The sequence below is a fragment of the Cellulomonas citrea genome, from assembly GCF_009829685.1.
GTDB lineage: Bacteria > Actinomycetota > Actinomycetes > Actinomycetales > Cellulomonadaceae > Cellulomonas > Cellulomonas citrea.
Genome location: NZ_VWSD01000007.1, coordinates 1 through 48,734 on the forward strand (window position 1 = coordinate 1; position 48,734 = coordinate 48,734).

Consider the following 48,734-nt stretch of genomic DNA (forward strand, 5'->3'; position numbering starts at 1 on the left):
CTGGGCCGACCCGAGCCGGCCGGCCCGGGTCGCTCAGGCCGGCTCGCCCAGCATCGCCGCGACGCGGGCCGCGACCTGCTCGACCACGTCGGCCACCGGCACCTGCTCGCTGTCGCCGCCCACCCGCGGCCGGACCTCGACGACGCCCTCGGCCAGACCCCGACCCACGACGACGACCAGCGGGACGCCGAACAGCTCGGCATCGGCGAACTTGACCCCGGGCGAGACCTTCGGCCGGTCGTCGTAGAGCACCTCGATCCCACGGGAGTCCAGCTCGGCCGCCAGCCGGGCGGCGGTCTCGAAGACCGCCGGGTCCTTGCCGGTCGCCACCAGGTGCACGTGCGCGGGCGCCACGTGCGCCGGCCAGGCCAGACCCGCCTCGTCGTGGTGCGCCTCGGCGAGCGCGGCGAGCACGCGCGTCACACCGATGCCGTAGGAGCCCATCGTGACGACCTGGGCCTTGCCGTTCTGGTCGAGCACCGTCAGACCCAGCGCCTGGGCGTACTTGCGCCCGAGCTGGAAGATGTGACCGATCTCGATGCCGCGGGCCAGCTCCAGCGGGCCGGAGCCGTCCGGGGCCTCGTCACCGGCGCGCACCGACGCGGCCTCGACGGTCCCGTCGGCGGTGAAGTCACGTCCGGCCACCAGGTCCAGGACGTGCCGACCGGCCTGGTTGGCGCCGGTGATCCACCGGGTGCCCGGCACGATGCGCGGGTCGAGCAGGTAGCGCACCGCACGCTCCGGGTCGGCCGCGTTGGGACCCAGCACCGCCGGGCCGATGTAGCCGCGGACCAGCTCGGGGTGCGCGGCGAAGTCGGCCTCGCCGGCCACCTCGACCTCGGCCGGGGCGAGCGCGGCCTCGACCCGCTTCATGTCGACCTCACGGTCGCCGGGCACGCCGATGACGACGACCTCGCGCTCCCCCGTCGGCTGCACGAGCGCCAGGACCACGTTCTTGAGCGTGTCGGCCGCGGTCCACGCCCGGTCGGGACGCGGGAACCGGGCGTTCACCAGCTCGACGAGCGAGTCGATCGTCGGGGTGTCCGGGGTGTCCTCGACATGGGGCGCCGGCACGTCCGCCCAGTCCAGGGCGGGCGGCACCGGGGTGGTCACCGCCTCGACGTTCGCCGCGTAGCCACCGGGCGAACGGACGAAGGTGTCCTCGCCGATCGGTGTCGGGGTGAGGAACTCCTCCGAGCGCGAGCCGCCCATCGCCCCCGACATCGCCGAGACGATGACGTACTCCAGGCCGAGCCGCGTGAAGATCCGCTGGTAGGCGGCGCGCTGGTTCTCGTACGCGGCCTCGAGGCCCGCGTCGTCCAGGTCGAAGGAGTACGCGTCCTTCATGATGAACTCGCGGCCTCGGATCAGACCGGCGCGCGGCCGGGCCTCGTCGCGGTACTTCGTCTGGATCTGGAAGAGCGCGAGCGGCAGGTCCTTGTACGAGGAGTACAGGTCCTTGACCAGGAGCGTGAACATCTCCTCGTGCGTGGGCGCCAGCAGGTAGTCGCCGCCCTTGCGGTCCTGCAGCCGGAAGATGTTCTGCCCGTACTCCGTCCAGCGGCCGGTGGCCTCGTAGGGCTCCTTGGGCAGCAGCGCCGGGAAGTGCACCTCCTGGACGCCCGCGGCGACCATCTCCTCGCGGACCACGGCCTCGACCTTGGCGAGCACGCGCAGGCCCAGCGGCAGCCAGGTGTAGATCCCGGGGGCCGCGCGGCGGATGTAGCCCGCCCGCACCAGCAGCCGGTGGCTGGCGACCTCGGCGTCGGCCGGGTCCTCTCGCAACGTGCGGACGAACAGGGAGGACAGGCGCAGCAGCATGCGCCGAGCCTACCGAGGTGCGCGGGGTGCCTCGGCGGGGGTGTCTCGGCGGGGGCGCCACGACCCTTGTGCCGCGCGTCGCCCGCACCGGCAGGATGGGGCCATGCCCGAGCTGCCCGAGGTGGAGGCCCTCGCCGACTTCCTGCGCACCCGCACGGCCGGGCGCACGGTCACCGGCGTCGAGGTCGGGGCGATCGCGGCGCTCAAGACGTTCCGACCCGCCCCGGACGAGCTCGTCGGGCACCGCGTGCACGACGTCTCGCGGCACGGCAAGTGGCTCGACCTCACGCTCGAGGTCGGACCGGACGGCACCGGCCTGCACCTGGTGTGGCACCTGGCCCGGGCCGGGTGGGTGCGCTGGTCGGACACGCTGTCGAGCACACCGCTGCGTCCGGGCCGGTCGCCGATCGCGCTGCGGCTGCGGCTGGACGACGGGTCCGGCTTCGACCTCACCGAGGCCGGGACCCGCAAACGGCTCGCGGTGCACGTGGTCACCGACCCCGACCAGGTGCCGCAGATCGCCACGCTCGGCGTCGAGCCGCTGTCCGCCGCGTTCACCCGCGAACGGTTCGGGGCGCTGCTCACCGCGCGCAACCAGCAGCTCAAGGGTCTGCTGCGGGACCAGGGCACCATCGCCGGGATCGGCAACGCCTACTCCGACGAGATCCTCCTGGTCGCGCGCAGCAGCCCGTTCGCCCTCACTGCGACGCTCCCCGCCGAGCAGGCCGACCGGGTCTACGCGGCCGTCGGCGCCGTGCTGCGCGAGGCCGTGGCGACCGCGTCCGGCCGCCCGGCCGCCGAGCTCAAGGACGCCAAGCGCCGCGGGATGCGCGTGCACGGACGGACGGGGCAGCCGTGCCCCGGCTGGGACGGCACCCCGTGCGGCGACGTCGTGCACGAGGTGTCGTTCGCCGACTCCTCGTTGCAGTACTGCCCGACCTGCCAGACCGGTGGACGGGCGCTGGCCGACCGACGGATGTCCCGGCTGCTGCGCTGAGCGGACCGGCCGCCGGGCCTACAGCTGGATCGTCGCGTAGGTGCCGACCTGACGGAACCCGACCGCCAGGTACGCGGCGATCGCCCGGGTGTTGTACACGTTGGCGTACAGCGAGACGACGGGCGCGAGGTCCCGCTGGGCGAGGCGCACGACCGCTGCCATCCCGGGTTCGGACAACCCGGTGCCACGCCGGTCCGGGGTCACCCAGACGCCCTGCACCTGGGCGACACCCAGCCCGACCGCGGCCAGCTCGGCCTTGAAGACCACCCGGGGGGCGCCCTTGTCGTCCTCGACCCGCACCAGCGAACGACCGGCGGCGATGAGACCGCGCACGCGGGAGGTGTACCCCGCGCCGCCACCGGACATCGGCGAGTAGCCGACCTCCTCGGTGAACATCCGCACGCAGGCCGGGAGCACGATGTCGAGCTCGGCGGGCCGGGAGGTGCGGACCAGCGGGTCGGCCGCCACCCGGGGCGGTCCGTCGATGACCATCGACGGCTGGTCCGCACGCACGTCCCGGGCCGGTGCGCGACCATCGCTCAGCACCTGCCACAAGTCCATGACGAGCTCGGCCGGGCCGACGAGCGAGGAGTAGCTGCGTGGGCGGCGCGCCGCGAGCTCGGCGAACCCGGCCAGGGCCCGGGCCCGGGTGCGCCGGTCCAGCCCCGGGGCCACCGGCACGAGGTTGGCGCTCACCAGGACGACCGCGAGCAGCTGACCGTCCTCCGCGTAGCCCCACAGCTCGTTGCCGGTCCGGGCCAGTCCCCCGGTGGCGGCCAGTTCGAGCCGCGCCGACGCGAGCACGGCTGCGACGGGGTCGACCGCGCACAGCGCCAGGGCAGCGGGCACCGCGTCGTCGCCGAGGACCTGCGCACCGGGGCGCAGCCCGGTCGCGCGGCCGGCCACCGTGGTCATGGCGTCAGTGTGCCCCAGGTCACGGCCCTCGCGCAGAGGTTGCGCGGATCGCCCTCGTCGGCCCCGCACGGCGCGGACCGGCCGCCCACGACGGACCTGGCCGACGCCCCGGAGCCCCACCTGGGTGGCACCACCCCAGGCACGCACTTCACCCCGCCGGACCGGCGCCCGGATGCCGAGCACCTGAGGACGAACCGGTACATTCCGGCCCCAGGCACAGGGAGCCCCGGGCGGTCCGAGGAGTGGTGCGGCGACCCGAGACCGGGCACGAGGAGGTGGCTGTGCGGTACGGCGTCCCCCGGGTGCCCACCTGGAACGTGGCGCGAGTCACCCTGCTGGACCGGCTCGACCCCGCGGCCCCGCTGCTGCTCGTGCACGGCCCTGTGGGGAGCGGCACGACCACGCTGCTCGCCGACTGGGCGCTCACCCGCCACCCCGTGGACCGGCCTCTCGTCTGGGTCGACCTCGCCGGTCTGGCCGAACCGGCCGCCGTGTGGTCGGCTGTCGTCGACGCCGTGGTCGACGCCGGGCTCACCGCGCGGCCGCCGGCCGGGTCCGACGGCGCCTGCACGCCGCGGGCCGCCCGGCACGGCCTGCTCCGCGCGATCGGGTCCGTGACGATCGTGCTCGACGGCCTGCGGCGCCCGGGAGAGGCGTCCCTCGCACGCGACATGGTCGACCTCGTGCGCACCTGTCCCCGGCTGCACCTGGCGATCACCACGCACGGCGATCCGCGGGCCCTGCGGCAGGCCGCGTCGCTGTCGGTCGACCTCGTCGACCTGGGGCCGGCCGAGCTCGCGCTCACCCCCGACGAGGTCGCCCAGGTGCTCGGAGGCGGTGGGTCCGACCCGGGCGCCGCCGACGCGGTGCACGAGGCCACGGGCGGTCTGCCGGCCGCGGTCCGCGCGCTCGCCGTGGCCGCCGCCGACGGCACGCTCGACCTGCGCACGGCGTCATCCGAGGCGCTCACCGCGGTCGCGGCCGCGGAGGTGGTACGCGCGCTGCGCACCGAGGAAATCGATCTGGACGAGCACGTCCTGTCGATCGCCCGGAGGCTGTCCGTCGCCGCCCGCATCACACCGTCGCTCGCGCAGCACCTGGCCGGCGAGCAGGTCGACGGTGTGCTCAGCGACCTGCTCGACGCCGGCCTCGGCACGTGGACCACGCAGCCGCAGCCCGCGCTCGTCCTCACCCCCGTGGTGCGCCGGGCGCTGCGCGCCGAGCTCACGCGTGACGAACCCGCACTCGTCGAGCCCCTGCTGCGGACCGTCGTCGAGCAGGCGCTCGCCGACCAGGACCCGACGACGGCCCTCACCGCCGCGACCGAGCTCGGCGACACCACGCTGGTCGGCACCGTCCTGCTCACCTCGATGGCGGCCGGCGGCACAGGAGACAGCCAGCAGACCCTCCGGCTGCTCCGCCGGCTGCCGACCGCCGCGCTCTCCCACGACCCGGTGCTCGCGTTCTTCATGGCGCTGAGCTACGGCACCGACGCGCGCCAACGGCCCCGTGCGCTGGAGTGGCTCGCTCTGGCGTCCGCAGCCATCGCCCACCGCGCACCGCAGGCGGACCCGGACGAGCAGACCCTGCTGCACGTCGCCGAGGCCGTCGTGCTGCGGCTGCGGGGCAAGGCCGAGCAAGCCGCTGCGACCGCCCGGCTCGCACTCGACCGGCTCGACACCACGCCCCGACGGGCGAACCACCTGATCGACCTGCTGCAACCGGTGGCGCACCGCCAGCTCGGTCTCACGCTCGCCGTCGCCGGCCACCTCGGCGAGGGCATCGCCGCGATCAACCGGGCGCTGGCCTACGAGCAGCCCGGCTCGGCGGGCGAGTTCACCGTGCACAGCCTCCTGGCCGGGCTCACCGCGACCCAGCACGACCTGCGGGTGGCGGCCGAGCACCTCGCCGCCGTCGACCGGATGCCTCGACCGCCGCGCACCGCCGCGCCCTACCAGCACGCCCTCGCCGACCTCGCGCGGATCCTGCTCTGGCTCGAGGCGGGTGAGGTCGACCGCGCCGAGCGGCTGCTGGACGAGCTCGGGCCCGAGCTGACCACGCACGAGCTGTGGGCGCCCTTCGCGCAGGCCTGGGCCTCGATCGACCTGCTCCGGGCCCGACCAGCCGTGGGCGAGGAACGGCTCGTCCAGGCGATGCGTGCCGGCCGGCGCGCCCCGCTGCCCACCCACTGGAGCTCGGCGCTCGTCGCCACCCGCGCGCTGCTGGCGCTCGCTGACGGCCAGGGCGAACGAGGCCTGGCGATGCTGGCGCCGCTGTCCTCCAGCCACCAGGCGGTCCGCGTCGTGCGCGCGCGGCTGCTGGTGTCCACCGGGCGGCTGGAGCAGGCGTCGTCGCTGCTCGCCTCCGCCGATCTGCCCGACGAAGGACCGTGGCTGCGCTCGGCGCGCAGGTTCCTGCTCGCCGTGACGGCCGATGCGCTCGGTCGGCCGCAGGTCGCCCGGACCTCCGCACGACAGGGCGTGGCGATCTCGCGCGCGGCCAGGACCGCGTACGGCTGGCTCGTGCTGGCCGACGACGAGCGGGCCGTGCTGCGCAGGCTGCTCGCCGGGACCGGCGAGGAGGAGACCGAGGCGTTCCTGCGCACCGTGCAGAGTGCGCCCTGCGTGCTGCCGGGTCGGGTCGGGGCCGCCGACCTCACCCGCCGTGAGCAGGTGGTGCTCGCGCACCTCGCCGAGGACGTCGAGCTCGCCGGCGTGGCGGCCCGGCTGCACGTGTCGCCCAACACGGTGAAGTCCCAGGTCCGCGGGGTCTACCGCAAGCTGGGCGTGGCATCCCGTGCCGAGGCGGTCGCGCGGGCCAAGGAGCTCGGGCTGCTCTAGCTCGCCGCGTCCGGGGTGTCTCGCGGCGGAGCGGGTGACGTGCCGTTCACCCCGGACCTCACCCTGCGCACCCCACCGCACGGCCGATGGTGTCGGGCTGGAACGGACGCCGCGCGTCCAGCACCCCGACCCGGACGGACCCATGCACCTGCACGTCGCCGACCCCCGACCCGCCACGACCGCACGCGGTCGACGTCGCCGCCGGCTGAGCCTGGTGCTCGCCGTCCTGCTCACCGGGGGCGTCGCCGTCACGGTGCCGGCCTCGGCCCAGGCCGCGCCCGACGGCAGGGGCGCGCTCAGCGTGCGCAAGACCGTGTCGGCCGCCACAGCCCGGCCCGGCGACCGCCTCACCTGGACCGTCCAGGTGACCTGCGAGTCCATCACCGCCATGTGCCAGGACGTCACCCTCGACGACACCGTGCCCAGCCCGTTCGTGCTCGACGACAACGGGGTGAGCGTGCAGGGGCAGCAGACCGGGCACGCCACCACCACCGTGTCCGGCAGCTCCGTGACGGTCGCGTTCGCCGAGACGGACCCGAACCACCCCGGGGCCACCGGGCTGGCGGCCGGGCAGTCGGTCTCCGTGCTGCTGTCCACGACGCTGCCCGCCGGGACGGGGCTCAGCTGGGACGGGCGCACCGTCACGAACACGGCCCAGGCGCGGGCCACGAACGCCGACCAGGCCACCGACTCCGCCGACGTGTCCGTCGTCGTCCCGGTGACCCCGTCGGTGGCCGTCACCAAGTCGTTCACCCCGTCCGACCAGGTCGCCGGGCAGTCCGGTCAGGTCGCCCTGCACCTGACCGCCGCGAACAGCTCACCCGTCGACGGCACCGGACTCACGCTCACCGAGCCCGCCGCGACGTCCCCGGCCTCCTTCGGCCCCGGCACCCCGCTGGAGCTCACCGGCATCGGCAGCTGGACGCTGCCGCAGGGCGCGACGGCGATGAGCCTGGACCTGGTGACCGCGGACGGCACCACCACGGTCGGGCCGTACGCGGCCGGCGCGACGGTCGACACCGGCACGCTCGACCTCACAACCGTCACGGCGGTCACCGCCCGCTACACCGGGCCGATCGCTGCCGGCGGGTCGGCCGGGTCCCTCGACCTCCAGCTGCGGCAGAACGGCTCGGCGCCGCGCGATGCGGTGACGAAGGTCCCCGACACGGTGGCCGCCCACCTGGCGACCTCCCGCGGGGACGCCGATGCGACGGCGAGCGCCACCTTCCAGATCAACCCGGTCATCGTCGAGGTCTCGGCCGGCAAGGTCATCGACGGCGTCGCGCACGCCCAGGTGGTCGCGGGCGCCGACGCCACGGTCACGTTGACCGCCACGAACTCCTCCAACACCTCGCTGGGCTCGCTGAGCATCGCGGAGCCGTCCGGCTCGTCGACGTCCCCGTTCGGCGACCCCGCCGCGGGCAAGCTCGGCTTCGTCGGGTTCGGCACCGACGGGTCGGGGACGCTGCCCGCCTCGACGTGGCCGTCCGGTGCGACCAGCGCGGTCGTCACCCTCACCGGGACAGGCACCGGTCTCCCCCAGCAGACCACCGTCGTCGCACCCTCAGGCGGCACGGTGACCTGGCCCTCCGTGCCCTCCGGTGCCGTCGTCACCGGGTTCACGGTGGCGTACACCGGGTCGGTGGCCGCCACCGCGAGCGCCCAGGTGCCGTTCCGGGTGCGGACGGACGCCGCCTGGGCGTCGACCACCCTGTTCCCCAACGAGGTCGCCGTCGACGGTGCGGCCAGCGACGGGACCGCCGCGGACACCCGCACCGCCTCGGCCGACCTCACCGTGCTGCCCCGCCGCGTCGTCACCACCACGACCAAGACGCTGACCGGGACCGTCGGGACGACACCGGTGACCGGGGCCACCGGGCAGCAGCTCATCGCCCGGCTCACCGGCCGGATCTCGGCCGACACGACCGTCCCGGTCGACCAGCTCGTGGTCGAGGACCTCGCGGGGCCGGGCTCGACCCTCTGGTCGGTCGCCGCGCTCGACCGCATCGGCTCGGTGCAGGTCCCGTCGGGCGCCCAGGCGGCGGTCCTGCTGCACAGCTCCTCCGGCTGGGCCACGCTGGCGGGGCCGACGTCGGACGCCTCGACGCTGCTCGACCTGACGGTCCCGGCCGGCGTGGACGGCGTGCGCGTGGTCTACACCGGCACCTCGCTGCCGATCGACGGCACCTTCACCCCGGTCACCGCCCTCGTGTTCGCCCTCACCTCGACCCAGACCCCAGGGACGTCGGCCACCGACACGGCCACCAGCACCGCGACCGGAACCGGCACCGGTGCGGGGCTGACCGGCCAGTCGCAGGGCGACGCCGCCGTGACGTTCGGACCGGGGTCCACACCGATCTCGCTCGACCGGGTGGACGCCTCCAAGTCGTGGCAGACGCCGGCGGCGCTCATCCCGCTGGACAACGCCGACCCCGGGGCGAGCGACCGGCCGACCAACCGGCTGACGCTGCGGGTGCAGAACATCACGGGCGTCCCTGTGCACACGCTGCGCATCGTCGACCCCGCCCCAGGCAGCACCTCGGACGCCTTCGAACGGGTCGACGTGACCCACCTGAGCGTCACGGCGCCCACCGGCACCACCGGTCTGCAGGTCGTGCTGCGGGACAGCACCGGTGCGACGCTGGCGACGCTCACGTCGGCCGGTGCGGTGGCGGCGCTCAGCGCGGCGGACCTCGCCGACGTGGCGGGCCTGTCGGCCACCGCCACCGGCACGCTGCCGGACAACGCGGCACTCGTCGTGCAGGCCGACACCGTGCTGCGGGCCGCGACCCGCACCGACGGCACACCCGTCGTGGGCACGCAGGACGGCCCGGCCTCGACCACCCTCACCAACACCCTGCGCGGCGACCTCGGTGACGGGACCGCCTCGGACGACGCCCAGGCGTCCACCGTGCTCTACCCGCAGGCACGCCAGCCGCTGGCCGCGGCCTCGGTCAAGTCGCTCACCCCGGCCACCGGGACCCGGTACTCCGCGAACGCTCGGACCGTCCGGCTCGCGCTGTCGGCCCATCGCACGAGCGACGCCGCCGTCAGCCGTCCGTCGCAGTACGTGCTGGAGGACACCACCGCGGCCTTCTGGGACGAGTTCGACCTCGTGGGCCTCACGGCGCTCTCCGGGATCACCTCCGCCGACGGCCCCGGATACACGGCCGCCGTGCAGTACCTCGTCGACGGCACCTGGTCGACGCCCGTGACCAGCGTCCTCGCGGCGGGCACGCCGACCACGTCCCCCGCCCTCCCGGCCGGGGCGGGCGCCCTGCCGAGCGGGGTGACCGGCGACCGCGTGACGGGCATCCGGGTCACGTTCACCGCCCCCGACGGCGCCTGGTTCGCCAACCGCACGGTCGGCGGGTTCGAGGGACCCACCGCCCTGGTGTCCCTGAGCCCGCGCAGCACCCTGCGCAGCTCGGCCGCCCTGGTGCCGACCGGCACGGTCACCAACGTCGTCACCGGCACCGTGACCGCCCAGTCCCTGAGCTCACCCGTGACGCTCACGCCGGCGTCGGCGACCTACACCGTGACCGACGGGACGCCCGGCGCCACCCTCACCAAGACGCCGGCCTCGACGACCACCGGGCCGGGCAGCCGGCTCGTCTTCACCCTCACGGCCACGAGCAGCGGCTCGGCCCCGATCGCCGACCCGGTGCTCACCGACGTGCTGCCCACGGACGGCGACGGAGCCCAGCTCGTCTACGACCCGGACGTGTGGGGCGCCGCCACCGTGACCGTCACCCCGGCCGGCACGGACCTGGGGACCCCCACGGTCGCGCTCGTCGGCACCCAGCTGCAGGTGACGTTCCCGGCGGGCACCCGGCTCATGCCGGGTCAGCAGGTGCAGGTGAGCGTGCCGCTCGCGGTCCGGGCCGGGGTGGCCGCCGGGACCACGCTGGTCAACACCGCGCGGTTCACCGGCAGCGGTCTGGTGCGGGTGGCCACCGCCCAGGTCTCGGTGATCTCGTTGCCGACCTACCTGCGGGTCAAGGACGTGCGCGAGGACGTCACGGACGGTGCCACCGCCTCCGGTGCGGTGAACTCCGTGACCGGTCAGGCGTGCACCTCCGCCGACGGCTTCTTCCGCACCCCGTGCCTGGTGCGGACGCAGCCGGGCGGGACGGAGACCTGGCGGCTGCGGCTGACCAACACGGGCAACCTGCCCACCGCCTCCGCGACGCTCGTCGACGTGCTGCCGTACGCCGGGGACACCGGCATCTCCCGCTCGCAGAGCACGAGCGCGCGCGGCAGCGTCTGGGCGACCCGGTACGTCGGTGACCTGCAGGTCAGCGGGGTCCCCACGGGGGCGAGCAGCACGGTGTCCTACCTCGTGGGGGCCGCGACCTGCTCCTACACCGGCGACCCGCGCTCGGCTGACCCGTTCGGCTCCGGCTGCCCGGCCTCGGCGTGGACCCCGGCCGACCAGGTGGGCGACCTCTCGCAGGTGCGCGGTGTGCGGGTCGACCTTGACCTGTCGAGCGCCCGGCTGGAGCCGGGCCAGACCGTCACGGTGACGTTCCGGACCCGCTCGGCCACGAGCTACGACCTGGCGGCCGCGGATGTCGACGCCCCTGCCTGGAACACCATGGCGGTGACGACCGCGAGCGTGAGCACCGCCGGGCTGGTCTACGAGACGCTCGAGCCCAACCGGGCCGGGGTCGCCGTCGACCGGACCTTCGCACTGGGCGACCGGGTGTGGCAGGACTTCGACCTGGACGGTGTGCAGGACGAGGGTGAGCCGGGCGTCGGCGGGGTGCGGGTCGAGCTGTACCGGGCCGGCTCGGACACCCTGCTGGCGTCCACGACGACCGACGCCGACGGCCACTACCTCTTCGACATGCTGCCGGCCGGGGACTACCGGGTGCGGTTCGTGCCGGACGCAGCCACGGCCTCCCGGCTGATGTTCACCGTGACCGGCCAGGGTGACCCGTCGACGGACTCCGACGCCGACCGCAGCACGGGGTGGTCGGGCACGGTCCACCTGGGCTCCGACTCCGGCCGGGTCCGCGCGGTCGTGGCCGCCGACGGGTCGGCCGCGGACTACATCGACCCGACGGTCGATGCCGGCATGGCGCCGCACACCGACGTGGCACTCACGATGACCAAGAAGGCGGTGGACCGTTCGGCCTCGACCGTCACCTGGCTGCTCACGGCGACCTCGGTCGGCCTGCACGACACGTGGGCGGGGATCACGGTCACCGACCCGCTCCCCCGGGGCCTGCGGTTCGTCTCGGCGTCCGGCGACGGCTTCACCTGCACGGCGGACGACGGGCAGGTCACCTGCTCGCACCCGGACCGGCTGGCGGCCGGCACCTCCGCGACCGTCACGGTCGTCACGACGCTGGTGGACCCGCGCAGCACCGTGTCCAACACGGCCACCGTCCAGGCCGACCGGCCGCACGGGGTGATCCAGGTGCTGGCAGACAGCGGGTCGGCGACCAGCGCCCCGTCCCGCGGGTCGCTCGCCTCGACGGGTGCCGCAGGTCTCGGGTGGCTGCTCGCGGCCGCGGTGCTCGCGCTGGGATCCGGTGCCGGGCTGCTGCTGCTCGTCCGGTCTCGTCGAACCCGCTGACCCCGGCAGGTCAGGCCGCACGTCACCGCGACGGGCGGTCTGACCAGCAAGGCGGCATGAGCCTGCCGACCCGGGACGGAGCGGTCCGAATGCGTCCGGTCAGCCGACGACGACCTGCGGTGCGCCGGACTCGACCGGCTCCATGGTCTCGGCGATCCGCAGCGCCTCCTCGATGAGGGTCTCGACGATCTGCGACTCGGGCACCGTCTTGACGACCTGCCCCTTGACGAAGATCTGGCCCTTGCCGTTGCCGGACGCGACACCCAGGTCGGCCTCGCGCGCCTCGCCCGGACCGTTGACGACGCAGCCCATGACGGCCACCCGCAGCGGCACCGTGAGGCCCTCGAGCCCGGCGGTGACCTTCTCGGCGAGCGTGTAGACGTCCACCTGGGCGCGGCCGCACGAGGGGCAGGACACGATCTCCAGCTTGCGGGGGCGCAGGTTGAGCGACTGCAGGATCGCCGCGCCGACCTTGACCTCCTCGACGGGCGGTGCCGACAGGGAGACGCGGATGGTGTCGCCGATGCCCTGGGACAGCAGCGCACCGAACGCGGTGGCCGACTTGATGGTGCCCTGGAACGTCGGACCGGCCTCGGTCACGCCCAGGTGCAGCGGCCAGTCGCCACGTTCGGCGAGCAGCTGGTAGGCGCGCACCATGACGACGGGGTCGTTGTGCTTCACCGAGATCTTGAAGTCGTGGAAGTCGTGCTCCTCGAACAGCGACGCCTCCCAGACGGCCGACTCGACGAGCGCCTCGGGGGTGGCCTTGCCGTACTTGGCGAGCAGCCGCGGGTCGAGCGACCCGGCGTTCACCCCGATCCGCAGCGAGACCCCGGCGTCGGAGGCCGCCTGCGCGATCTGCTTGACCTGGTCGTCGAACTTGCGGATGTTGCCCGGGTTGACGCGTACGGCGGCGCACCCGGCGTCGATCGCGGCGAACACGTACTTGGGCTGGAAGTGGATGTCGGCGATCACCGGGATCTGGCTCTTGCGGGCGATCGCCGGCAGCGCGTCGGCGTCGTCCTGGCTGGGGACGGCCACCCGGACGATGTCGCAGCCCGCGGCGGTCAGCTCGGCGATCTGCTGCAACGTCGCGTTGATGTCGGTGGTCGGGGTGGTGCACATCGACTGGATGCTGATCGGGGCGTCGCCGCCGACCTCCACCTTGCCGACCCGGATCTTGCGGGTGGGCCGGCGCGGGGCCAGCACGGCGACCGGGGCGGCGGGCATGCCGAGGGAGACTGAGGTGCTCACCCGAGCATTCTCCCACCGCGGCCGCACGTTTCGCGGCCCGGCCGACCTGAGGGTCGGTGCCCAGCGCGGTGCGCGGGACCTCGCGGGGTGCTCGTCGAGGTCAGCCGAGCCGCACCGGGTTGACGATGTCGGCCCACACGAGCAGCAGGCCCATCCCGCCCAGCAGCACGAACATCGTGTACGACAGCGGCATCAGCCGCGCGGTGTCGGCGGGTCGCGGCCGGGCCCGACCACGCAACCGGGCCAGCTGGCGCCCGGCGCCTTCCCACAACGCCGCAGCGATATGCCCACCGTCCAGCGGCGGCAGCGGGATCATGTTGAAGACGAAGAGCGACACGTTGAGCGCCGCGAGCATCTGCAGCAGGCTGAAGACCCGCAGCGAGTCGCTGATCCCGGCCCCCTGGACCGAGGTCACCTCACCGGCGATGCGGCCGACCCCGACGATCCCGATGACGCTCGTGGCGTCCCGCGGCTGCCCGGTGAACGTCGAGTACGCCACCTGCCACACCCGCTCCGGCAGCGTGAGCACGACCTTGGCGGTCTGCCAGGTCGTGGTCGCGACCGCGCCCGGCACGGACCACAGCGACTGGTGCTGCATCGCGGTGAGCGGGGCGATGCCGACGTAGCTCGACCGGGTCACCACCGCCGTGCCGGAGGCGTCGGTGACGGCGTTCCCCGCGGCGTCGACCGCGGTCTGCTCGCGCTGCACCGGGGTCACCGTGAGGTCGACCTGTCGTCCGCCGCGGTCCACCACGACGGCGACCGGCTCGGTGCCCGAGGCCCGGATGGCCGTGACCAGCTCGGCCCAGGTCGAGACCTGCCGGCCGCCCCACGACACCACGGTGTCCCCGTCCTGCATCCCGGCGAGGGCGGCGGGCGAGCGCGGGTCGTCGCTCGTGCACGTGGTGCCGGCGGCGGCGCTCGCGGGCAGCACGCACGGCTGCACCTGGCCCACCGTGAGGGTGGGGCCCTCGACGCCGATCCCGACGAGCGCGATCGCCATCAGGACGAACGCGATGACCAGGTTCATCACCGGTCCGCCGAACATGACGAGCAGCTTCTTGGGGGTGGACAGCCGGTAGAACGCCCGCCCGTCCTCACCGGGCCGGATCTCCTCGGCGCTGGCCTCACGCGCGTCGGCGGCCAGCCGACCGGCCCAGCCCCGGGGCTCGCGGGCGCCGACCGCATCCTTCGTGGGGTACATGCCGACGAGGCGCACGTACCCGCCCAGCGGGATGGCCTTGATCCCGTACTCCGTCTCACCCCGGGTGCGCGACCACAGCGTCGGGCCGAAGCCGACCATGTACTGGCTGACCCGGACCCCGAACCGCTTGGCCGGGACCATGTGGCCGACCTCGTGCAACGCGATCGAGGCGAGCACCACCAGCAGCGCCACGAGCACGCCGACCACGTACGCCATCTGTCCTCCGTCCGAACCTGGACGTCCATTGTCCCCCGACGACCTGGTATTCGGCTGGGTGCCGGGAGACGGGCCGGCACCCCGTGCGCGGCGACCGCACACGGCCGCGCCCGGACAGTGCGGGCACCCAGCCCACCGGCGCGACATCGACGTCCGCCCCCGACCACCGGATTCGGTGGTCGCGTCGCTTAACAACAGACGAGAACAGCACTACGGTCGTGGCGTGCCTACGCAATCCGTCGCTGTCGAACAGTCCCGCTCCGTCCTCACCGCCATCCCGGGTCCCGCGTCGCGCGCCCTGGCCGAGCGGCGACGCACCGTCGTCAGCGCGGCGGTCGGCTCCTCCGTGCCGGTCTGGGCGGCCCGCGCCGGCGGCGCGATCGTCGAGGACGTGGACGGCAACCGGCTCATCGACCTGGGCGCGGGCATCGCGGTCACCTCGGTGGGCGCTTCGCACCCTGCGGTCGTCGCCGCCGTGCAGGAGCAGGTCGCCGCGTTCACCCACACGTGCTTCATGGTGACGCCGTACGAGAGCTACGTCGCCGTCGCCGAGGCGCTGTCCCGCGTCACCCCGGGCGAGCACGAGAAGCACTCGGTGCTCGTCAACTCGGGGGCGGAGGCGGTGGAGAACGCCGTCAAGATCGCCCGCCGCGCCACCGGTCGCCCGGCCGTCCTCGTGCTCGACCACGCCTACCACGGCCGCACCAACCTCACGATGGCCATGACCGCGAAGGCCATGCCGTACAAGACCGGCTTCGGGCCGTTCGCCGGGGAGATCTACCGTGTGCCGGCCTCGTACCCGTTGCGCGACCCGGCCGGCATGACCGGTGAGCAGGCCGCCCGCCGGCTCATCGAGGTCGCCGAGCGGCAGGTGGGCACCGACCAGATCGCCGCCCTGGTCGCCGAGCCGATCCTCGGTGAGGGCGGCTTCCTGGTCCCCGCCCCCGGCTTCTGGACCACGCTGCGCGAGTGGACCACCGCGCACGGCATCGTGCTCGTGGCCGACGAGGTGCAGTCCGGGTTCGCCCGGACCGGCGCCATGTTTGCGATCGAGCACGAGGGCGTCGTCCCCGACCTCGTGACCACGGCCAAGGGCATCGGCGGCGGGATGCCGCTGGCCGCCGTGACCGGCCGGGCCGACCTCATGGACGTCGTGCACGGCGGCGGGCTCGGGGGCACCTTCGGTGGCAACCCGGTGGCCTGCGCCGCAGCCCTCGCGACCATCGACGTCTACGAGCGTGAGGACCTGCCCGCCGCGGCCCGCGCCATCGAGGCCCAGGTGACCGCGCGGCTGCGCGAGGTCGCGACCCGGGTGCCGGCGATCGCCGAGGTGCGGGGGCGCGGCGCGATGCTCGCGATCGAGCTGGTACGGCCCGGCACCCTCGAGCCCGACAAGGCCGCGGCCGCCGCGGTCGCCGCGGCGTGCCTGGCGCAGGGCGTGCTCGTCCTCACCTGCGGCAGCTGGGGCAACGTGATCCGGTTGCTGCCGCCGCTGGTCATCGAGCCGGCCCTGCTCGACGACGCGCTCGACGTCCTGTCGGCCGCGCTCGAGGGTCTGGCCGGATGACGACCCCCGACCCGGCCCGCGTGCGCGATCTCATCGCCGCCGAGTCAGCCGCACTGGTCGCCGCCCACCCCCGGTGCGCCGAGCTCGCCGCGCAGGGCCGCGAGCACCTCACCTACGGCGTCCCGATGTCCTGGATGGCCAAGTGGCCGGGGCCGTTCCCGCTGTCGGTCGCGCACGCCCAGGGCGCGCACTTCACGTGCGCCGACGGGATCGACCACGTCGACCTGTGCCTGGGCGACACGGGGGCGATGTGCGGGCACGCCCCGGCGGCGACGCTGGCCGCGATCACCGCGCAGCTGCCGAACGGGCTCACCGCGATGCTGCCGACACCGGACGCGGCCGCGGTCGCCGGGCTGCTCGCCGACCGGTTCGGCGTCCCCCGCTGGCAGCTCACCCTCACGGCCACCGACGCCAACCGGCACGTGCTGCGCTACGCCCGGCACCTCACCGGCCGGCCGAAGGTCGTGGTGATGGACTACTGCTACCACGGCACAGTCGACGAGGCCTTCGCCAACCTCGACGAGCAGGGCCGCACCGTGGCCCGCCGCGGCAACATCGGCGCCCCCGTCGACCCGGCGCTCACCACGATCGTCGTGCCGTACAACGACGTCGACGCGCTGGCCGCGGCCCTGGCGACCGGTGAGGTCGCGGCCGTCCTCATGGAGCCGGCGCTCACCAACATCGGGATCGTGCTGCCCGACCCGGGCTACCTGGAGGCGGTCCGTCGGCTCACCCGGCAGGCGGGTACCTGGTGGGTGGTCGACGAGACGCACACGCTGTGCGCCGGTCACGGCGGCTGCACCCGGGCCTGGGGGCTGGACCCCGACGTCGTCGTCATCGGCAAGACCATCGGCGGCGGGGTGCCCATCGGGGCGTTCGGGATGACCGAGGGCCTCGCCCGTGCCGTCGAGGAGCGCATCGAGCTCGAGGACATCGACGTCGGCGGGGTCGGCGGCACGCTGGCCGGCAACGCGCTGTCCACCGCGGCCGCCCGGGCGACCCTCGCGCAGGTGCTCACCCCGGACGCCTTCGACCAGATGGTCACGCTGTGCGACCGCTGGGCCGACGGTGTGCAGCAGGTGCTCGAGACGTTCGGGCTGGACTGGCACGTCACCCGGCTCGGCGCCCGCGCCGAGTACGCGTTCAGCGCCCAGCCGCCGCACGACGGGGCGCAGGCCGCCGCGGCCGACGACTTCGAGCTGCAGCAGTACCTGCACCTGCAGGCTCTGGTACGGGGTGTGCTGCTCACCCCGTTCCACAACATGGCCCTCATGAGTCCGGCGACCACGGCGGCCGACGTCGATGCGCACACCGCGGCGTTCGAGGCTGCGGCGCGGGCGCTCACCGCATGAGCGTGCTGGTCGCGGGCACCGACGGTCCGGACACGCCGCCGCTGCGCCCGACCCGGTTCGCCGAGCTGGCCAGCACCGACCGGGCAGCGCTCGACGCACTGCTCGACCGGGTCCCGATGGCGCACATCGGGCTGGTCACCGCGCAGGGCCCGTTCGTGGTGCCGACCCTGCAGGCCCGTGACGGGGACGACCTGCTGCTGCACGGCTCGTCGGGCTCGCGCTGGATGCGGGCGCTGGCCGCCGGCGCACCGGTCTGCGTGGCCGTGAGCGAGCTGAGCGCGCTCGTCGTGGCACGCTCCGCATTCGAGTCGGGGGTGCGCTACGCGAGCGCCACGATCTTCGGCACACCGCGTGTGCTCACCGGCGCCGAGCACGTGCACGGTCTCGACGTGCTCACCGACCGGCTGCTGCCTGGTCGCACGGCCGAGGTCCGCCGTCCGACGCCCAAGGAGCTCGCGGCCACCATGGTGCTCGCGCTCCGGCTCGAGCACTGGTCGCTCAAGGTGGCCGACGGCTTCTCCGAGGACGCACCGGACGACGTCGCCGGCCCGGCCTGGGCGGGTGCCGTGCCGCTCATGAGCGTCTGGGGCCCGCCGCAGGCCGCGCCCGATCTGCGCGCCGGGATCGAGGTGCCCGCCTCGGTACGGGCGCTTGCCGGACGTTCCTGAGCACGACGCACCGCCAGCACGCCAGCGGGTCCGCACACCTGGTGTGCGGACCCGCTGGCGTGTGCGCAGGTTCAGCCTGCGCGCCGCTTGCCCCGTGCGTGGCTGACCAGCTGGGCGACCAGCACGATCGCGAGCGCCGCGACGAACATGAACGACCCGATGACGTTGGCCTGCGGCGGGATGCCGCGGGTGGCCGAGACGTACACGAACTTCGGGAACGTGGTGAACGACCCGGAGTTGAAGTTCGTGATGATGAAGTCGTCGAACGACAGGCTGAAGGACAGCAGCGCCGCCGCCGCGATCCCGGGCAGCAGCAGCGGGAAGGTGACCCGCCAGAACGCCTGGAACGGTGAGGCGTACAGATCTGCCGCGGCCTCCTCCAGCGCCGGGTCCAGCCCGGCGACCCGTGCCTTGACCGTCACCACGACGAAGCTGATGCAGAACATCACGTGCGCCGCGACGACCGTCCAGAAGCCCAGCTGCACCCGCAGGCTGAGGAACTGGGCGAGCAGCGCCGCACCGAGCACCACCTCGGGGGTCGACATGGGCAGGAAGACGAGCAGGTTGACCGCCGGCCGCCCCCGGAACGCGAACCGCGCCAGTGCGAGGGCGAGCAACGTGCCGATCACCGTCGCGATGAGCGTGGCGACCACGCCGACCGACAGCGAGTTGCGGAACGCCTCGCACACCTGGGGCGCACCGCAGGGGTTCTGCCAGTTCTTCCAGGTGAAGCCCCGCCAGACGAGGTTCGACTTGCCGGCGTCGTTGAAGCTGAACGCGACCGTGTAGACGATCGGGACCAGCAGGTAGATGAAGGCGAGTGCGGCCAGCACCGGGATGAGGGCGTCACCCAGGTGCCAGCTGCGCCGACGCGCGGTCGGCACGGTCCCCCGCACCACGGGCCCGGTGGTCGCGCTCACAGCAGGTCCTCCGTCCCCGCGCGGCGCACGTAGCCGGCCACGAGCAGCAGGATCGCCGCCATGAGCACGACCGACAGCGCCGAGGCGGTCGGGTAGTCGAGCACCTTGAAGAACCGGGCGTCGATCACCTGGCCGATCATCGCGGTGTTCGTGTTGTTGCCCAGCAGGGAGGAGTTCACGTAGTCACCGGCCGCCGGGATGAAGACGAGCAGCGTGCCGCCGACGACGCCCGGCAGCGACAGCGGCCAGGTCACCGTGCGGAACGTCGTGACCGGCGAGGCGTACAGGTCCGCGCCGGCCTCGAGCATCCGCGGGTCCAGTCGTTCGAGGCTGGCGTAGACCGGCAGCACCATGAACGGCAGGAAGTTGTAGGTCAGACCGCAGACCACGGCGAACGCCGTCGCGGTGAGCCTGCCGTCGGGTGGCAGCAGGTGGACGAACCGCAGCGCGGCGACCACCGGACCCTCGTCGGCCAGGATCTGCTTCCAGGCGATGGTCCGCAGGATGAACGAGGTGAAGAACGGCGCGATGACCAGCACGAGCAGCAGCCCCTGGAGCAGCGACCTGCCGCGCGCCCGCACCGCGATGACGTACGCCATCGGGTAGCCGATCGCCAGGCAGGCCAGGGTCGCGATGGCAGCGAACACGAACGAGCGCACCAGCTGCGGCCAGAACTGGCTGAGCGCGTCGACGTAGTTCTGCCAGTGCAGCGCCGGCTGGTACTGCCCGAGCTCACCACCGGGCACAGGCACGTACAGGCTGGTGGCCAGCAGCGCACCGACCGGCACGATGAAGAACACCGTGAGATAGACCAGGCCGGGCGCCAGCAGCCACCGGTGCCCGGCGCCCCGGGCCCGCTCCTTCGGTGCCGGTCCCCCGCCGCCGGCGCCGAGGCCGGCCAGCAGGCTCACGGCTCGGCGTCCAGGTCGGCGGCCCCTTCGGCGGCGTCCTGGTCGCCGTCCAGACCGAAGGTGAACTCCTGGGACCAGGCCAGCCGGACCTTGGTGCCCAGCGTCACGGTGGCCCCGCCGAGCAGGTTCTGGGAGAACACCCCGAACGTGCCCAGATGCTCCACCTCGACCTGGTACTGGGTGCTCACCCCGGTGAACGACACGTCGGTCACGATGCCGGGGCCGACGACGTTGTGGTTGGGCGACGGCTCCTGGCCCTCGATGAGCAGCCCGATCTTCTCCGGCCGGACCCCGACGAGCACGGAACCCGTCGTGGCGACCGCCCGGTCGACCGGCACCTTGACGGTGGCGCCGCCGACGGTGACGAGCAGCAGGTCGCCCTCCCGCCCGACGACCTGGCCGGGTGCGAGGTTCGACTGGCCGAGGAAGTTGGCGACGAAGGCCGTGTGCGGGCGCGAGTAGAGCTCCTCGGGCGGGCCCATCTGCTCGATCTTGCCCTTGTTCATCACCGCGACCGTGTCGGCCATGGTCATGGCCTCCTCCTGGTCGTGCGTGACGTGCACGAAGGTGAGCCCGACCTCGGTCTGGATCCGCTTGAGCTCGAGCTGCATCTGGCGACGCAGCTTCAGGTCGAGCGCACCGAGCGGCTCGTCGAGCAGCAGCAGCTCGGGCCGGTTGACGATGGCCCGAGCCAGGGCGACCCGCTGGGCCTGGCCACCGGACAGCTGAGTCGGCTTGCGCTCCCCCAGGTGTCCCAGCTCGACGAGGTCGAGCGCCTCCTTCACCTTGGCGTCCACGTCGTGCTGGCGTCGCCGGCGCAGCCCGAAGGCGACGTTGTCGGCGATCGTCAGGTGCGGGAACAGCGCGTAGCTCTGGAAGACGGTGTTGACCGGCCGGCGGTGCGCCCGGTCACCGGTGACGTCGCGCCCGCCGATGCACACCGTCCCCGAGGTCGGCTGCTCCAGCCCGGCGACCATGCGCAGAGTGGTCGTCTTGCCGCAGCCCGACGGGCCGAGCAGGGCGAAGAACGATCCGGCGGGGATCGTCAGGTCCAGGTCGTCGACGGCGAGGAACGAGCCGAACGACTTGGTGACGGACATCAGCTCCAGGGCGGGTGTGGTCACCTCAGGCACCGATGGCGTCGAGGAACTGGTTGTTGTACTTGGTTTCCTCGTCCGTCGTCAGCGTGCGGAACATCGCGACCTTGGACAACGTGGCCTCGCTCGGGAAGATGAGCTCGTTGTCCACCAGGGTCGGGTCGACCTTCTCCATCGCCTGCTTGGCGCCCTGCACCGGGGTGATGTAGTTGACGTAGGCGGCGACGGTCGCGGCGACCTCGGGGTCGTAGTAGTAGTCGATGAGCTTCTGGGCGTCGGTGACCTGGCCCGAGGTGATGGGCACCATGAGGTTGTCGCTCCAGAGCGTGCCGCCGGCCTCCGGGATCGCGAACGTGAACTTGTCGTCGTTCTCGAAGTTGAGCTGCTGGATGTCGCCGGACCAGCCGATGACGGCCACCGCGTCCCCGCTCACCAGGTCTTCCTTGTACGAGTTGCCCTTGACCGAGCGGATCTGACCGTTCGCGATCTGCGCCTTGAGCACGTCGAGCGCGTTCTCGAACTCGGTGTCGCCCCAGCTGTCGGACGCCGGGTTGACCCCCTGGTCGAACATGATGAGGCCGATCGTGTCGCGCATCTCCGAGAGCACCTCGACCCGGCCCTTGAGCTCGGGCTTCCACAGGTCGGAGACCGTGGCCAGCCCGCCCGGCACGGCGTCCTTCGCCCAGGCGATCCCGCCGAAGCCCGACTGCCAGGTGAGGGAGTGCGTGCGGCCCGGGTCGTAGTCCACGTTCGCCAGGTTGGGCAGGATGTTGGACGTGTTCGGCATGGCCGAGCGGTCCAGCGTGGCGGTGTAGCCCTGGCGGACCCAGCGTGCGGCCATCCAGTCGGTGAGGGTCACCAGGTCGTAGCCGATGTCCTGCCCGTTGGCGAGCTGGCCCTTGACCTTGCCGTAGAAGGAGTCGTTGTCGTCGATGTCCTCGGAGTACTCGACCGTGAGGCCCGAGGACTTCTGGAACGCCTTGAGCGTGGGCGAGGTGACGTGGTCGTCCGCGAGGTCGATGTAGAGCGTCCAGTTCGCCCAGCGGAGCGTGCCGGCCTTGCCGCCGGTGCCGGCGGCGGGCCCGGACGAGCTCGCCGCCGTGCCGCCGCCGGTGCCGCACGCGGCCAGGGCCGCGGCCGACCCGGCGGCGCCGAGCAGCCCGAGGAAGGTACGACGCGACAGACCTGCCGAACCGGCACGGGCCATCAGCTCACGCAGCACGGGGTCGGGGCTTGCGTTGCGGGTCATGGTGCTCCTCTCGTTCCGGCGGTGCTGCCGGGGCTGGGGCGTCAGTGGACGTCAGTATCGCGGCGCCGTCGGACTTAGCGTGGCGAAACCATCTCTCAACAACGAGAACCGAAGGCTACGGACGTGTGTCGCAACGGTTTCGTGCGTCTCAGGCCCATGCAGACATCACATGCTTGATCCGCGTGTAGTCCTCGAAGCCGTACATCGACAGGTCCTTGCCGTAGCCGGACTGCTTGTACCCACCATGGGGCATCTCGGCCACGAACGGCAGGTGGGTGTTGATCCAGACCACACCGAAGTCGAGCGACCGCGACATCCGCATCGCGGTCGCGTGGTCGGTGGTCCACACCGAGGAGGACAGGCCGTACTGCACCCCGTTGGCGGCCCGCAGCGCCTGCGCCTCGTCGGCGAAGGTCTGCACCGTGATCACCGGGCCGAACACCTCCTGCTGGCTGAGCTCGTCGTCCTGGCGGAGCCCGTCGACGACCGTGGCCTGCAAGAAGTAGCCGGCCTGCCCCTGCCGGGCACCACCGGCCACCACCTGTGCGTGATCGGGCAGCCGGTCCAGGAACCCGCTCACCCGGGCCAGCTGGGAGGCGTTGTTCACCGGGCCGAACGCGACCGTGGGGTCGGCAGGGAGCCCGGTGCGCTGCTCGCGCGCCGCCTGCGCGAGCGCGGCGACGAACTCGTCGTGCACCGACTCGTGCACGAGCACGCGGGTGGCCGCCGTGCAGTCCTGCCCGGCGTTGTAGTAGCCGGCCTGGGCGATCCCCGCAGCGGCGGCCTGGACGTCGGCGTCCGCGAACACGATCACCGGCGCCTTGCCGCCGAGCTCGAGGTGCACCCGCTTGACGTTGGCCGCGGCAGCCTGCGCGACCTGGGAACCGGCACGCACCGACCCGGTGATCGCCACCATGTCGGGCCGGGGGTGCGCGACGAGCGCCTGGCCGGTCTCCCGGTCGCCGCACACGACGTTGAGCACACCGGGCGGCAGGATCTCGTTGGCGACCTGGGCGAGCAGCACGGTCGAGGCGGGCGTGGTGTCGGACGGCTTGAGGACCACGGTGTTCCCCGCCGCCAGCGCGGGCGCGATCTTCCAGACCGCCATCATGAGCGGGTAGTTCCAGGGCGTGACCTGGCCGACCACCCCGACCGGCTCCCGCCGGACCCAGGAGGTGTGCCCCGCCAGGTACTCCCCCGCGGACGCCCCCTCGAGGATCCGGGCGGCACCGGCGAAGAACCGCAGCTGGTCCACGCACGGCGGCACCTCGTCGGTGCGGGTCAGGTGCAGCGGCTTGCCCGTGTTGCGCGACTCGACCTCGACGAACTCGTCCGCGCGCTGCTCCATCGCATCGGCCAGCGCCAGCAGCGCCCGCTGACGTTCGGCCGGGGTGGTGTCGCGCCACGTCTCTGACGCCACGTCAGCCGCCCGGTAGGCGGCGTCCACATCGACCGCACCTGACAGCGGAGCGGTGCCGTACGCCTGCCCGGTCGACGGGTCGATGACCTCGGTGGTCCGACCGGAGGCGGAGGGGACCGACTCACCGTTGACGACGTTGAGCAGGGACACGGACACGGCGGCTCCTCACCGGTGGGCTACGACGTCCGCGCAGGCTACGCCGCACCTGCCGAGATGTGAACCCATGACCGACGTATCCGTCAGGATCCGACCTGCGGAACGAGCGATCTCGCAGGCTGGAGCGCGCCACACCACGGATTCGCTTGCGAACGCGGCGAAGGAGGGGGACCATCGGGGCCGTGACCCCGCACCCCCGCGCCCCCCTGGACGACATCGCCAAGGCGATCATCGAGCAGCTGCAGGAGGACGGCCGACGACCCTACGCGGCGATCGGCCAGGCCGTGGGCCTGTCGGAGGCCGCCGTCCGGCAACGCGTCCAACGGCTCGTCGAGTCCGGTGTGGTGCAGATCGTCGCCGTCACCGACCCGCTCCAGGTGGGTTTCCCCCGCCAGGCGATGATCGGCGTCAACGCCGACGGCGACACCCAGCGGGTGGCCCGGGCGCTGGCCGAGCTGCCCGAGGTCGACTACGTGGTGAGCACCGCCGGAGGTTTCGACGTGCTCGCCGAGGTCGTCTGCGAGGACGACGAGCACCTGCTCGAGGTGCTCAACAGCAAGATCCGCATGCTGCCCGGTGTGCGGTCGACGGAGACGTTCGTCTATCTCAAGCTGCACAAGCAGCAGTACAACTGGGGAACCCGATGAGCTCGAGCACGACCCCCGCCGGCACCGACCGCTCCGACGCCGCGCGGGCCCACCTCTGGGGGCACTTCACCCCCGCGTCCTGGTGGGACAGCAAGGTCCCGACCATCGTGCGCGGCTCCGGCCACCACATCTACGACGACGCCGGCAAGGAGTACATCGACGGCCTGTCCGGGCTGTTCGTCGTGCAGGCCGGTCACGGGCGCACCGAGCTGGCCGAGGTCGCCGCCAAGCAGGCCGAGAAGCTCGCGTTCTTCCCGCTGTGGTCCTACGCCCACCCCGGCGCCATCGACCTGGCCGAACGGCTGGCCGGCTACGCCCCCGGCGACCTCAACAAGGTGTTCTTCACCACGGGCGGCGGCGAGGCCGTCGAGTCGGCGTTCAAGCTGGCCAAGCAGTACTGGCTGCTGCGCGGCCGGTCGCGCAAGACCAAGGTGATCTCCCGGGCCACCGCGTACCACGGCACCCCGCACGGCGCGTTGTCGATCACGAGCCTGCCCGGGATGAAGTCGATGTACGAACCGCTCGTGCCCGGTGCCGTCAAGGTGCCCAACACCAACATCTACCGCGCCGACGAGTCGCTGCGCGACGACCCGAAGGCGTTCGGCCGCTGGGCCGCCGACCGGGTGGCCGAGGCCATCGAGTTCGAGGGCCCGGACACCGTCGCAGCCGTGTTCGTCGAGCCGGTGCAGAACGCCGGCGGCTGCTTCCCGCCGCCGCCCGGGTACTTCGAGCGGCTGCGCGAGATCTGCGACGAGTACGACGTGCTGCTCGTCTCCGACGAGGTGATCTGCGCGTTCGGCCGCATCGGGTCGATGTTCGCGTGCACCGACTTCGGCTACGTGCCGGACATCATCACCTGCGCCAAGGGCCTGACCAGCGGCTACTCACCGCTCGGCGCGATGATCGTCTCGGACCGCGTCTACGAGCCGTTCGCCGACGGGTCGGCCACCTACCTGCACGGCTACACGTTCGGCGGGCACCCCGTCTCGTGCGCGGTGGCCATGGCCAACCTCGACATCTTCGAGCGCGAGGGTCTCAACGACCGGGTGCACACCCTCGCGCCGGCGTTCCGCACGACGCTGGAGAAGCTGCACGACCTGCCCATCGTCGGGGACGTGCGCGGCGCCGGGTACTTCTACGGGATCGAGCTGGTCAAGGACAAGGCCACCCGCGAGTCGTTCGACGCCGACGAGTCCGACCGCCTGCTGCGCGGCTTCCTGTCCGAGGCGCTCTTCGAGGCCGGGCTGTACTGCCGGGCCGACGACCGCGGCGACCCCGTCATCCAGCTCGCACCGCCGCTCACCGTCGGCCAGGCCGAGTTCGACGAGATGGAGTCGATCCTGCGGTCGGTGCTCACGCAGGCCTGGGACCGGCTGTGAGCGCAGCCTCGCGGCTCTCGCTGTGGTGGGAGCAGGCGCTGGCGGACGACCCGTCGGCGGCCACCCCGAGCACACCGCTGGACGGTGACACCACCGCCGACGTCACGATCGTCGGCGCAGGGCTCACCGGACTGTGGACCGCCTACTACCTGCTCGAGGCCGACCCGTCGCTCGACGTGCTGGTGGTCGAGCAGCAGGTCGCCGGGTTCGGCGCCTCGGGCCGCAACGGCGGCTGGTGCTCGGCGCTGTTCCCCGCCTCCGCACAGGGCCTGGCCCGCAAGCACGGCGAGCAGGCCGCCCGCGAGATGCGCGCAGCCATGCGGGACACCGTGGTCGAGGTCGGCGGTGTCGCCGCCGCCGAGCAGATCGAGTGCGACTTCGTCTACAGCGGCACGCTCACCCTGGCGCGCACCCCCGTACAGCTCGAACGGGTGCGGGCCGAGGTCGTCGAGGACAACGAGTGGGGCGAGGAGACCGTGCTGCTGTCGGCCGCCGAGGCGTCCGACCGGGCGCGGGCGACCCATGTGCTGGGCGGCTCCTGGAACCCCAACTGCGCGCGCGTGCAGCCGCAGCGCCTGGTGCGCGGGCTGGTGCGGGTGCTGCGCGGCCGCGGCGTGCGCATCGCCGAGGGCACACGCGCCCTGCGGATCAGCCCCGGTGCCGTCGTCACCGACCTGGGGACCGTGCGCACCCGGTGGGCCATCCGGGCCACCGAGGCCTGGACCCCCGACCTGCCCGGGTGGCGCCGCGCCGTCGCCCCCGTCTACTCCCTCATGGTGGCCACCGCACCGCTGGACGAGGCGACCTGGGCGCAGATCGGCCTGGACGGGCGCGAGGTCTTCACCGACGGGCGCAACGTCGTCATCTACGGCCAGCGCACCGCCGACGGACGCATCGCGTTCGGCGGCCGGGGCGCGCCCTACCACCTGCGGTCGCGCATCGATCCCGCGTTCGACCGGGACGAGACCGTGTTCGCGCACCTGCGCACCACACTCGTCGAGATGTTCCCGGCGCTGGCCGACGTGCCGTTCACGCACTCCTGGGGTGGGCCGCTGGCCATCCCCCGCGACTGGCACGCCTCCGTCGGCATGGACCCGCAGACCCGCATCGGCTGGGCCGGGGGCTACGTCGGCGACGGTGTGGCGACCACCAACCTGGCCGGCCGCACGCTGGCCGACCTGGTGACGGAGGCCGACACACCGCTCGTGCGCCTGCCGTGGGTGGGCTACCGGTCCCGCGACTGGGAGCCCGAGCCGCTGCGCTGGCTGGGCATCACGGCCGGACTCCAGGCGGCCGCATGGGTGGACCGCGCCGAGGACCGGAGCGGCCGGCCGAGCCGGCTCGAACCGGTGCTGGCCAAGCTCACCGGGCACTGAGGGCCCAGGCGCCGCCGTGCGTCAGCGCTGGTCGAGCAGGGCCGAGGCGCGGGCGCGGGCCCAAGTGTCAGCCCGCAGCACGTCCGCCAGCTCGAGTCCGTCGGCGGCGGTGCCGTCATGCTCGGCGAGCACCCGTTCGACCGTCGCCACGATGTCCAGGAAGCCGATGCGGCCGGCCAGGAACGCCTCGACACCCACCTCGTTCGCGGCGTTGTAGACCGCCGGGTGCGTCGCGGACGCGCCGACGGCCTCCCGGGCCAGCCGCACCGCCGCGAAGACGTCCTCGTCGAGGGGTTCGAAGGTCCACGAGGTCGCCGACGTCCAGTCGCAGGACGGGGCTGCCTGCGCGATCCGGTCCGGCCAGCCCAGGCCCAACGCGATCGGCAGGCGCATGTCCGGCGGCGACGCCTGCGCGATGGTGGCGCCGTCGACGAACTCCACCATCGAGTGCACCACCGACTGCGGGTGCACCACGACGGCGATCTGCTCGGTCGGCACATCGAACAGCAGGTGCGCCTCGATGAGTTCGAGGCCCTTGTTCATCAACGAGGCCGAGTTGACCGTGACGACCGGGCCCATCGACCACGTCGGGTGCGCCAGCGCCTGAGCCGGCGTCACGCCCTTGAGCTCGTCGGCGGTCCAGCCGCGGAACGGCCCGCCGGACGCGGTGAGGACGAGCCGGCGCACCTCGCCCCGGGTCCCGGCCCGCAGGCACTGTGCGATCGCCGAGTGCTCGGAGTCGACCGGCACGATCTGGCCCACCCGGGTCCGGGTCGCGCGCACGAGCGGCCCGCCGACCACCAGGGACTCCTTGTTGGCCAGTGCCAACGTGGTCCCCGCGGCCAGCGCCGCCAGGGTCGGGGCGAGGCCGACCGACCCGGTGATGCCGTTGAGCACGACGTCGGCCGGCATGGCCGCGAGCGTGACCGCCGCCTCGGGCCCGGTGACGAGCTCGACCCCGGCGCCCGACCAGCCCGGGTGCACCGGGCTCTGCGCCGCCAGCGCGGCCCGCAGCTCGTCGGCGGCCGACGCTCGGCTGATCGCGACAGCGGACACGCCGAGCTGCGCAGCCTGCCGGGCGACCGTCGCGACGTCCCGTCCGCCGGCGGCCAGGCCGACGACCTCGAAACGACCGGGGTTGCGGGTGATGACGTCGATCGCCTGGGTCCCGATCGATCCGGTCGACCCCAGCAGCACAACCCGACGGCGACTCATTCGACGCCGAGCAGGACCTCGACCGCGCGTGCGCAGAAGGCGTCGACGCTGTCCTCGTCGTAGGCGTTGCGACCGCGCCGCGGACGGAACGTGAGCGCCCGCACCTCACCGGCGGTGAGCGCGGCACCCTGGTCGAAGTAGGCGATGAGACGGTGGCACAGCGCGTCGACGTCGGCCGGCTCGTAGCCGTGCGCGCCCTTCGTCGGCGGGGCGAACCGGTCGCCGTCCGGGCGTCCGAGCCGACCGTAGAGGGTGCGCGCCCGCTCCCCGAGGTGGTCCATCCACGCCTTCTGGCCCTGCTGGGCCACGAACTCGGCCCGCGCCCGGGCCACGAACGCGGCCTCCAGACGGTCGAGGGCGGCGTCCACCGCGGCCGTCACGTAGCCGCCGCGCACGAGCTCGAAGCCCGCACTGCGCACATCAGCCGCCGACAGGGCGCCGGCCGGGCCCTTCTCGTAGACCGAGCGGGCATGGGTGAAGAACTCGTCGACCTCGTCCGGGTCGTAGCCACGCCGCAGCGCACCCACCGTCCGGAACATGCCGTCGTCGCTCACTCGTCCTCCTGTCCGGCGAGCTGACCGCATGCGCCGTCGATCTCGCTCCCACGCGTGTCACGGACCGTCGTCGGGATCCCGTGCGCCCGCAAGCGTGCCACGAACTCCGCCTCGACCGAGGGCTCACTCGCCGTCCACCGCGACCCCGGGACGGGGTTGAGCGGGATCGGGTTGGCATGCACCCATCCGCGCCCCCGGGCGTTGAGCAGCTCGCCGAGCAGATCGGCCCGCCACGCCTGGTCGTTGACGTCGCGCATGAGCGCGTACTCGATCGAGACCCGACGTCCGGTGCGCTCGAAGTACCGCCGCGCCGAGTCGAGCACCTGCGCCACCGACCAGCGTGTGTTGACCGGCACCAGCTCGCCGCGCAGCTCATCGTCCGGGGCGTGCAGCGACACCGCGAGCGTCACCGGGATGCCCTCGTCCGCCAGCTTGTCGATCGCCGGGGCGAGCCCCACGGTCGAGACGGTCACGTTGCGGGCCGACAGGCCGAACCCGTCCGGCACCGGGGCCACGAGGGTCCGGACCGCCGCCATCACCCGGGCGTAGTTCGCCAGCGGCTCCCCCATCCCCATGAAGACCACGTTCGAGAGCCGGGTCGGCCCACCCGGGAGGTCACCGTCGGCCAGCATCCGCCCGGCGGCCCGCACCTGGTCGACGATCTCGGCCGTCGACAGGTTGCGGGTCAGCCCGAGGCGGCCGGTGGCGCAGAACGCGCAGGCCAGACCGCAGCCGGCCTGGCTCGACACGCACAGCGTCGAGCGGTGCGGATAGCGCATGAGGACAGACTCGACCCGGGCGCCGTCGAACAGGTGCCACAGGGTCTTCACGGTGGTGCCACGGTCGGCCGTGAGCCGCTTCGACTGCGTGAGCAACGGGGGCAGCAGCGCCTCGACGAGCGCCTGCCGGCTGGCGGCCGGCAGGTCCGTCATCTCGTCGGCGTCGGTGGTCAGGTGCCCGTAGTAGTGCGTGGCGAGCTGACGCGCACGGAACGCCGGCTGACCCAGATCCGTGACCGCCGCGGCACGCTCGTCCGGCGACAGGTCCGCGAAGTGGCGCGGCGGCTTGCCCCGCGCGCCGGCGGAACGGGTCGACAGGTCCAGGGCGACGGGCTCGCTCATGAGGCCACCGGCTGCAGCACGGCGAGGATGAGGTAGACGGCGGGCGCCGAGATGAGCATGGAGTCCAACCTGTCGAGGATGCCGCCGTGACCGGGCAGCAGCCGCCCCATGTCCTTGAGCTCGAGATCCCGCTTGAGCATGGACTCCGCCAGGTCGCCGAGCGTCGCGGTGGTCACCACGGCGATCCCGAGGAACGCACCGACCAGCGGGCGACCGTGCAACCACCACTGCACCCCCACGACGCCGACGACGCAGGCCAGCACGAGCGAGCCGGCGAAGCCCTCCCAGGACTTCTTCGGGCTCACCGACGGCGCCATCGGATGGCGGCCGAGCAGCGTCCCGACGGCATAGCCGCCGGTGTCCGAGGCCACCGCGAGCAGGATGAACAGCAGCACCCGCACCGGCCCGTCGGGGGCGGCGAGCATGAGCATCGCGAACCCGGCGAGGAACGGGATGTACGCGGCCGCGAACACGGCCGCCGTCGCGTCCCGCAGCGCCGGCAGCCCGCTGCCGTCGAGCACCCGCCACACCACGGCACCGCCGACGGTGAGCAGGAACGCGACGAACAGCGCCTCCGGCCCAGCCGTGTACGCCGAGACGAGGATGCCGACCGAGCCCACGAGCAGCGGCAGCAGCGGCAGGTGGATCGAGCGCCGGGTGAACGCCTGCGCCAGCTCCCACAGCGCCGCGCCGACCGCGACCACCGCCAGGACGGCGAAGGCCTCCTTGCGGATGAACAGCGAGGCGACGACGAGCAGCACCAGGCCCAGCCCGACGGCGAACGCGACCGGGAGGTCACGTCCGGCCTGGGGCTTGCGGGGCGCGGCGAGCTCCGACATCAGACCTCGAGCAGCTCGCTCTCCTTGCTGGCGAGAAGGTGGTCGACGAGCTCGGTGTGCTTCTTGGTGAGCGCCTCCAGCTCCTTCTCGGCACGGGTGACCTCGTCCTCGCCGACCTCGCCGTCCTTGACCAGACGGTCGAGCACGTCCTTGGCGTGACGGCGCACGGAGCGCACCGAGATCCGGGCGTCCTCGGCCTTGGTGCGGGCGAGCTTGACGTAGTCGCGCCGGCGCTCCTCGGTGAGGGCCGGCAGCACGACGCGGATGACCTGGCCGTCGCTCGTCGGGTTGACGCCGAGGTCGGAGTTGCGCAGCGCCTTCTCGATCGCCGTGATCGACGACCGGTCGAACGGCGAGATGATGACCGTGCGGGCCTCGACCACGTTGAACGAGGCGAGCTGCTGCAGCGCGGTCGGCGTGCCGTAGTACTCGACGAACACCTTGGCGAACATCGCCGCGTTGGCCCGGCCGGTGCGGATCGCCGAGAAGTCCTCCTTGGCGACCTCGATGGCCTTGTCCATCTTCTCCTCGGCCTCGAAGAGGGTCTCGTCGATCACCGCTGCTCCTTCTCGATGTCTGCCGGGGACTGCGTGCCGCGCACGCTCACGCGGTCGTCACCAGGGTGCCGATCTTCTCACCCTGAAGTGCGCGGGTGACGTTGCCGGGCTCCTCGAGCCCGAAGACGCGCATCTGGACGTCGTTGTCCCGGCACATCGACAGCGCGGTCGCATCCATCACGGCGAGGCCGTCGACGAGTGCGCGGGTGTACGTGAGGTGGTCCAGCCGACGTGCCGTCGGATCGGTGCGCGGGTCGGCGGTGTAGACCCCGTCGACCCCGTTCTTGCCCATGAGCACCTCGCTGCAGTGCGTCTCCAACGCACGCTGCACGCTCACGGTGTCGGTGGAGAAGTACGGCATGCCCGCACCGGCGCCGAAGATGACGACGCGCCCCTTCTCCATGTGGCGGATGGCGCGCAGCGGGATGTACTGCTCGGCGACCTGGCCCATCGCGATGGCCGTCTGCACCCGCGTGCTCACATCCGCCTGCTCCAGGAAGTCCTGCAGCGCCAGGCAGTTCATCACCGTGCCGAGCATGCCCATGTAGTCGGCGCGGGCACGGTCCATGCCGGCCTTGGACAGCTCGGCACCGCGGAAGAAGTTGCCGCCGCCGACCACGATCGCGACCTGCACGCCGGAGCGCACGGCCACCGCGATCTCGCTGGCGATCCGCTTGACCACCTCGACCGACAGACCGACGTCACCGCCGCCGAAGGACTCCCCCGAGAGCTTGAGCAGCACCCGACGGACACCCGTCGGCGACGGTGACCCGGTCATCGGTCAGGCCCCGACCCGGAAGCGGGCGAAGCCGGTGACGGTCCCGCCGGCCTCGGCGAGCACCTGGCCCACGGTCTTCTTCGGGTCCCGGGCGTACGCCTGGTCGACCAGCACGTTCTCCTTGAAGAACCCGTTGACCCGGCCCTCGACGATCTTGGGCAGCGCCGCCTCGGGCTTGCCCTCGTTGCGGGCCGTCTCCTCGGCGATCCGACGCTCGTCGGCGACCAGGTCGGCCGGCACGTCCTCACGCGTGAGGTAGGTCGGGGAGAACGCCGCGATGTGGGTCGCGACGTCGTGCGCCACGGACGCGCCCTTGGCGTCGGTGCTCACGAGCACACCGACCTGCGGGGGCAGGTCCTTGTTGACCTTGTGCAGGTAGACCTCGACGTGCTCGCCCGCGAGCCGGGCGATCCGGCGCACGACGAGCTTCTCGCCGATCGTCGCCGCCACACCGTCGACCGCCTCGGCGACCGTGACACCGTCGGTGTCCGCCGCCAGCAGGCCGTCCACGTCGGACGCCGCCGAGGCGACAGCCGCCGCCAGGACCCGGTCCGCCAGGGAGATGAAGGCCTGGTTCTTCGCGACGAAGTCCGTCTCGGAGTTCACCTCGACGAGGACGCCGACCTGGCCCTCGCCGTCGGACGTCGGGCCGACGTGCGCCGCGACGAGGCCGTCGGACGCCGACCGGCCCTCACGCTTGCTCACGCCCTTGAGGCCCTTGACCCGGATGATCTCCAACGCCTTGTCGGCGTCGCCCTCGGCCTCCTCGAGCGCCTTCTTGACGTCGAGCATGCCCGCACCGGTCTTCTCGCGCAGCGCCTTGATGTCCGCCACCGAGTAGTTCGCCATCAGATGTCCTCGTTCTCGTCGTGGTGCACCGGGGAACGGCGCGGGATTCAGTTGGCCTCGGGAGCCGTCTCGTCGGCCGCAGCAGCCGGCGCCTCGTCGGCGGCGACCTCGGCAGCAGCCTCGACGACGACCTCGTCGACCGCAGCGGTCTCGCCGGCGGCAGCCGTGACGTCCTCGGTCACGACGGCCGCAGCGGCCTCAGCACCGGCGAGGAGCTCCTGCTCCCACTCGGCGAGCGGCTCGGCGGGAGCAGCGGCGGCCTCGCCGTCACCGGTCCGCGAGGCGTGGCGCTTGATGAGGCCGTCGGCCACGGCGTCGGCCACCACGCGGGTGAGCAGCTGCACGGCGCGGATCGCGTCGTCGTTGCCCGGGATCGGGTAGTCGACCTGGTCGGGGTCGCAGTTGGTGTCCAGGATCGCGACGATCGGGATGCCCAGCTTGCGGGCCTCGTCGACCGCCAGGTGCTCCTTGTTGGTGTCGACGATCCAGACCGCCGACGGCACCTTGGCCATGTCGCGGATGCCACCCAGGGTCTTGGCGAGCTTGTCCTTCTCGCGACGCAGGACGAGCAGCTCCTTCTTCGTCAGACCGGAGCCGGCGACGTCGTCGAAGTCGATCTGCTCGAGCTCCTTGAGGCGCTGCAGACGCTTGTGCACCGTCGTGAAGTTGGTGAGCATGCCACCGAGCCAGCGCTGGTTGACGTAGGGCATTCCCACGCGGCTGGCCTGCTCGGCCACCGGCTCCTGGGCCTGCTTCTTGGTGCCGACGAACAGGATCGTGCCGCCGTGGGCCACGGTCTGGCTGACGAACTCGTACGCGGAGTCGATGTAGGTCAGCGACTTCTCGAGGTCGACGATGTAGATCCCGTTGCGCTCGGTGAGGATGAAGCGCTTCATCTTCGGGTTCCAGCGGCGGGTCTGGTGCCCGAAGTGGACACCGCTGTTCAGCAGCTGGCGCATGGTGACGACGGCCATGATCGACCTTTCGGCGCGCGCACGGCGCGCGCACTCCTGCGGACCGACAGGTCCGCGTGCTCGGTTGTCGACCCCGACCGGGTGGCCGAGGTCCCTGGCGCCCGCCGGACCCGCACCGGGTGCTCCCCGGACCGCTGCGGGCGTCGGCCTCGTCCCCGGTGCCGCACGAGTGCGGCGTGGATCGGAGTCTGGACGCGCGAAGTCGACCGGCATGCCGGTCGCAGGCAGGAAGTCTACCCGACCCGGGCAGACGCGCCGACTCACCGGTGACGAGCCGTCCTGCGCCGTCCGTCGCCCCGGCCGGTGCACCGGCGCCCGGCCCGACAGCCCCGCTGCGGACCAGTCTCGCGGGCATGCGGACCTCGACACTCGCGCGCACCCTCGGCCTCGCCCTGCTCGTCCCCCTCACGCTGAGCGCCCCGCAGCCCGTCGCCGACCGCGCCGCACCCGCCCCGGCCCCCGTCCGACCCGCCTACCGGCTCCCCCTCGACCCGCCCGCCCCGGTCGTCCACCCGTTCCGGGCGCCGCCTGACCGGTGGTCCGCCGGGCACCGCGGGGTCGACCTCGGCGCCATCCCGGGGACAGCCGTCCTGGCACCGGCCGACGCTCTGGTCACCTTCGCGGGCCAGGTCGCCGGCCGGCCGGTCCTCACGCTCACCCACCTCGACGGACGGCGATCGAGCCTGGAACCCGTGATCGCCTCGGTCGGCCTCGGCCAGGCGGTCGTCGCAGGCGAGGTCGTCGGGACGCTCGATGACGGCGCGCTGTCGCACTGCGCGCCCGCGGCCTGCCTGCACTGGGGTGTGCGTGCGGAGCAGACGTACCTGGACCCGCTGAGCCTGCTGCCCGGATCAGGTCCGGTGGTGCTGCTGAGCTCCGCTCACCGACCGCCGGTGGCTGGTCGGTCAGGCGACCCGCTCGGCCTCGCGCATCTGGTGACGCAGCCGCGCCATCGCGGCCGTGTGCATCTGGGACACCCGGGACTCGGTGACACCGAGCACCCGGCCGATCTCGGCGAGCGTGCGCCGCTCGTAGTAGTACAGGACGACGACCAGGCGCTCACGCTCCCCCAGCGTCTCGATCGCACGGCCCAGCAGGTGGGAGGTCTCCATCGCCTCGACCTGCGCCACGGGGTCGGGCACCCGGTCGTCACCGAGACGGTCGCCCATGCTGAGGCTGCCCGAGGCGTCCTCACCCGAGACGACCTCGTCGAGGGCTGCGAGGTTGACGCTGGCGACCTGGCCCAGCACCGAGTTGAGCTCACCGGTCGAGATCCCCAGGTGCTCGGCGACCTCACGCTGGCTCGGCGCCCGGTGCAGGTCGACCTCGAGCTCGCAGAAGGCCCGGTCGATCGCACGCGCCTTGGACCGAACCGAGCGCGGCACCCAGTCCATGGCACGCAGCTCGTCGAGGATCGCACCCCGGATCCGTGAGGAGGCGTAGGACTCGAACCGCACGGCGCGGTCGGTCTCGAACTTCTCGATGGCGTCGATGAGACCGAACATGCCGTACGAGACCAGGTCGGCCTGCTCGACAGTGTTCGGCAGCCGCATCCCGAGCCGACCCGCGACGGCGGTGACGAGCGGGACGTAGTGCAGGATCAGCTGCTCACGGGCGACCGGCGACGAGGTCGTCTTGTAGTCGAGCCACAGCGCGTCGACGGGGTCGACGTCGGCGACGGTCCGCTGAGTGGGGATGACACCGACCGGCGCGGTCGGTACCGGGAACCGGTGCACCGGGACCTGCTGCGTCGCCACGGTGGTCGTCATGGTGGTCTCCATCTCCTGCAGTGCGCTCATGCCCGGGGGTGAGCCAGGTCGAAGGCTGAACGAAGCCGCTCGGCGGACACGTGGGTGTAGCGCTGCGTCGTCGCAAGGCTCGCGTGGCCGAGCATCTCCTGGACCGAGCGCAGGTCGGACCCGCCCTCGAGCAGATGGGTGGCCGCCGAGTGCCGCAGTGCGTGCGGGGCCACGTCGTCGACACCCGCGGCAGCGGCGAGGCGGTGCACCGCGGCGCGCGCCTGCCGCTGGTCGAGCCGTCCGCCGCGCGAGCCCACGAGCAGCGCCGCGCATCCCGCGCCGGCGAGCGCGGGACGGGCCGAGCCGAGCCAGGTCTGCGCGGCTCGGACGGCCGGCAGACCGATGGGCACGACCCGCTCCTTGCGGCCCTTGCCCAGCACCCGCAGGGTGCGCTGGTCCAGGTCGAGGTCCGACACGTCGGCGCCGCACAGCTCCCCGACCCGCACCCCGCTGGCGTACAGCAGCTCGGCGAGGGTCCAGTCGCGCACCTGCACCGGCCCGCCGTCCTGCGCCGCGAGCCGCGCGGTGTCCAGCAGCTCCGCGACGGCCTCCTGGCCGAGCACCGTCGGCAGGGTGCGCGCGGCGCGGGCGTTGGCGAGCCGGGTCGTCGGGTCCACCGCGAGGCGGCCGGTGTGCACCGACCAGGCGAAGAAGGTGCGGGCGGCGGCGCTGCGGCGCGCGATCGTGGCACGGGACCTCGACGCGGCGACCATGGCACCGAGCCAGCTGCGCAGCACCATGAGGTCGATCTGGTCGAGACGGCCGTGCCCGAGACGGACGGCGTGGTCGAACAACGACTCGAGATCACCGAGGTAGGCGCGGACGGTGTGCTCGGACAGCCCGCGCCCCGCCTTCAGGTGCAGGGCGAAGTCGGACAGCAGCCGAGCCCTGTCGGCTGCGCCCTCCTCGATCTGCGCCATGAACACACCCCTACCCTGGTTGGCACATGGGCCCCCCACAAGAGGCACTCAAAGTACATGGATGTAGTCCTTGCCCAGAAGGTCGACTATGTCCGATATCGGCGGAGACCGACTCCCTTTCGTCCGTTTATTTCACCCGCCCGACGCGTCATCCAGCGGCACCTTCGCCCAGATGGATGCAGGACCAGCCCGGGACATTAGTCCTGGTCACGAGGCTGCCGAGCCCGCCAGCCGGAACCCGAGCGGGCGGCAAGACCAGCCAGCTCGAGGCGTCCCAGGCTCGCCCGGACGCTCGCGACGGACATCCCGCACGCGGTCGCGAGGTCAGCCGGCTCGGTCGGGCGCCGCACCGACAACGCCTCGTGCACGGTGCGTGCCGCGGGGTCGAGCCCGTCGAGCGGACGTCCGACGTCCGGCTCGGCGCCCAGGCTCGCGTCGACCGGCCCGACGAGCTCGAGCACCTCGTCCGACTCCGTCACGCAGACCGCGCAGCCCTCCCGCAGCAACCGGTGGCAGCCGGCCGACGCGGCCGACGTCACCGGCCCCGGGACGGCCCCCACCGGTCGCAGCAACCGCGCCGCATGGTGCGCCGTGGACAGCGCCCCGGATCGCCATGCGGCCTCGACGACGACGGTGGCCGTCGCCATGGCCGCGATGAGCCGGTTGCGCTGCAGGAACCGCGAACGCAGCGGCGCCGCACCGGGTGGGGCCTCACCCACGAGGGCGCCGCCGGTCGCCACGACCTCGTCGAACAGCTCGCGGTGCGCGCCGGGGTAGGGCCGGTCGATCCCGCCTGCGAGGAGCACGACGGTCGCGCCGCCCGCCGCCATCGCTCCCCGGTGCGCCGCCGCATCGATCCCGAACGCCCCACCGGACACGACGAGGACGCCGCGCGATGCGACGCCGTGGGCCAGCTGGGCGGCGACCTGGCGCCCGTAGGCCGTGCAGGCACGAGACCCCACGAGCGCCACCGCGGACAGCGGACCCGCCGGCAGCCGCCCGCGCACCCACAGGCAGTGCGGCCGCCCCGCACCCAGATCGTCCAGACCGGCCGGCCACTGCGCATCACCGGGCACCACGACATGGAGGCCGTCCGGGACCGCCAGCTCACCGCCGACCACGCCTGCGGCCGCACCCCGTCGGGCCCACAGCGCGGCCCGACGCGCGAGCCCGGAGCGCGAGCCCACCGACAGCCCGCGCCCCAGGTCCCCGAGCAGCGTCCAGTCGGGACCGTGCGCACCGACGGAGGCCACCCACGAGGCAGCGGCCTGCGCACCGACCGCCTCGAGCAGCGCACCCGCGGCCTCGTCACCGGGTTCGGCGAGCACGCTCCACAGGGCGCGGGCCCGCCGGTCCGCGGACGAGCAGTCCTCCGGGCCGGACGCCTCGGCCGGCTCCCCGGGCCCCGACGTCCTCACGCCGCACCGCGACGCGTGCGCAGCGCCATCGCCTCGCCGATCTCGTCGTCCCCCGGTGCGACACGGCCGGCCAGGTCGGCGAGGGTCCAGGCGAGCCGCAGCACCCGATCGGCTCCGCGCAGCGACAACCAGCCACGGTCGAGCGCCTGGTCGAGCTCGGCCGCCGCACGCCCCCGACGCCCGAGCCGCTGCCGCAGCCACGAGCCGGGGACCTCGGCGTTGGTGCACCACCCGGTGCCCGCCAGCCGCGCCGCGGCCGCGCGCCTGGCACCGAGCACGCGCTCCGCTACGACGGCCGTGCTCTCACCGGAGCGACCGTCCGAGGTCGCCGGGGGTACGTCGAGCTGGATGTCGACCCGGTCGAGCAGCGGTCCGGAGATCCGGCCGAAGTAGCGACGTCGCTGCTCGGCGCGGCAGGTGCAGTCCGCCCCCTTGCCGAACCAACGACCGCAGGGGCACGGGTTAGCCGCCAGCACGAGCTGGAAACGTGCCGGATAGCGTGCGGCGCCTGCCGCCCGGTGCAGCACCAGCTCACCGTGCTCGAGGGGTTGGCGCAGCGTCTGCAGCACCGAGCTGGCGAACTCGGGGGCCTCGTCGAGCAGCAGGACACCTCGGTGCGCACGCGACGCGGCACCCGGCCGTGGCACCCCCGACCCGCCCCCGATGATGGCGGCGGGAGTCGCGGTGTGGTGCGGGTCCTCGAACGGCGGGCGGCGCATGAGGCCGCCGGACGGGTCGAACGTCCCCGCGACCGAGTGCACCGCGGTCACCTCGAGCGACTGCGCGGCGTCCAGGTCGGGCAGCAGACCCGGCAGCCGGGCCGCGAGCATCGTCTTGCCCGCGCCCGGCGGCCCGACGAGGAGCAGGTGGTGCCCTCCGGCCGCCGCCACCTCGAGCCCGCGGCGCGCCTCGACCTGCCCGAGCACATCGGCCAGGTCGAGCCCGGCCGACCGGTGCACCTCGACCGGTTCGGCACCCACGGGTTCCACCGCGGGCACCTCGACCTCGCCGCCGTACCAGGCCGCGACCTGCGCGAGGCTGTCGGCCGCGGCGACCTGGGCCCCGGGGACGAGCGCCGCCTCGGCCGCGTTCGCCGAGGGCACGACGACCCGTGGGATACCCGCCGCCACGGCCGCGGCCACCGCAGGGAGCACACCGCGGAGCGGTCGAAGCCGTCCGTCGAGCCCGAGCTCCCCGAGGTGGACCACCGGACCGGGACGGTCGGCGTCGACGAGCCCGGCACCCGCGAGCACCGCGACGGCGATCGCCAGGTCGAAGCCCGAACCGGACTTCGGCAGGCTCGCGGGTGTGAGGTTGACCGTCACCCGGCGGTTGGGCCAGGTCAGCCCCGAGGACGCGACCGCGGCACGGACCCGGTCACGCGCCTCGGACAGCGCCGCGTCCGGCAGCCCGACGATGGCGAAGGCTGGCAGCGAGGGCGCGAGGTGCGCCTCCACCTCGATGGGGTGCGCCCTGGTCCCCACGAGCGCGACGGAGCGCGTGCGGCCGAGCGGCACCTAGCCCACCACCCCGACGAGGTGCTCGATCGACGGGCCACCGCTGCGGGGCACCGTGATCGCGATGACGTCGACGCGCACCGCGGCCGGTCGCAGCTCGTGGGCGGCGAGCCAGGCGGCCGCCAGGCGACGCAGCCGGACCAGCTTGGTCCTCGTGACGGCCTCGGCGGGTGAGCCGTAGGTCGCACTCCGTCGGGTCTTGACCTCGACGGCGACCAGCTCGTCGCCGTCGAGGGCGACGAGGTCGAGCTCACCGGTCGCGCACCGCCAGTTGCGGTCGAGGACCTGCCACCCGGCCGACGTCAGGTGTGCAGCCGCGACGTCCTCACCGAACCGACCGACCGCCTGTGTGACCCGCATACGTGCAGGGTCCGCCTCCGCGACCGGCGGCAGACGGCGGCTGGCTCCCGCAGGACAACCCGCAGCCGCTCACCGGGGCTGGGGACGGCTGGTCAGGCGCGGCCGACCTCGCCCAGGTCCAGCTCGGCCTTGGCGAGCTCCTCGACGTTGACGTCCTTGAACGTGACCACCCGCACCGACTTCACGAACCGCGCGGAGCGGTAGACGTCCCACACCCACGCATCGGTGAGCGACAGCTCGAAGTAGACCTCACCGGCCGCCGACCGCACCTGCAGGTCGACCTGGTTGGCCAGGTAGAACCTGCGCTCGGTCTCCACCACGTACGAGAACAGACCGACGACGTCGCGGTACTCCCGGTACAGGGCGAGCTCGGCATCGGTCTCGTAGTTCTCCAGGTCCTCGGCGCTCACCCGCCCATCATCCCCCATGGACCCGTCCGGTCGACCGCGAGGACCTCCGCGGCCACCGGCGGCAGACCGGGCAGCCGCCAGGAGCGCCGGTGCCAGGGGCACGGACCGTGCTCGGCGAGCGCGGAGACGTGCTCGGCCGAGGCATAGCCCTTGTTCGCCTCCCACCCGTACTGCGGGAACTGCGCACCCAGCTCGACCATGAGCCCGTCCCGCTCGCACTTGGCCAGCACCGAGGCGGCGGCCACGCTCGCGCACTCACGGTCGGCCTTCACCCGCAGGTGGACGGCGCGGTGCACCGGCTCCTCGGGGCCGAACAGGTCCGCCGGTGGCGTGAGCCAGTCGTGGGAGCCGTCGAGCAGGACGGCGTCGACCGGGCCGACCTGCTCCTCGGCCACCGCCAGGGCCCGGGTTCCGGCCAGCCGCAGGGCGGCGATGATCCCGACCTCGTCGATCTCCGCCGCACTGGCATGGCCGACGGCACGCGCCCGCCCCCACCGCGCGAGCGCCGGCAGCAGCGCACGCCGCGCCGCCGGGCTCAGCAGCTTGGAGTCGGCGACACCGACGGGCGCCGACCGTGTCGCCAGGTCCACGACCACCACGCCGACGCTCACCGGGCCCGCGAGCGAGCCCCGGCCCACCTCGTCCATCCCTGCGACCAGTCGGGCGCCGGCCCGCAGCACCGCGCGCTCGTGGCCCAGGTGGGGTGCGCGCCGTCGAGCGGCGCCCGTCATGACGGGTCGGGGACCGAGGCGAACACCGCCCCCGGGTTCGGCAACGTCGTGAGGCGGTCGAGCGGCCACACGGTGACGAAGGCGACGCCGACCACATCCGAGACCGGGACGGCCCCGCCGCCGGGACGCCCCTGGTTGTACCGGGAGTCCGCCGAGTGCTGGCGGTTGTCGCCCATCACCCACAGGTAGCCGTCGGGGACGACGACGTCGAACGCGACCTCGCTCGGCTGGGAGCCCGGTTTGAGGTACGTCTCCGTGATCGGCACACCGTTGACCGTGACCGGCGACCCGGCGCCCGCGCAGGCGACGTGGTCCCCCGGCAGACCGATGACCCGCTTGACCAGGTGGTCACCCGAGTCGGTGGGCAGCAGCCCGATCCAGCGCAGCGCGTCGTCGAGCACGACCGTGGGGCCGGACTCCCGGGGCGCCTCGGTGGGGGGCAGCCAGCCGCCCGGGTCCTTGAACACCACGATGTCGCCCCGGTGCAGCGAGAACACCCGCGGCACCAGCTTGGACACGAGGATGCGGTCGTGGACGATCAGCGTGTCGTTCATCGAGTCCGACGGGATGAAGAACGCCTGGACCAGGAACGTCTTGACCACGACGGACAGCACGACCGCACTGACCACGATGATCGCGGTCTCGCGCAACCAGGCCAGCGGACCGCTCGCGGCCGGCTTGCGGCGCCGCGCACCACGTCCGTCACGCGGGCGGGCCCGGACCTGCTCAGGGAGCTGGTCCGGGCCCGGTCCACCGTTGCTCGGGGACGCCGCCTCGGCGGTCTCGTCGCTCACGCGCTCACTGTCGCACGACGATGCGGCGACTGGCGAACCGTTCGCCGCACGGCGACTCAGGCCTGCTTGGCCGGGATCGCGTCGCGCTTCTCCTTGATCTTGGCCTTCTTGCCGCGAAGGCTGCGCAGGTAGTAGAGCTTCGCGCGCCGCACGTCACCGCGGGTCACGACCTCGATGGTGTCGATGGTCGGGGCGTGCAGCGGGAAGGTGCGCTCGACGCCCACCCCGAAGCTCACCTTGCGCACCGTGAAGGTCTCGCGGACGCCGCCGCCCTGGCGGCCGATGACCACGCCCTGGAAGGCCTGGATACGCGAGCGCGTGCCCTCGACGACCTTGACGTTCACCTTGACGGTGTCGCCCGCGCGGAAGGCGGGGATGTCGGAGCGGAGCGATGCCGCGTCGATCGGGTCGAGCGTGTGCATGGGTGTCGCCTCTCAGCCCTGCCACCGGTCAGAGCGATCATCCGGGCCCGACCGCCAGGCGGCGTGCGGACCACGTGCTTCATGGACGTGACGTGTGCGATGCACGACCGGCCACATCGGCCGACCGGCAGGGCCTGTGCTGTCCCCCCGGAGGCAGGGACATCAGGCGCGCACCGACCTGACAGTGTGCCACACGGGTGCGCCGCGGGCCGAATCAGGGTGTCCGGACGACGGCCCCGTCGCGCACCGACCAGCCCAGACCCGCGAGCACCTGCAGGTCCTCACGGTCCAGCACCGACGGGTCCAGCCCGGCGAGCAGGTCCGGACGACGTGCCGCGGTGCGTTCGAGGGCCCGGTCCCGGCGCCACCGGGCGACGTTGCCGTGGTGCCCCGACAGCAGCACCTCCGGCACGTCGAGCCCGGCCCAGCTCGTCGGACGCGTGTACACCGGGTACTCCAGCAGGCCGTCGCCTGCGTGCGACTCCTCGACGAGCGACTGCGGGTTGCCGATCACCCCGGGCAGCAGCCGGGCGACCGCCTCCACCACGACGAGCGCCGCGACCTCGCCGCCGTTGACGACGTAGTCGCCGATCGACACCTCGGTGACCGCGCCGCTCGCGGCGAAGTGCTCGGCCACCCGTGCGTCGATCCCTTCGTAGCGACCGCAGGCGAAGACAAGGTGCTGCTCGGCGGCCAGCTCCTCGGCGAGCGGCTGGCTGAACCGTTGGCCGGCCGGCGACGGCACGATGAGCCGCGCCCCCGGCGTGAGGACCGCATCGAGCGCCTCGCCCCACACGTCCGGCCGCATCACCATGCCGGCTCCACCGCCGAACGGGGTGTCGTCGACCGTGCGGTGCCGGTCGAGGGCCCAGTCGCGCAGGTCGTGCACCGCCAGGTCGAGCACACCGTCCCGCACCGCCTTGCCGACCAGCGACAACGACAGCGGCGACAGGTACTCGGGGAAGATCGAGACCACGTCGATGCGCACGTCAGCGACCGTCCTGCCCGGTCTCCTCGCTGACGACCAGCGCGTCGGCGTCCACCGCCAGCAGACCGCCGGGCGGGTCCATGAGCACCCGTCCGCCGGCCACGTCGACCACCGGGACGATCTCGCGGACGAAGGGCACCCGGCTCACCGTCCCGTCGGGCTCGCGCAGCACCAGCAGGTCCTGGGCGGGCAGGTGCTCGAGGTCGACCACGGTGCCCAGCAGCTCGTGGCTGCCGACCCGCTCGACCCGCAGACCGATGAGCTCGTGGCGGTACCACGACTCGTCGTCACCCTCGTCGTCCGCCTCGACGACGAGGTCCACGCCACGCAGCGCCTCGGCGCCGGTGCGGTCGTGCACCCCCTCGAAGGTGGCGAACCAGCGGCCCTGCTGCTCGCGGACCGCCTCGACGACGAGAGGCCCGGCGCCCGCGGGGTCGGTGTCGAGCACCGCCCCGCGGGTCAGCCGGGCCTGGGGGTCGTCGGACCGCACGTCGAGGGCGACCTCGCCGCGCAGCCCGTGGGCGCGCCCGATCCGAGCGACCGTCAACTGCACGAGGAGCTCAGCGCCGGTCGACGTCCACGACGTCGACACGGACGGAACCGTCCGTCGACAGCGCGTTGACGACCTGGCGCAGGGCCTTGGCGGTGCGGCCGCTGCGGCCGATGACGCGCCCGAGGTCGTCGGGGTGCACCCGGACCTCGAGCAGCTCACCGCGCCGCAGCGCGGCCTGACGCACGTGCACGTCGTCCGGGTGATCGACGATCCCCCGGACCAGGTGCTCCAGCGCGTCGGAGAGCATCAGGCCTGCTCGTCGTCCGCGGCCGGCGCGGCCGCAGCCTGGGACTTGCGCTCCGAGGCGGTCGCCTTGACCTTCTCGGCGGCGACGGCGACGGCCTCGACCGCAGCGGTCGCGTCGACCTTGGGGGCCTTGGTGCGCAGCGTGCCCTCGGTCCCCGGCAGGCCCTTGAACTTCTGCCAGTCACCGGTGATCTTGAGCAGCACGGCGACCTGCTCGGTCGGCTGGGCGCCGACGCCGAGCCAGTACTGGGCGCGCTCGGAGTTGACCTCGATGAACGAGGGCTCCTCGGTGGGGTGGTACTTGCCGATCTCCTCGATGACGCGACCGTCGCGCTTGGTGCGCGAGTCGGCGACGACGATGCGGTAGTACGGCGCGCGGATCTTGCCCAGGCGCTTGAGACGGATCTTGGTGGCCACGGTGTGATGTCTCCTGAACGTGCAACGGGGCGGTCCTTGCCGCGCCTCCCGTGGGGCAGGCGCGCGGGTAAGACCTGAAGGACTACGGCAACGGCAGGTAGAGGGGCTGCGTGCGCCGTGGACAGCCGCTCATTGTGCCAGATGCGCGGGCCCCGCCCAACTCAGGCGCACCGCCCGCACCGCGGAGGACCTGCCCCTCCGGCCTCGCGACGCGCCGAGCGCGCCGCCGACCGCCGGCTCAGCGCACCCGCACCCCGCGCAGCACGACGGCGGCCGGGGCCGCCAACGCACGGATGTCCACCCGCGGGTCGACGTCGTAGGCCACGAAGTCGGCGGAGGCGCCCTCGCTCAGCCCAGGAACCCCGAGCCACTGCCTGGCGCGCCAGCTCGCGGCGGCCACCACCTCGGCGGCGGGCAGCCCGGCAGCGACCAGCTCGGCCGCCTCGTCGGCGATCCGGCCGTGCGCGATGGTGCCGCCGGCGTCCGTGCCGACCAGGATCGGCGCCCCGGCGTCGTGCAGGTCCCGCACCTGCTGGTAGCGACGGGCGTGCATCTGCCGCATCCGGGCGGCGAACGCCGGGAACCGGGTGCCGGCGTCGGCGATCGCACCGAACTGGGCCACCTGGAGCAAGGTCGCGGTCACCGGGATCCCGGCGGCCGCGATCGCCTCGACCTGGGTGGCGTCGGCGCCGGTCGCGTGCTCGAGGCAGTCGATGCCCGCCGCGAGCAGGTCGTCCAGCGTCTCGGTCGCGAAGGTGTGCGCCGTCACGCGGGCCCCGGCGGCGTGCGCCGCCGCGATCGCGTCGGCGAGCTGGCGGGCCGACCACAGCGGACGCAGGTCGCCGCCCGAGACCAGTTCACGGTCGATCCAGTCGCCGACCAGCTTGACCCAGCCGTCGCCGCGCGCGGCCTCCTGGGCCACCGCGACCGGCAGCTCGTCCGGGTCGTCCAGCTCGCGCGCGTAGGACCGCAGGTAGCGCTTGGGCCGCGCCAGGTGGTGCCCGGCCCGCACCAGCCGCGGCAGGTCGGGCTCGTCGGCCACCCACGAGGTGTCCAGCGGCGAGCCCGCGTCCCGGATCGCCAGCACCCCGCTGTCCCGGTCGGCCAGCGCCTGGGCCCGGGCCGTGGCCCGGTCGGTGGCGCCGCCGGCCGCCAGCCCCACGTGGCAGTGCACGTCGACCAGCCCGGGCAGCACGACGCCGCGCACCGTCGCCGCGGGCTCACCCGCAGGACGGGTGTAGGTGATCCGCCCGCCCTCGACCCAGGCCTCGCCGACCTCGTGCTCGTCGTCGACGACGACCCGACCCACCAGGTGCAGGACGGACATGGCTGCCAGGCCCGTCACTGACCGCGCAGGTACTGGTCCAGCCCCTCGGGCAAGGTCACGTCGGCCGGACGGCTCGGCGCGCCGCCACCCAGACCGAACGCCGAGCCTGCCGGGGAGGCCGGCCGGGCGACCTCGCCGCGCAGCTGCGCGGCCCGCGTCGCCGGGTTGCCCGACCGCGCCTTGCCGCGCTTGGGCGGCGGTGCGGTGCGGCCCTTCGCCTTCTTGCCCGAGCCCGGCAGGTTGCCCATCCCCGGCATCGACGGCATGCCGCCGCCGCGCGCCATCTGGCGCATCATCTTCTGCGCCGCGTCGAACCGGACCACCAGGTCGTTGACGTCGGAGACCTTGGTGCCCGAACCGGCGGCGATGCGCGAGCGGCGCGACCCGTTGAGGATCTTGGGGTTGGCGCGCTCGGCCGGGGTCATCGAGTGGATGATCGCCTCGACGCGGTCGACCTCGCGCTCGTCGAAGCTGTCCAGCGCCTCGCGCATCTGACCCATCCCGGGGAGCATCCCGAGCATCTTCTTCAGCGGCCCGGCGCTGCGGACCTGCTGCAGCTGGCTGAGGAAGTCAGCGAGGGTGAAGTCCTCACCGCTGGCCAGCTTGCCGGCGAACCGCTCGGCCTGCTCGGCGTCGAAGGTCTTCTCGGCCTGCTCGATGAGGGTGAGGACGTCACCCATGTCGAGGATGCGCGAGGCCATCCGGTCGGGGTGGAACACCTCGAGGTCGCTGAGCTTCTCACCGGTCGAGGCGAAGAGGATGGGGCGCCCGGTCACCTGCGTGACGGACAGCGCCGCCCCACCGCGGGCGTCGCCGTCGAGCTTGGACAGCACGACGCCGGTGAACCCGACACCGTCGGCGAACGCCTGGGCGGTGGTGACCGCGTCCTGGCCGATCATCGCGTCGACGACGAACAGGATCTCGTCGGGCGAGGTCGCGTCCCGGATCGCCGCGGCCTGCGCCATGAGACCGTCGTCGACCCCCAGCCGCCCCGCGGTGTCGATGACGACGACGTCGTGCTGACGCGCACGTGCGGTCTCCACGCCCGCACGAGCCACCGCGACCGGGTCGGCACCGGCCGGGAGCACGTCGTCCGCACCGGCGTTGCCCGGGTGCGGGGCGAACACGGGGACCCCGGCCCGCTCCCCCACCACCTGCAGCTGGGTGACGGCGTTGGGACGCTGCAGGTCGGCCGCGACGAGCAGCGGGGTGTGCCCCTGCTCGCGCAACCAGAGCCCCAGCTTGCCGGCGAGCGTCGTCTTGCCCGCACCCTGCAGACCCGCGAGCAGGATGACGGTCGGCGGGTTCTTGGCCAGCCGCAGCTCACGGGTGGCGCCACCGAGCACCGTGACCAGCTCGTCGTGCACGATCTTGACGACCTGCTGCGCCGGGTTGAGGGCGCCGGACACCTCGGACGACAGCGCCCGCTCACGGATCGCCCCCGTGAAGGAGCGGACCACCGGGACGGCGACATCGGCGTCGAGCAGGGCACGGCGGATCTCGCGCACGGTGGCGTCGACATCCGCCTCCGACAGCTTGCCCTTGGTGCGCAGGTTGCGGAAGGTGGCGGTCAGCCGGTCGGACAGGGAGGCGAACACCGCAGGGACTCCAGAGGCAGGTGACTACGGACGGTCCACAGTATCCGTCAGCGCGGCCCGGGCCAGGTCCGTGAGGTCGTCCACGAGCCGCGCCCGCCACGTGGTCCAGGCCGTCGGGCCGGCCGCCGACGCATCGGCCTCGGTGAGCGCACGCAGCAGCTCGAGCAGGTCGGCGCGGTGGTCGACCGCGACGAGCAGCCGCTCGACGGTGGCCGGGTCGTCCAGGTCGGCCGTCGTGGCCAGGTCGGCGAGCGTGAGGTGCTCGCGCACCAGCCGGGTGACGTCGGCGGCGACCTGCGCGCCGAACCCCATCCGGGTGACGATCGGCCCGGCCAGCCGGGCGCCCTCGATCGAGTGGTCACCGGCGCCGGCGCGTTTGCCGATGTCGTGCAGCAGCGCGGCGACGAGCAACGTGTCGGAGTTCTCCAGCTCGCGCCGGTCCCGGCCGGCCCGCGCCACGGTCTCGACGATGTGCCGGTCGACGGTGTGGTGGTGCACCGGTGAGCGCTGCGGCCGGTTGCGCACCCCGGCCCACTCCGGGATCCAGGTGGTGACGACGCCCGCCAGGTCGAGCGCCTCCCAGACCGGCACCTGCGCGGGGCCGCTGCCCAGCAGCGCGAGGAGCTGGGTGCGCGCCGTGCGGGGCCACGGGACCGGCAGCGGCGGGGTGGCCTGCAGGCTGGCCACCGTGACCGGGGACAGCACCAGGCCGGTGCGGGCGGCCGTGGCCGCGGCCCGCAGGGACAGCACGGGGTCCTCGCCCGGGCGGGCGTC

At 73.3% G+C, this 48,734-nt stretch carries 42 protein-coding genes and 1 pseudogene; 10 read left to right on the plus strand and 33 right to left on the minus strand.

Features of this window, described 5'->3' with window-relative positions:
- Nucleotides 1–33: 33 nt before the first annotated feature.
- Complete coding sequence (locus tag F2B26_RS01885; protein ID WP_159805839.1) at nucleotides 34–1,821, minus strand: proline--tRNA ligase; 1,788 nt, start codon at nucleotides 1,819–1,821, stop codon at nucleotides 34–36.
- Between the two features lie 103 nt (nucleotides 1,822–1,924).
- On the opposite strand from F2B26_RS01885, the gene F2B26_RS01890 reads away from it, so the two are divergent.
- Nucleotides 1,925–2,818 (plus strand): Fpg/Nei family DNA glycosylase, encoded by an 894-nt coding sequence (locus F2B26_RS01890; RefSeq protein ID WP_159805841.1) that lies wholly within the window; start codon nucleotides 1,925–1,927, stop codon nucleotides 2,816–2,818.
- A gap of 18 nt (nucleotides 2,819–2,836) precedes the next feature.
- Here the strand turns inward: F2B26_RS01890 and F2B26_RS01895 are convergent, their stop codons facing one another.
- Nucleotides 2,837–3,733, minus strand: a complete 897-nt coding sequence (locus F2B26_RS01895) for a GNAT family N-acetyltransferase (protein ID WP_159805843.1) — start codon at nucleotides 3,731–3,733, stop codon at nucleotides 2,837–2,839.
- A gap of 245 nt (nucleotides 3,734–3,978) precedes the next feature.
- On the opposite strand from F2B26_RS01895, the gene F2B26_RS01900 reads away from it, so the two are divergent.
- Nucleotides 3,979–6,573 (plus strand): LuxR C-terminal-related transcriptional regulator, encoded by a 2,595-nt coding sequence (locus F2B26_RS01900; RefSeq protein WP_210766839.1) that lies wholly within the window; start codon nucleotides 3,979–3,981, stop codon nucleotides 6,571–6,573.
- Between the two features lie 142 nt (nucleotides 6,574–6,715).
- Nucleotides 6,716–12,157 carry an SdrD B-like domain-containing protein gene (locus F2B26_RS01905; RefSeq protein ID WP_159805847.1) on the plus strand — a complete coding sequence of 1,814 codons (5,442 nt, stop codon included), beginning with the start codon at nucleotides 6,716–6,718 and terminating at the stop codon, nucleotides 12,155–12,157.
- A 99-nt stretch (nucleotides 12,158–12,256) separates the two neighbouring features.
- Here the strand turns inward: F2B26_RS01905 and ispG are convergent, their stop codons facing one another.
- Both ispG and F2B26_RS01915 read right to left on the minus strand, forming a co-directional pair.
- Nucleotides 12,257–13,387 carry a flavodoxin-dependent (E)-4-hydroxy-3-methylbut-2-enyl-diphosphate synthase gene (gene ispG / locus F2B26_RS01910; RefSeq protein WP_201292565.1) on the minus strand — a complete coding sequence of 377 codons (1,131 nt, stop codon included), beginning with the start codon at nucleotides 13,385–13,387 and terminating at the stop codon, nucleotides 12,257–12,259.
- Between the two features lie 124 nt (nucleotides 13,388–13,511).
- On the minus strand, nucleotides 13,512–14,831 hold the full coding sequence (locus tag F2B26_RS01915; RefSeq protein WP_159805851.1) for a M50 family metallopeptidase: 1,320 nt from the start codon (nucleotides 14,829–14,831) through the stop codon (nucleotides 13,512–13,514).
- A gap of 223 nt (nucleotides 14,832–15,054) precedes the next feature.
- Here F2B26_RS01915 and gabT point away from each other — a divergent pair, with 223 nt between their 5' ends.
- From gabT to F2B26_RS01930, 3 genes are read left to right on the plus strand one after another with little or no spacing between them, the layout of a single operon-like run.
- The gene (gabT, locus tag F2B26_RS01920; RefSeq protein WP_235929443.1) at nucleotides 15,055–16,398 is read left to right on the plus strand and encodes a 4-aminobutyrate--2-oxoglutarate transaminase; all 1,344 of its coding nucleotides are present in this window, start codon (nucleotides 15,055–15,057) and stop codon (nucleotides 16,396–16,398) included.
- Entirely contained in the window at nucleotides 16,395–17,750 is a 1,356-nt protein-coding gene (locus F2B26_RS01925; protein ID WP_159805855.1) for a transaminase, read from the plus strand. Before gabT ends, F2B26_RS01925 begins: the two co-directional genes overlap by 4 nt.
- The gene (locus F2B26_RS01930) at nucleotides 17,747–18,418 is read left to right on the plus strand and encodes a pyridoxamine 5'-phosphate oxidase family protein (protein ID WP_159805857.1); all 672 of its coding nucleotides are present in this window, start codon (nucleotides 17,747–17,749) and stop codon (nucleotides 18,416–18,418) included. The genes F2B26_RS01925 and F2B26_RS01930 overlap by 4 nt, the downstream gene beginning before the upstream one ends.
- 71 nt (nucleotides 18,419–18,489) lie before the next feature.
- On the opposite strand, the gene F2B26_RS01935 is transcribed toward F2B26_RS01930, so the two are convergent.
- From F2B26_RS01935 to F2B26_RS01955, 5 genes are all read right to left on the minus strand, one after another.
- Nucleotides 18,490–19,338, minus strand: coding sequence for an ABC transporter permease (locus F2B26_RS01935; protein WP_159805859.1), 849 nt, complete (start codon nucleotides 19,336–19,338; stop codon nucleotides 18,490–18,492).
- Nucleotides 19,335–20,249 (minus strand): ABC transporter permease, encoded by a 915-nt coding sequence (locus F2B26_RS01940; RefSeq protein WP_159805861.1) that lies wholly within the window; start codon nucleotides 20,247–20,249, stop codon nucleotides 19,335–19,337. The genes F2B26_RS01935 and F2B26_RS01940 overlap by 4 nt, the downstream gene beginning before the upstream one ends.
- Nucleotides 20,246–21,349 (minus strand): ABC transporter ATP-binding protein, encoded by a 1,104-nt coding sequence (locus F2B26_RS01945; RefSeq protein WP_159805913.1) that lies wholly within the window; start codon nucleotides 21,347–21,349, stop codon nucleotides 20,246–20,248. The genes F2B26_RS01940 and F2B26_RS01945 overlap by 4 nt, the downstream gene beginning before the upstream one ends.
- A 25-nt stretch (nucleotides 21,350–21,374) precedes the next feature.
- The gene (locus F2B26_RS01950) at nucleotides 21,375–22,595 is read right to left on the minus strand and encodes a polyamine ABC transporter substrate-binding protein (RefSeq protein WP_159805863.1); all 1,221 of its coding nucleotides are present in this window, start codon (nucleotides 22,593–22,595) and stop codon (nucleotides 21,375–21,377) included.
- 148 nt (nucleotides 22,596–22,743) lie between these two features.
- On the minus strand, nucleotides 22,744–24,171 hold the full coding sequence (locus F2B26_RS01955; RefSeq protein WP_159805865.1) for an aminobutyraldehyde dehydrogenase: 1,428 nt from the start codon (nucleotides 24,169–24,171) through the stop codon (nucleotides 22,744–22,746).
- 182 nt (nucleotides 24,172–24,353) lie between these two features.
- Here F2B26_RS01955 and F2B26_RS01960 point away from each other — a divergent pair, with 182 nt between their 5' ends.
- From F2B26_RS01960 to F2B26_RS01970, 3 genes are read left to right on the plus strand one after another with little or no spacing between them, the layout of a single operon-like run.
- On the plus strand, nucleotides 24,354–24,818 hold the full coding sequence (locus tag F2B26_RS01960; RefSeq protein ID WP_235929444.1) for an Lrp/AsnC family transcriptional regulator: 465 nt from the start codon (nucleotides 24,354–24,356) through the stop codon (nucleotides 24,816–24,818).
- Nucleotides 24,815–26,197, plus strand: coding sequence for an aspartate aminotransferase family protein (locus tag F2B26_RS01965; protein WP_159805869.1), 1,383 nt, complete (start codon nucleotides 24,815–24,817; stop codon nucleotides 26,195–26,197). Before F2B26_RS01960 ends, F2B26_RS01965 begins: the two co-directional genes overlap by 4 nt.
- Nucleotides 26,194–27,573, plus strand: a complete 1,380-nt coding sequence (locus F2B26_RS01970) for an NAD(P)/FAD-dependent oxidoreductase (RefSeq protein ID WP_235929445.1) — start codon at nucleotides 26,194–26,196, stop codon at nucleotides 27,571–27,573. Before F2B26_RS01965 ends, F2B26_RS01970 begins: the two co-directional genes overlap by 4 nt.
- Before the next feature lie 21 nt (nucleotides 27,574–27,594).
- Here F2B26_RS01970 and dxr read toward each other — a convergent pair whose 3' ends face one another.
- From dxr to rpsB, 8 genes are read right to left on the minus strand one after another with little or no spacing between them, the layout of a single operon-like run.
- Nucleotides 27,595–28,788 (minus strand): 1-deoxy-D-xylulose-5-phosphate reductoisomerase, encoded by a 1,194-nt coding sequence (dxr, locus tag F2B26_RS01975; protein ID WP_159805871.1) that lies wholly within the window; start codon nucleotides 28,786–28,788, stop codon nucleotides 27,595–27,597.
- Nucleotides 28,785–29,327, minus strand: coding sequence for a DivIVA domain-containing protein (locus tag F2B26_RS01980; RefSeq protein WP_159805917.1), 543 nt, complete (start codon nucleotides 29,325–29,327; stop codon nucleotides 28,785–28,787). The genes dxr and F2B26_RS01980 overlap by 4 nt, the downstream gene beginning before the upstream one ends.
- Before the next feature lie 11 nt (nucleotides 29,328–29,338).
- Nucleotides 29,339–30,463, minus strand: coding sequence for a dual-specificity RNA methyltransferase RlmN (gene rlmN / locus F2B26_RS01985; RefSeq protein ID WP_159805873.1), 1,125 nt, complete (start codon nucleotides 30,461–30,463; stop codon nucleotides 29,339–29,341).
- On the minus strand, nucleotides 30,460–31,302 hold the full coding sequence (locus F2B26_RS01990; RefSeq protein WP_159805875.1) for a phosphatidate cytidylyltransferase: 843 nt from the start codon (nucleotides 31,300–31,302) through the stop codon (nucleotides 30,460–30,462). Before F2B26_RS01990 ends, rlmN begins: the two co-directional genes overlap by 4 nt.
- A complete protein-coding gene (gene frr, locus F2B26_RS01995) occupies nucleotides 31,302–31,859 on the minus strand; it encodes a ribosome recycling factor (protein WP_159805877.1) in 558 nt (185 codons plus the stop codon). Before frr ends, F2B26_RS01990 begins: the two co-directional genes overlap by 1 nt.
- A 46-nt stretch (nucleotides 31,860–31,905) precedes the next feature.
- Nucleotides 31,906–32,637, minus strand: a complete 732-nt coding sequence (pyrH, locus tag F2B26_RS02000) for a UMP kinase (RefSeq protein ID WP_159805879.1) — start codon at nucleotides 32,635–32,637, stop codon at nucleotides 31,906–31,908.
- Nucleotides 32,638–32,640: 3 nt separating this feature from the next.
- On the minus strand, nucleotides 32,641–33,486 hold the full coding sequence (gene tsf / locus F2B26_RS02005) for a translation elongation factor Ts (protein WP_159805881.1): 846 nt from the start codon (nucleotides 33,484–33,486) through the stop codon (nucleotides 32,641–32,643).
- 47 nt (nucleotides 33,487–33,533) lie between these two features.
- Complete coding sequence (rpsB, locus tag F2B26_RS02010; protein WP_159805883.1) at nucleotides 33,534–34,460, minus strand: 30S ribosomal protein S2; 927 nt, start codon at nucleotides 34,458–34,460, stop codon at nucleotides 33,534–33,536.
- Between the two features lie 353 nt (nucleotides 34,461–34,813).
- Here rpsB and F2B26_RS02015 point away from each other — a divergent pair.
- Nucleotides 34,814–35,281: pseudogene (locus F2B26_RS02015) on the plus strand (M23 family metallopeptidase); the annotation flags it as partial.
- Between the two features lie 84 nt (nucleotides 35,282–35,365).
- On the opposite strand, the gene F2B26_RS02020 reads toward F2B26_RS02015, so the two are convergent.
- The 16 genes from F2B26_RS02020 to F2B26_RS02095 all read right to left on the minus strand — a co-directional run.
- Nucleotides 35,366–36,259: a FliA/WhiG family RNA polymerase sigma factor gene (locus tag F2B26_RS02020; protein WP_235929446.1), complete on the minus strand. Its 894-nt coding sequence runs from the start codon at nucleotides 36,257–36,259 to the stop codon at nucleotides 35,366–35,368.
- Nucleotides 36,256–37,179, minus strand: coding sequence for a tyrosine-type recombinase/integrase (locus tag F2B26_RS02025; RefSeq protein WP_159805885.1), 924 nt, complete (start codon nucleotides 37,177–37,179; stop codon nucleotides 36,256–36,258). The genes F2B26_RS02020 and F2B26_RS02025 overlap by 4 nt, the downstream gene beginning before the upstream one ends.
- Nucleotides 37,180–37,376: 197 nt before the next feature.
- Nucleotides 37,377–38,597, minus strand: coding sequence for a DNA-processing protein DprA (gene dprA, locus F2B26_RS02030; protein WP_159805887.1), 1,221 nt, complete (start codon nucleotides 38,595–38,597; stop codon nucleotides 37,377–37,379).
- Nucleotides 38,594–40,114 (minus strand): YifB family Mg chelatase-like AAA ATPase, encoded by a 1,521-nt coding sequence (locus F2B26_RS02035; RefSeq protein ID WP_159805889.1) that lies wholly within the window; start codon nucleotides 40,112–40,114, stop codon nucleotides 38,594–38,596. Before F2B26_RS02035 ends, dprA begins: the two co-directional genes overlap by 4 nt.
- Complete coding sequence (locus F2B26_RS02040) at nucleotides 40,115–40,474, minus strand: YraN family protein (protein WP_159805891.1); 360 nt, start codon at nucleotides 40,472–40,474, stop codon at nucleotides 40,115–40,117. It abuts the gene before it with no gap.
- Nucleotides 40,475–40,566: 92 nt separating this feature from the next.
- Nucleotides 40,567–40,884 (minus strand): DUF2469 domain-containing protein, encoded by a 318-nt coding sequence (locus tag F2B26_RS02045; protein WP_159805893.1) that lies wholly within the window; start codon nucleotides 40,882–40,884, stop codon nucleotides 40,567–40,569.
- On the minus strand, nucleotides 40,881–41,615 hold the full coding sequence (gene rnhB / locus F2B26_RS02050; protein ID WP_159805895.1) for a ribonuclease HII: 735 nt from the start codon (nucleotides 41,613–41,615) through the stop codon (nucleotides 40,881–40,883). Before rnhB ends, F2B26_RS02045 begins: the two co-directional genes overlap by 4 nt.
- Nucleotides 41,612–42,409, minus strand: coding sequence for a signal peptidase I (lepB, locus tag F2B26_RS02055; RefSeq protein ID WP_159805897.1), 798 nt, complete (start codon nucleotides 42,407–42,409; stop codon nucleotides 41,612–41,614). Before lepB ends, rnhB begins: the two co-directional genes overlap by 4 nt.
- Nucleotides 42,410–42,465: 56 nt before the next feature.
- Nucleotides 42,466–42,831, minus strand: coding sequence for a 50S ribosomal protein L19 (rplS, locus tag F2B26_RS02060; RefSeq protein WP_159805899.1), 366 nt, complete (start codon nucleotides 42,829–42,831; stop codon nucleotides 42,466–42,468).
- Nucleotides 42,832–43,045: 214 nt separating this feature from the next.
- Nucleotides 43,046–43,819: a tRNA (guanosine(37)-N1)-methyltransferase TrmD gene (gene trmD, locus F2B26_RS02065; protein WP_159805901.1), complete on the minus strand. Its 774-nt coding sequence runs from the start codon at nucleotides 43,817–43,819 to the stop codon at nucleotides 43,046–43,048.
- 1 nt (nucleotide 43,820) lies between these two features.
- The gene (rimM, locus tag F2B26_RS02070; protein WP_159805921.1) at nucleotides 43,821–44,372 is read right to left on the minus strand and encodes a ribosome maturation factor RimM; all 552 of its coding nucleotides are present in this window, start codon (nucleotides 44,370–44,372) and stop codon (nucleotides 43,821–43,823) included.
- 7 nt (nucleotides 44,373–44,379) lie between these two features.
- Nucleotides 44,380–44,619, minus strand: coding sequence for an RNA-binding protein (locus F2B26_RS02075; protein WP_159805903.1), 240 nt, complete (start codon nucleotides 44,617–44,619; stop codon nucleotides 44,380–44,382).
- Complete coding sequence (gene rpsP / locus F2B26_RS02080; protein WP_159805905.1) at nucleotides 44,619–45,035, minus strand: 30S ribosomal protein S16; 417 nt, start codon at nucleotides 45,033–45,035, stop codon at nucleotides 44,619–44,621. The genes F2B26_RS02075 and rpsP overlap by 1 nt, the downstream gene beginning before the upstream one ends.
- 238 nt (nucleotides 45,036–45,273) lie before the next feature.
- The gene (locus tag F2B26_RS02085) at nucleotides 45,274–46,362 is read right to left on the minus strand and encodes an amidohydrolase family protein (protein ID WP_159805907.1); all 1,089 of its coding nucleotides are present in this window, start codon (nucleotides 46,360–46,362) and stop codon (nucleotides 45,274–45,276) included.
- Between the two features lie 14 nt (nucleotides 46,363–46,376).
- Entirely contained in the window at nucleotides 46,377–47,960 is a 1,584-nt protein-coding gene (gene ffh, locus F2B26_RS02090; protein WP_159805909.1) for a signal recognition particle protein, read from the minus strand.
- A 24-nt stretch (nucleotides 47,961–47,984) separates the two neighbouring features.
- Nucleotides 47,985–48,734 (minus strand): HD domain-containing protein (locus F2B26_RS02095; protein WP_159805911.1); only part of this gene is annotated, 750 nt, incomplete at its 5' end.

Excerpts from the sequence above, each read along its gene's own strand:
- F2B26_RS01890 (WP_159805841.1), top strand. The coding sequence starts at position 1,925 with ATGCCCGAGCTGCCCGAGGTGGAGGCCCTCGCCGACTTCCTGCGCACC.
- F2B26_RS02020 (WP_235929446.1), bottom strand. The coding sequence starts at position 36,259 with ATGAGCGCACTGCAGGAGATGGAGACCACCATGACGACCACCGTGGCG.
- F2B26_RS01895 (WP_159805843.1), bottom strand. The coding sequence starts at position 3,733 with ATGACCACGGTGGCCGGCCGCGCGACCGGGCTGCGCCCCGGTGCGCAG.
- F2B26_RS01905 (WP_159805847.1), top strand. The coding sequence starts at position 6,716 with ATGCACCTGCACGTCGCCGACCCCCGACCCGCCACGACCGCACGCGGT.
- F2B26_RS02085 (WP_159805907.1), bottom strand. The coding sequence starts at position 46,362 with ATGTCCGTCCTGCACCTGGTGGGTCGGGTCGTCGTCGACGACGAGCAC.
- F2B26_RS02075 (WP_159805903.1), bottom strand. The coding sequence starts at position 44,619 with ATGCTCTCCGACGCGCTGGAGCACCTGGTCCGGGGGATCGTCGATCAC.
- F2B26_RS01950 (WP_159805863.1), bottom strand. The coding sequence starts at position 22,595 with ATGACCCGCAACGCAAGCCCCGACCCCGTGCTGCGTGAGCTGATGGCC.
- dxr (WP_159805871.1), bottom strand. The coding sequence starts at position 28,788 with ATGAGTCGCCGTCGGGTTGTGCTGCTGGGGTCGACCGGATCGATCGGG.
- F2B26_RS01915 (WP_159805851.1), bottom strand. The coding sequence starts at position 14,831 with ATGGCGTACGTGGTCGGCGTGCTCGTGGCGCTGCTGGTGGTGCTCGCC.
- rpsB (WP_159805883.1), bottom strand. The coding sequence starts at position 34,460 with ATGGCCGTCGTCACCATGCGCCAGCTGCTGAACAGCGGTGTCCACTTC.
- F2B26_RS01885 (WP_159805839.1), bottom strand. The coding sequence starts at position 1,821 with ATGCTGCTGCGCCTGTCCTCCCTGTTCGTCCGCACGTTGCGAGAGGAC.
- tsf (WP_159805881.1), bottom strand. The coding sequence starts at position 33,486 with ATGGCGAACTACTCGGTGGCGGACATCAAGGCGCTGCGCGAGAAGACC.
- F2B26_RS01990 (WP_159805875.1), bottom strand. The coding sequence starts at position 31,302 with ATGTCGGAGCTCGCCGCGCCCCGCAAGCCCCAGGCCGGACGTGACCTC.
- F2B26_RS01980 (WP_159805917.1), bottom strand. The coding sequence starts at position 29,327 with ATGTTCCGGACGGTGGGTGCGCTGCGGCGTGGCTACGACCCGGACGAG.
- rplS (WP_159805899.1), bottom strand. The coding sequence starts at position 42,831 with ATGCACACGCTCGACCCGATCGACGCGGCATCGCTCCGCTCCGACATC.
- F2B26_RS01945 (WP_159805913.1), bottom strand. The coding sequence starts at position 21,349 with ATGTCCGTCACCAAGTCGTTCGGCTCGTTCCTCGCCGTCGACGACCTG.
- F2B26_RS02040 (WP_159805891.1), bottom strand. The coding sequence starts at position 40,474 with ATGCGGGTCACACAGGCGGTCGGTCGGTTCGGTGAGGACGTCGCGGCT.
- rlmN (WP_159805873.1), bottom strand. The coding sequence starts at position 30,463 with ATGAGCGAGCCCGTCGCCCTGGACCTGTCGACCCGTTCCGCCGGCGCG.
- rnhB (WP_159805895.1), bottom strand. The coding sequence starts at position 41,615 with ATGACGGGCGCCGCTCGACGGCGCGCACCCCACCTGGGCCACGAGCGC.
- pyrH (WP_159805879.1), bottom strand. The coding sequence starts at position 32,637 with ATGACCGGGTCACCGTCGCCGACGGGTGTCCGTCGGGTGCTGCTCAAG.
- ispG (WP_201292565.1), bottom strand. The coding sequence starts at position 13,387 with ATGCCCGCCGCCCCGGTCGCCGTGCTGGCCCCGCGCCGGCCCACCCGC.
- F2B26_RS02025 (WP_159805885.1), bottom strand. The coding sequence starts at position 37,179 with ATGGCGCAGATCGAGGAGGGCGCAGCCGACAGGGCTCGGCTGCTGTCC.
- F2B26_RS01925 (WP_159805855.1), top strand. The coding sequence starts at position 16,395 with ATGACGACCCCCGACCCGGCCCGCGTGCGCGATCTCATCGCCGCCGAG.
- F2B26_RS01930 (WP_159805857.1), top strand. The coding sequence starts at position 17,747 with ATGAGCGTGCTGGTCGCGGGCACCGACGGTCCGGACACGCCGCCGCTG.
- F2B26_RS01965 (WP_159805869.1), top strand. The coding sequence starts at position 24,815 with ATGAGCTCGAGCACGACCCCCGCCGGCACCGACCGCTCCGACGCCGCG.